Origin of the sequence: Streptomyces sp. S3(2020) (assembly GCF_013044505.1) — a bacterium.
Taxonomy (GTDB): domain Bacteria; phylum Actinomycetota; class Actinomycetes; order Streptomycetales; family Streptomycetaceae; genus Streptomyces.
In genome coordinates, this window is the sequence record NZ_JABERD010000043.1 from 1 (window position 1) to 57,580 (window position 57,580).

Sequence of the window (57,580 nt, forward strand, 5' to 3'; positions counted from 1 at the left end):
CGCGGGGTGGCCGCGCGGGTGGACGAGACGGGGAGGCGGGTGCGGTGAGCGCGGGGGGGGGGGTGGTCCTGTGTCGGTGGGGGCGCGTCGGTGCCCTGTGAGCCCTGTGAGGTCCTTCCGACCGGGCGCAGCGCCGACAGGCGGCTGCCCTCGGCCGTCTGCTCGGTACCCGGTGTCGACGCCGGCTGCGTGTGCGGCGTGAACCAGCCGCTCCCGCCGCCGGAAGTGCCGTTGTCGGCCGACGCGGTGGTCGGAGCGTCCATGGTGTGCCTCGCCTCGAACATCTTTCGGTCGGTCTGCGCACTTCCTCGGTCGGAATGTGCCTGCTTTCCCCCGCAGACGGCTTGCTTTCCCCGTTCATGGCCGCGGCCAATGCGGCCACATTCAACTCGTATGCGCGCTCCATACGGACAAGTAAGGCGAGAGTGTGACATTGGCCGCAGTACTCTCACCGCAGCCTCCCACCGGGTGGGGACACCGGGCCGCATAACCGAAAATGCGGGTCTTCGATCTCTCCGTCCCGTTAGGCTTCCTTGCCTTGTCCACGGTCCGGGCAGGGCATGTGCAGGGTCTGCGCACCTCACGCCGGACGAGAACCGGAGTCGACCCTACCGGTCAGCGCTCCGCACACAAGTCCCGCCTTCCTCGCCCACGAATGAGGCGAGGAGCGAACCATCAATTCCCTCAATTACCGGGCGTGGCGCACCAATTCATAGGCATCCCACAGATCTCTGCCCGTGTAGGCATGGGTCGCGAGACCGGACAGATGGCTGTCCGCATTGACCGCGACGGAGACCGGCACCGTGCTGAAAAGGTCCTTGTCCGAGGACGAGTCCCCATAGGCGATGCAATCGGCCCGGCTCACCCCGAACTCCTCGCACAGCCGGTCGGCGATCAGGACCTTGGCCGCGGCACTGAGCACTCCGGCCGGGTCCACGGGCTCCGTGAACGGCACGGCGGGAAACCGCGATCCGTACGCCGCGTGGGCACCCCAGGTGATGAGCCGCTCGACGAAGAAGGACGGCGAGAGCGATACGACGGCGCAGTAGTCGCCGTTCTCCCGGATCTCCTCCCAGACATCGCGAATTCGGGCCAGCCACGGAGCGCCCTCGAAAGCAGCCGCCACATGAGCCTCGGTGAGCTCTGCCCACAGTTCCCGCACCCGCGCGGCATACTCGGGCGGTTCTATCAGCCCTGCCGAAATCTCCTGGTCGAGTGCCACGGCCTCGGCTTCCAGCCCCAGTTGCCGGGAGATCTCCACGGGCGAGGAAGTGCCGTACAGCAATGTGCCGTCAAGGTCGAAGAGATGAAGTCTGGCCATGGTGCCCGAGGCTAGCCTGGTCGGATGACGAGGTCGGATGACGGCGCCTCGGTGAGGACCCTTGAAGCACTTTTGAAGGATTCTTGAAGCACTGCGGCCAGGGCGCCGTCGATACTTCTCGAGGCCGTTCGATGCCTGCCGTTCTATGCCTGCAGCTCGCCCGTGTTTCACGTGAAACACGGGCCGTCTGTCGAGGCGCTGTGCAGTCGGATACGACATGGCCAAAACCTCGTACATCCCGCCGGAAACAGGTGGACGCCGAGGGCGCCCGTCAGACAGCCTGACCTGCGTGTCGACACCTTCCCTCGCCGATCTGCCCATCCGCCGACTGACGCTGCGCGATCTCGCCGCCTGCGCCGACTTGTCCGAGGACCGGGGGTGGCCGCGCGAGGAGCACAAGTGGGGCTTCCTCCTCACCTCCGGGAAGGGATACGGCATCGACGACCCCGACGGCGGCCTCGTCAGCGCCTGTGTCGTCACCGAGTACGGGCCGTGGGACCGCCCCGACCTGGGGGCCATCGGCATGGTGCTTGTAGCCGAGCGGCATGCACGCAAAGGCATCGGCCGCCGGCTGATGCGCCACGTGATCGCGGCGATGGGCACCACCCCGCTGACCCTGCATGCGACGCCGTACGGCCGACCGCTCTACGAGGAACTCGGCTTCAAGGTCACCGGCCGGGCGGAGATGGTGCGGGGCCACTTCACGACCGCCGGATACGAGCCCGCCGTCGCCACACGCGCGGCCACCGCCGAGGACCTCAGTGCCATCCTCCGGCTCGACGAGGAGGTCTTCGGCGCCGATCGCACGCATATCGTGACGCGGCTGCCCGCCTTCGCCGACCAGTTGCGGGTCGCCGAGGAGAACGGCCGGATCATCGGGTACGTGGGCGCGTGGCCCAACATGGACAACCATGTCGTGGGGCCGCTGGTCGCGGGGGACACGGAGACGGCGAAAGCGCTCATCGCCTCGCTGGCCGCCCACACCGACCTTCAGCTGCGCACCGACATCGACGTGCGGCACGAGGAGCTGCTGACGTGGGTGAAGGAGCGCGGGCTGGCGCCCGTCGCCTTCAACTCGGTCATGACCTACGGGATTTCGGAGTTGCCCGGTGACTGGAGCCGGCGGTTCGCGCCGGTGACGGTGGCGGCGGGGTGAAGGACGGCGGCGCGGCAGCGGGGTGAGGGACGGCGGCGCGGCAGCGGCCTTCTGAGAGCAGCCGAAGTGGCGATGCCGGGTCCTGGTCGGAACCCGGCATCGTTGGGCGCGGCTCAAGAAGGCTGCTACGACTCAAGGAGCCGACGAGGCTAGGCCGGCCCTGTCCGGTTCATTGATGGACGGCGGTCCGCCGCTCAGCCAGTACGGCCCCCGCCACGACCTCGCTGGGCGAGCCGGCCCTGCGCTCCAGGGCAGCCGAGACAAGCGCGAGCCCCAGCGCGGCGGCGGCCAGGACGGCGCCCACCCAGTTCGGAGCGGTGTAGCCGAGACCGGCACCGATGACGAGGCCGCCGAGCCAGGCGGAGAGCGCGTTGCCAAGGTTGAAGGCACCGATGTTCACCGCCGAGGCGAGTGTCGGGGCGCCGTGCGCCTGGTCGAGGACGCGCTTCTGCAGGGGCGGGACGGTGGCGAATCCCAGGGCGCCGATGAGCGCGATCGTGACGGCCGCGAGGACCTTGTTGTGCGCGGTGAGCGTGAAGAGCGCGAGAACGACGGCCAGGGCGCCCAGTGACACGTACAGCAGGGGCATCAGGGCGCGGTCCGCGTACTTGCCGCCGATGAGGTTGCCGCCGACCATGCCGAGGCCGAAGAGGACGAGCAGCCAGGTGACGGAGCCGTCGGCGAACCCGGCGACGTGGGTCATCATCGGCGCGATGTAGGTGACGGCCGCGAAGACGCCGCCGAAGCCGAGCACCGTCATCGCCATGGCGAGCAGGACCTGGGTGTTCTTGAAGGCGGCCAGTTCGTGGCGCAGACGCACGCCCTCCGGCTTGGGCATGTCGGGGACGAGCTTGGCGATGCCGGCCAGCCCCAGGACGCCCAATGCGGCGACGAGGGCGAAGGTGACGCGCCAGCCTACGGTCTGCCCCACGAGGGTGCCGAGCGGGACGCCCACCACGTTGGCGACGGTGAGGCCGGTGAACATCATCGCGATGGCTCCGGCCTTCTTGTCCGGGGCGACCAGTTCGGCTGCCACGACCGAGCCGATGCCGAAGAAGGCACCGTGGGCGAGTGAGGCGACCACCCGGCCGATCAGCATGACGCTGAATGCGGGGGCCAGGGCGGACAGCAGGTTGCCGACGATGAAGAAGCCCAACAGCACCATCAGCATGCGCTTACGGGAGACCTTGGTGCCGAGCACCGTCATCAGCGGAGCTCCGAACATGACGCCGAGCGCATAGCCCGTCACCAGGAAGCCGGCCGTAGGGATGGAAACCCCGAAGTCACCCGCGACCTCGGGCAGCAGCCCCATGATCACGAACTCGGTGGTTCCGATGCCGAAGGCCCCGATCGCGAGAGCCAGGAGCGCGAGAGGCATGAGGGTCTGCACCTTCCAGGTGATTGCAGGAGCTGTTTACATTCGAAGACAATACTTGCAGACGCGCGATACTTGCAAGCGCTGACTATTGCAGCCCTGCTCTATCCTGGTTCCAGTCGTTCCGGGACGAAGGAAGCGCCGATGACAGCGACGGACCCCGCACTCACCGCCCTCTCGCAGGGCTGGTGCGCCCTCTCCTTGCTGCACGGGAGGATCGAGGCCCATATCGAGCGGGCCCTCCAGTCCAAGCACGACCTCAGCGTGCGCGAGTACTCCCTGCTAGACGTCCTCAGCCGGCAGCACGACGGCGACGGCGGCCATCTGCAGATGAAGCAGGTCGCCGACGCCGTCGTGCTGAGCCAGAGCGCCACCACCCGGCTGGTCACCCGCCTGGAGGACCGCCGCCTGCTCACCCGTTACCTGTGCCCCACCGACCGCCGCGGCATCTACACCAACGTCACCGAGGCGGGGCTCAAGCTCCTCGACGAAGCACGGCCGACCAATGACACCGCCCTGCGCGAGGCTCTCGACGAAGCCGCCAGGAACCCCGAGCTGGCCCCGTTGGTCCGGGTCGTGGAGTCGCTGAACGTGCCCGCCTAGGCTGGCCGGCATGGGAGATCTTGAAATACGCGCCGCCGTCGCCGCCGATGTCCCCGCGATCGTCGCCATGCTCGCGGACGACCCGCTGGGCGCGCAGCGCGAGTCACCGGACGACCTCGCCCCCTACCTGACCGCGCTGGAGCGGCTTGTCACCGACCCGAACCAGCACCTGGTCGTGGCCGTCCGCGAGGACCGCGTCGTGGGCACGCTCCAGCTCACGATCATTCCCGGGCTGTCCCGGCGCGGCTCCACCCGGTCGATCATCGAAGGCGTCCGCATCCACGCCGACGAGCGCGGCAGTGGTCTGGGCACGCGGCTCATCGAGTGGGCGGTCGATGAATCACGGCGTCAGAACTGCCAGTTGGTGCAGCTGACCTCCGATGCCACCCGCACCGACGCACATCGCTTCTACGAGAGGCTGGGCTTTGAGGCCTCACACGTGGGCTTCAAACTGCCGCTCTGAAGCAGAGGATGCCAGGGACGCCGGACGCACGAGGCCGCCGCTCCGATCCTCAGGCCCACTGTTCCGACCCCTGAGGGGCTTGTTTCACGTGAAACAAGCCCCTCCCCGCTCAGCCGATACCGCGCCACCCCTCCGGGTCCACCCCACCCGGCACAGGCGCCCCCTTGTCGTACGGCTGACGCGTGAACACGAACGACCCGAGGTCCAGATGGCTCACGCCGCCGTCAGGCCGCCGTACGGCCCTCAGAGGCTCTCCGGCGAAGTAGCCCTCAAGGCCGGTCCACGTGCCGTCACCGTTCTTACGGAAACGTGAGCGGCGGCCGACGCCGCTCAGGGGATCCAGTGAGACGCCGCCCTCGCTCGTCAGCCGCAGCACGAACGCGTGCGTTCCCCAGTACCACTGCCCCGCCAACTCCAGTACGGCCGAGTCGATTTCGGGCAGCGGACGCCACGGCTCGGGGATCCGCGGCTCGGCCTCCGCGACGATCCGTACGAGGTCGGCGCCCACGGAACCCAGCAGTGGCCCGGAGGTGCAGTTGGCCAGCACCACCGCGGCTACATCGTCCGCCACGCTGATGGTGAGGTTGGCCAGGAACCCCGGCAGGGACCCCGAGTGCCCGACGAGCAGTCGGCCGTCCCGGCTCTGCACCTGCATGCCCAGACCGTACGTCGTACCGTCCACGACATCCGCGGCCTCGGCCGGAGCGGCGGGCGTCCGCATCTCCCGTACCGTCTCCGCGCACAGCACCCGGTCGTCGCCCTTCGCCAGGAAGGCCGCGAACTTCGCCAGGTCACCGGTGGTGGACCAGAGTTGCCCTGCCGGTGCCATGAGCCCGAGGTCCTCGGTGGGCTCCGGAAGCATCACATCGGCCCAGGGATGCACCGCCCAGCCACCCGCGTGCGGTGCCCGGGGCTGCGCGCTCGTGCTGTCGAGGCCCAGAGGTTCGAGCACCTCGTGCCGCAGGACGTCCTCCCAAGCGGCGCCGCGCAGCTTCTCGACCAGCGCGCCCAGCAGGGTGTAGCCGGGGTTCGAATAGTGGAAACGGCGGCCGGCCGGGTGCAGGAAGGGCTGCTCGCCGAGCACGTCGGTCAGTTCGGGGCGCAGCGAGCCCGGGCTGCGCTCCCACCACGGCCCTGGCGACTCGGCCGCCAACCCAGCCGTGTGCGCGAGGAGTTCGGCAATGGTGGCCTCCCCCGCGCCCGTGCCCGGCAGATGCTTCTCCAACGGGTCACCGAGGTCGAGCAGTCCCTCGTCGCGCAGTCGCAGCACGAGAACGGCGGTGAAGGTCTTGGTGATCGAGCCGATGCGGTACTGCACGTTCTCGTCCGGCCCGTGCCCGTCCACCGACGTCCGCGAGCCGTGCCAGACGGCCCGGCCGTCCCTCACCACCGCCGCGACCAGTGATGGCGCACGCCCCTCGGCCTGGGCGACGGCGATGCGGTGCAGCAGCGCCCGGCGCGTGCCGGGAAGCAGCTCGTCTTGAGATGTCGTCATGGGCCCAGTCCACCCCGCGGGACACCGCGGCGTCGAACGCATTGGGCCCACGACGGGCGGCTCAGGTCTGGGCCATGTCCACGAAGCGCGAGTAGTGGCCCTGGAAGGCGACCGTGATCGTCGCCGTCGGGCCGTTACGGTGCTTGCCCACGATGATGTCGGCCTCGCCGGCGCGCGGCGACTCCTTCTCGTAGGCGTCCTCGCGGTGCAGCAGGATCACCATGTCGGCGTCCTGCTCGATGGAGCCGGACTCACGCAGGTCGGACACCTGGGGCTTCTTGTCCGTGCGCTGCTCGGGGCCACGGTTGAGCTGTGAGAGCGCGATCACCGGGACCTCGAGCTCCTTGGCCAGGAGCTTGAGGTTACGGGACATGTCCGAGACCTCCTGCTGGCGGCTCTCGGAGCGCTTGCCTGACTGCATCAGCTGGAGGTAGTCGATGATCACGAGCTTGATGTCGTTGCGCTGCTTCAGCCGACGGCACTTCGCGCGGATCTCCATCATCGACAGGTTCGGGGAGTCGTCGATGTAGAGCGGTGCGGCCGAGACCTCGGGCATCCGACGCGCCAGCCGCGTCCAGTCCTCGTCCGTCATGGTGCCGGAACGCATGTGATGCAGAGCCACCCGCGCCTCGGCCGACAGCAGGCGCATCGCGATCTCGTTGCGCCCCATTTCCAGGGAGAAGATGACGCTCGGCAGGTTGTTCTTGATCGACGCGGCCCGTGCGAAGTCCAGCGCCAGCGTGGACTTACCCATGGCGGGGCGGGCCGCGATGACGATCATCTGGCCCGGGTGCAGACCGTTGGTGAGCGAGTCCAGGTCCGTGAACCCCGTCGGCACACCGGTCATCTCTCCCGTGCGGGAGCCGATCGCCTCGATCTCGTCGAGCGCGCCCTCCATGATGTCGCCGAGCGGCAGATAGTCCTCGCTGGTGCGCTGCTCGGTGACCGCGTAGATCTCGGCCTGGGCCCGGTTGACGATCTCGTCGACGTCGTCGTCGGCCGCGTATCCCATCTGGGTGATGCGGGTACCGGCCTCGACCAGACGGCGCAGGACCGCGCGCTCGTGCACGATCTCCGCGTAGTACTCGGCGTTGGCCGCCGTCGGCACGGTCTGGACGAGGGTGTGCAGATACGATGCGCCGCCGACCTTGTTGATCTCACCGCGCTTGGTGAGCTCGGCCGCGATCGTGATCGGGTCGGCCGGCTCACCCTTGGCGTAGATGTCGAGGATCGCCTGGAAGATTGTCTCGTGTGCCGGCTTGTAGAAGTCGTGTCCCTTGATGACCTCGACGACGTCGGCGATGGCGTCCTTCGACAGCAGCATGCCGCCGAGGACGGACTGCTCGGCGTCGAGGTCCTGTGGCGGTACGCGTTCGAAGGACGTGCCCCCGCCGTCCCATTCGCCGCTCTCCCGGCCGCGGTCGTGCTGCTCGTCGCGACCCCGGCCGCCCTCGCCGCGGCGGCGCGAGGCAGGCAGGCGATCACTGGGACCGCTGTCGGCCCACGGATCGTCCAAGGGCTCGGAAATGCTCACCGAGCCACCTCCTCCCGTCCGCGGAGCGGACCTCGCCGTGCTTCTCTTTTTCTACGGCACGGCACTGACAAATGAGAGGCCCAACTCCGGTTCTGGCGCGTCGGTTTTGTGTTGGTTTTCAGGCCGACAGACGGAGCGGGCGCCGGACCACGGTAGGCCCGACGGCACCGTCAGCCAATCTGGTTATCCACAGGCCATGTGGACGACGGCCCGGATGCTGTGGAGAACTCCGCAAAACCTGTGCACGACACGGTGGACAGGCCTGTGAACAAGCTCGCGCTTCTCGTTCGAGAACCGCCCTGACCTGCACTCTTCCCATCCACCGGCTGTGCAGAAGAAAAACTTCCCCAGTCGGACCAAGATCACATCGAACGACACGCGGAAGCGCACACGACAACACAGCAAGTAAGGGTCATTAATACATTGCATCTCTTACCTGTGGACGATTAGATTGGTGCTCATGACACACGCTCCGGCGACCACGCGCGCCATACGGCGACGGCACGACCGAGAGATCGTCGCTCTGGCCGTCCCGGCCTTCGGTGCACTCGTCGCCGAGCCGCTCTTCGTCATGGCCGACAGCGCGATCGTGGGCCATCTCGGCACTGCGCAACTAGCGGGACTGGGCATCGCCTCGGCCCTCCTCATGACCGCCGTCAGCGTCTTCGTCTTCCTCGCCTACGCCACCACCGCGGCCGTTGCCCGACGTGTCGGCGCCGACGACCTCCAGGCCGCCATCCGGCAGGGCATGGACGGCATTTGGCTGGCACTCCTGCTCGGCGCCGTGGTCGTCGCCGTCGCCCTGCCCACCGCACCGGCCCTGGTGGATCTCTTCGGCGCCTCGGACACCGCCGCTCCGTACGCGACCACCTATCTGCGGATCTCCTGCCTCGGCATTCCGGCCATGCTCGTCGTCCTCGCCTCGACCGGCGTCCTGCGCGGACTCCAGGACACGAAGACACCGCTGTACGTCGCCATCGGAGGCTTCGTCGCCAACGCCGTCCTCAACGTGGGCCTCGTCTACGGCGCCGACCTCGGCATCGCCGGCTCCGCCTGGGGCACCGTCATCGCCCAGTTCGGCATGGCCGCCGTCTACCTCATGGTGGTCGTCCGCGGAGCCCGCGCCCACGGCGCCTCGCTGCGCCCCGACGCTGCGGGCATCCGGGCTTCGGCACAGGCCGGCGTCCCCCTGCTCGTCCGCACGCTCTCGCTCCGCGCGATCCTGATGATCGCCACAGCCGTGGCGGCGCGTCTCGGCGATGCCGACATCGCGGCGCACCAGATCATCCTGTCCCTGTGGAGCCTGCTCGCCTTCGCCCTGGACGCCATCGCCATCGCAGGACAGGCCATCATCGGCCGCTACCTCGGTGCGGGCGACGTCCAGGGCGCCCGCGAGGCATGCCGCCGTATGGTGCAGTGGGGCATCGCGGTCGGTGTGCTGCTCGGTCTCGCCGTCGTGGCCGCCCGTCCCGCGTTCCTTCCGTTGTTCACGAGCGACGCCATGGTGAAGGACGCGGCGCTGCCCGCCCTCCTCGTGGTGGCGCTCGCCCAGCCCATCTGCGGAATCGTCTTCGTCCTGGACGGCGTCCTGATGGGGGCGGGCGACGGACCGTACCTCGCCTGGGCCATGGTCCTGACCCTGGCGGTCTTCACTCCCGTGGCCCTGCTCATCCCCGCGCTCGGCGGCGGCCTCACCGCGGTCTGGGCAGCGATGACGTTGATGATGGCGGTGCGCATGCTGACGCTCTGGCTGCGTTCCCGCTCGGGCCGCTGGATCGTCACCGGCGCCACCCGCTGAACCAAGGACGGCACTGAACCGGGCGCACCGCGCTGACTGTTTCACGTGAAACCCTCTGTTTCACGTGAAACACCTGCGGCCCGCACGCACGGGAGAAGGGCCGCACCCGATGGATGCGGCCCTTCTCAGCTGCTCAAACCGAGCGCAGCGTCACGCAGCGACGACCTCGATGTTGACCTTGGCGGCCACCTCGGGGTGCAGACGCACGGACGTCTCGTGGGCGCCCAGCGTCTTGATCGGCGAACCGAGCTCGATGCGGCGCTTGTCGACCTCGGGGCCACCGGAAGCCTTGATCGCCGAGGCGATGTCGGCCGGGGTGACGGAGCCGAAGAGACGACCGGCGTCGCCGGAGCGAACGGCCAGACGAACCTTGACGGCCTCGAGCTGGCCCTTGACCTGGTTGGCCTGCTCGATGGTCTGGATCTCGTGGATCTTGCGAGCACGACGGATCTGCTCGACGTCCTTCTCGCCACCCTTGGTCCAGCGGATAGCGAACTTCCGCGGGATCAGGTAGTTGCGAGCGTAGCCGTCCTTGACGTCGACGACGTCGCCAGCGGCACCGAGGCCGGAGACCTCGTGGGTGAGGATGATCTTCATGAGTCGGTCACCCTTCCCTTATCGCGCGGTGGACGTGTAGGGCAGCAACGCCATCTCACGGCTGTTCTTGACGGCCGTGGCGACGTCACGCTGGTGCTGCGTGCAGTTGCCGGTCACGCGGCGGGCACGGATCTTGCCGCGGTCGGAAATGAACTTCCGCAGCATGTTCGTGTCCTTGTAGTCCACGTACGTGACCTTGTCCTTGCAGAATGCGCAGACCTTCTTCTTAGGCTTGCGCACAGGCGGCTTCGCCATGGTGTTTCTCCTGTGTGATCAAGAAGTGTGGGTACGGCCCACCCTTGGCCCGAAGGCCTAGAAGGGGGGCTCGTCCGAGTAGCCGCCGCCCTGCTGGCCGCCGCCGGAGTTTCCACCCCAGCCGCCGCCACCGCCGCCGCCCTGGTTGCCACCGGCGGGAGCGCTGGTGGCCCACGGGTCGGCTTCCGGAGCGCCGCCGCCCTGCTGGCCGCCGCCGGAGTTTCCACCCCAGCCGCCGCCGGCCTGGCCGCCACCGCCGCCGTAACCACCCTGGCCACCCCGACCGGCACCGCCGGCCGTCTTGGTGACCTTGGCCGTGGCGTTCTTCAGGCTGGCGCCGACTTCCTCGACGTCCAGCTCGTAGACCGTGCGCTTGACGCCCTCACGGTCCTCGTAGGACCGCTGCTTCAGCCGGCCCTGCACGATGACGCGCATGCCTCGCTGGAGCGACTCCGCGACGTTCTCCGCCGCCTGACGCCAGACCGAGCAGGTCAGGAACAGGCTCTCGCCGTCCTTCCACTCATTGGTCTGACGGTCGAAGGTGCGGGGAGTGGACGCGACACGGAACTTCGCGACCGCCGCACCGGAGGGGGTGAAGCGCAGCTCGGGGTCGTCGACAAGATTGCCGACGACCGTGATGACGGTCTCGCCTGCCATGGGGTACCTCTCGGCGGGTTTGCTGCTCTGGCTGCTTGGTTGCTGCTACTCGAATCCCGAGATCAGCTGAGCGGGAGGCTCAGTGGGTCTCGGGGCGGAGGACCTTGGTCCGGAGGACCGACTCGTTCAGGTTCATCTGGCGGTCGAGCTCCTTGACGACCGCAGGCTCGGCCTGCAGGTCGATGACCGAGTAGATGCCCTCGGGCTTCTTCTTGATCTCGTACGAGAGACGACGACGGCCCCAGGTGTCGACCTTCTCGACCTTTCCGTTGCCCTCACGGACGACGGAGAGGAAGTTCTCGATCAGGGGGGCGACGGCGCGCTCCTCCAGATCGGGGTCGAGGATGACCATCACCTCGTAGTGACGCATGTGGAACCCACCTCCTTTGGACTCAGCGGCCACGGTCGTTCCGTGGCAGGAGGGTTGTAATGCGTACGCAAAGGTATCCGCCGCCACTGACAATCGGGGCTTCCTCGCGGTAGTCCCGGTCGTGACATGGGCAGACACCAGTGCAGACGGTACAGAGTACCCGCACCATGGCTTCCGGTTGAAATCCGGCCGCCAGGACCGACAATCTGTACACATCGGGTGTGTATGGCGCTACGATGCGCCGCCTTTCGCAGGAGGTGCCCTATGGCACAAGCATTGCGACCCAACACCGTCGGAGGCCTCTTCGCCACGGACGGCAAGTCCCACCCCCTCCAGGACACGCTGCTCGCGGTGACCCTGGTCCTGGGGCTCACGTCGTTCATCACGGCGATGTTCCACAGCCTGCACCTGCTGAGCTCCTGGACCGGGCTGGTGGGGATCCTCACCGGCGCGTACGGCCAGTGGATCTCGGAGACGACCCGTGAGCGCTTCGGACTGATCCTCGGTCTCGGCGCCTCGGCCATCGGCTTCTTCCTCGGTATGGCGCACGGCGGCCTCTTCGGCGGAGTCATCAGCTGACGCCTCGGGCACCGTCCCCTCAACCCCACACAAAGCACCGCGGAACGCCCCGGCGGCCCATCGGCCGGGGCGCAGGTTCCGTACGCCCAGTCAGGGCGCTCGTCAGGCGCAGTAGGCTTCGGCGCGAGAGCCGGAGCCCCTGTACCCATGGGGACACACCAGCCCGAGGAGCGCCCCGAATGAGCCTGACCCTGAGGACGATCAGCCGCGAGCAGCATCTGGCGTACATCCAGAGCCTGCCGTCGGCTAGCCACATGCAGGTTCCGGCCTGGGCAGACGTCAAGGCGGAGTGGCGCTCCGAGAGCCTCGGGTGGTTCGACGACAAGACCGGCGAACTGGTCGGTGCGGGCATGGTCCTCTACCGGCAGCTCCCCAAGATCAAGCGTTACCTCGCCTATCTGCCCGAGGGCCCGGTCATCAACTGGTTCGCGCCGAATCTGACCGACTGGCTGGAACCGATGCTCGCGCACCTGAAGCACCAGGGCGCCTTCTCGGTGAAGATGGGCCCGCCGGTGATCATCCGGCGCTGGGAGGCCACCTCCATCAAGGCCGGCATCCAGAACCCCGACGTGAAGCGGCTGCGCGACATCGAGGCCGACTTCATCGAGCCGCGCGCCTTCGAGGTCGCCGACAAGCTGCGTCGTATGGGCTGGCAGCAGGGCGAGGACGGCGGCGCCGGCTTCGGCGACGTCCAGCCCCGCTACGTGTACCAGGTGCCGCTGGCGAACCGGTCCCTGGAAGAGGTCCACAAGAACTTCAACCAGCTGTGGCGCCGCAACATCAAGAAGGCCGAGAAGGCCGGTGTCGAGGTCGTCCAGGGCGGTTACCAGGACCTTGAGGAATGGCAGCGGCTGTACGAGATCACGGCCGTGCGTGACCACTTCCGGCCGCGCCCGCTGTCGTACTTCCAGCGCATGTGGACGGCCCTCAACACCGAGGACCCCAACCGCATGCGGCTGTACTTCGCCCGCCACAACGGCGTGAACCTGTCGGCGGCGACGATGCTGATCGTCGGCGGCCACGTCTGGTACTCCTACGGCGCCTCCGACAACATCGGCCGTGAGGTCCGGCCCTCGAACGCGATGCAGTGGCGGATGCTGCGCGACGCCTACGCGCTCGGCGCTACCGTCTACGACCTGCGCGGCATCTCCGACTCGCTGGACGAGACCGACCATCTCTTCGGCCTGATCCAGTTCAAGGTCGGCACCGGCGGCCAGGCCGCCGAGTACCTCGGCGAGTGGGACTTCCCGCTGAACAAGCTGCTCCACAAGGCGCTCGACATCTACATGTCGCGGCGCTGAACCCCGGCTGTTTGCTTCGATAGCGTCGGCACGTTCGTTCGCTTCCATACCTCTGATACACCGCAGCCACGAGAAAGGTTCCGGGTCCGGCCATGGCGCTCACGCTCTACGTCGACACCGCGCGCTGGCGTGCGCACCACAAGCACGTGCAGGACCAGTTCCCGGGTCTCGTCCCGGTCTGCAAGGGCAACGGCTACGGCTTCGGGCACGAGCGGCTGGCGGAGGAGGCCACCCGGCTGGGCTCGGACGTCCTCGCGGTCGGCACGACGTACGAGGCCGCGCGCATCAAGGACTGGTTCGGCGGCGACCTGCTCGTGCTGACGCCGTACCGGCGCGGCGAGGAGCCTGTGCCGCTGCCGGACCGGGTCATCCGCTCGGTGTCGTCGATCGACGGGGTCTACGGCCTCGTGGGCGCCCGCGTGGTCATCGAGGTGATGTCCTCGATGAAGCGGCACGGCATCAGCGAGCAGGATCTGCCGCAGCTGCACTCCGCCATAGAGAACGTCCGTCTCGAGGGCTTCGCCATCCATCTGCCGCTGGACCGCACCGACGGCTCGGACGCCGTCGAGGAGGTCATCGGCTGGATGGACCGGCTGCGCGCGGCGCGTCTGCCGCTGCACACGATGTTCGTCAGCCACCTCAAGGCCGAGGATCTGGCCCGGCTCCAGCAGCAGTTCCCGCAGACCCGCTTCCGCGCCCGTATCGGCACGCGGCTGTGGCTGGGGGACCACGAGGCCACCGAGTACCGCGGGGCGGTCCTGGACGTCACACGCGTGGCCAAGGGCGACCGGTTCGGCTACCGGCAGCAGAAGGCGGCCTCGGACGGCTTCCTGGTCGTCGTGGCGGGCGGTACGTCGCACGGGGTGGGTCTGGAGGCCCCCAAGGCGCTGCACGGCGTCATGCCGCGCGCCAAGGGCGTGGCCCGCGCCGGCCTCGCCACGGTCAACCGGAACCTTTCTCCGTTCGTCTGGGGCGGCAAGCAGCGCTGGTTCGCCGAGCCGCCGCACATGCAGGTGTCGATCCTGTTCGTCCCCTCCGACGCCCCGGAGCCGAAGGTCGGCGAGGATCTGGTGGCCCATCTGCGGCACACCACCACGCAGTTCGACCGCATCGTCGACCGCTGAGCGTCGTACGGACAACTGAAGGACGACCGAAGAACGGACGGCTGAAGAGCCGTACACAGACAGCCGAAAGGCCGTACACGGACCTCCGTGTACGGCCTTTTGTGTGGGCCGACTACGCCCTGTTCGCTCAGAGCGAACGGTCTGGGGAAGAGACCGGATCGCCCCACTCCACCTGCGGCCCCCCGAAGTGAGCGGCGTGCCGCGGGGGATGAGCCGCGGGGCCCAGGACGAACACGTCCTCCGCGCCGTCGAGCACGCCCCCCGAGGGGTCGTCGTCGCCGGCCCGCCGCACCACGTCCCGCTCCGGCATCCAGATGTCGCGCACGATCACGGCGCACAGGTACAGCGTCCCGAGCAGGTGCAGTCCGATGGCCCAGTGGTAGCCGTCCTGGGGCAGGCCCTTGTGGGCGTCCGCGCTGGTCGTGTACGCGAGGTACATCCAGATCCCCAGGAAGTAGGCCACCTCGCAGGCCTGCCAGATCAGGAAGTCCCGCCACTTGGGCCGCGCCAGTACGGCGAGGGGGATCAGCCACAGGACGTACTGCGGCGAGTAGACCTTGTTGGTGAGGATGAACGCGGCGACGATCAGGAAGGCCAGCTGGGCGAAGCGCGGCCGGCGTGGGGCGGTCAGGGTGAGCGCGGCGATGCCGACGCAGGACAGCAGTACCAGCAGCGTGGCGAGCGTGTTGACCGTGTCGGTGCTCAACGGGTCGGTCGAGTTCTGCGCCAGGATCAGCCAGAAGGACCCGAAGTCGACGCCCCGTTCCTGGCTGAACTCGTAGAACTTCGACCAGCCGTCCCAGGCGAGGAGCATCACCGGCAGGTTCACGACCAGCCAGGAGACGGCGGCACCGCCCAGTGCCTTTCCGAAGTCCCGCCACTTGCCCGCGCGCCAGCACAGCACGAACAACGGGCCGAGGAGGAAGACAGGGTAGAGCTTGGCGGCCGTGGCGAGGCCCAGCAGGACGCCGAAAGCGAGGGAGCGGCCCCGCGACCACATCAGCATCGCCGCGGCCGTCAGAGCGACCGCCAGGAGGTCCCAGTTGATGGTGGCGGTCAGCGCGAAGGCGGGCGCCAGGGCGACCAGCAGACCGTCCCAGGGCCGCCTGGCGTGCGTACGGGTCACGCATACGGCGATGACGGCACAGCACGCCATCAGCATCCCGGCGTTGACCATCCAGTACCACTGTTCCTGGTCCTGGATGCTGCCGCTGCCGGGCGTCAGCCAGGAGGCCACCTCCATGAACACACCGGTCAGCACCGGGTATTCGAGGTACTCCATGTCACCGTTGAGCTTGTCGAAGTACGGCACGAGCCCGTCGGCGAAGCCGCGCCCCGCGTAGAGGTGCGGGATGTCCGAGTAGCACGCGTGTGTGTACTGCGAGCTGGCGCCGAAGAACCAGCCGCCGTTGTAGCAGGGCGCCTTCTGGACCAGGCCGAGGGCGAACATCCCGATCGCCACGAGCGCGATGATGCGCACGGGAGTCCACCAGGACGTCCCTAGCAGCGCACGCCGCCCGATGGGACCACCGATCAACTCACTGCCACTCGCGGCGACCTCGTCGTCCTTGGTCGGCCGCACCGGGTCCGGCTCGTGCACGCTCGTTTGCGTCGATTCTGCGCTGGGCATGGGGCACATCCTGCCGTACGTCTCTAGGAATACGCCGAGGGCCGCCGCACCTGGTGGGTGCGGCGGCCCATGTTTCACGTGAAACACCCTCGGCGGGCGATATGGCGGCTAACCGCTCGATCCTCCGAAGATGCCTCCATTGGCGTTGCCTCTGGTGCTGTCTGTCTCCGTAGCCGTCGGTGTGGAGGTCGTGCCTCCGTCCGTACCGCCGCTGTCCGTGCCTCCGGTGTCCTCGCAGGTGAAGCCGAGGCAGGTCTCCGTCGCCGAGGGCGAGGGAGCGGTGAGAGTCGGACTGGGCGTCGGGGTAGGCGTCGCACTGGGCGTCGGGGTAGGCGTCGCGGTGATGCTCGGGGTCGGGGACGGAGCGCCGTCCTCGTCCTGAACCTCGCCGATCTTGTCGGCGTCCGGGAAGCCGGGGTCGTTGTCGCCCTTCAGCGCGGCCTTCATGTACTCGGTCCAGATCGACGTGGGGATGTCACCACCGTGGATGGAGTCCTCACCCGCCGTGCCGTTCATGGAGAGCAGCTTGCTGTTCTTGGGGTCCTCTCGGAACATCGCGATGGACGTCGACAGCTGCTGGGTGTAGCCGACGAACCATGCCGACTTGTTGCTGTCGGTGGTACCGGTCTTACCGGCCGCCGCACGTCCCAGGGCCTTCGCGTTCTGGCCCGTTCCGTTCTCGATGACGTTCTCGAGCATGTCCGTGACGTTGTTCGCCACGTTCTCAGGCATCGCCAGCGTGACCTTCGGCTTGTCGAAGCCCGACAGGGCCTGGCCGTCCTTCTTGACCCCGGTCACGGAGTACGGGTCCGCGTGCTTGCCGGATGCGGCGAACGTCGCATAGGAGTCAGCCATGCGGATCGCACTGGGGGTCGACGTACCGAGCGCGAACGACGCGTTGAGCGTCTCGAAGCTCTGATCCAGGATGCCGGACGCCTTGGCTACGTCCCGCACCTTGCTCATCCCCACGTCCATGCCGAGCTGCACGAACGGCGTGTTGATGGATTGCTCCATCGCCTTGCGGAGACTGATGTAGCCCCAGGGGTAGTCGCTCTCGTTCTCCTGGTAGAAGACCGAGTTGTCCTTCTTCAGGACATAGGTGCCGTCGTTGTTCCTGACCTTCAGATGGTCGTTGCCGTTGTACTTGCTCAGCGGCGAGACACCAATGTCCGGATCCTTGTACGTGCCGTACTCCATGGCCGCCGCCATCACGAACGGCTTCCATGTCGAACCGACCGGCACACCCGAGGTGTCCGCGTTGTTGTTGAAGTGGTCGTTCTCGTACCCGGCGCCGCCGTACAGCGCGACGATCGCACCGTCCTTCGGCCTCACCGAAGCCGCACCGAACTGAACGTGCTTGTCCAGCTCCCGCTTCTCCGGGTCGATCTTCTCGTCCTCGATCTTCTTGACGGCCTTGGCCAGAGCGTTGACCTTGTCCTTCTCGAAGGTCGTGTAGATCTGGTAGCCGCCCTTGTCGAACTCGGTGCGCGAGATGTCCGAGTGGGCCAGCACGTACTTCTTGGCCGTGTCGACCAGGTAGCTGACCTGCCCGGTCATGCCCTTGGTCGCCTTGAGCCCCTGGGGCATGGGGTACTTCTTGGTGGCCTTCGCGTACTCGGCGTCCGTCAGATGCTTGTCGTTGTGCATCTGCTCGAGGATCCAGCTCCAGCGGTACTTGGAGCGCTCGGTGTTCTTCGCCTTGGTGGCCGCAGGGTCGTAGCTCGTGTTGTCGACCGGGTCGTAGTACGTCGGGCCCTTGAGCAGTGCAGCCAGGAAGGCGCACTGGCTCGGCGACAGTTCCTCCGCGTCCACGCCGTAGTACGTCTGCGCGGCGGCCTGGATGCCGTAGGCGTCGCGGCCGTAGTACGAGGTGTTCAGGTAGCCCTGGAGGATCTCCTGCTTGGTGAGCTTCGTGCCCACCTTTATGGAGATGAACATCTCCTTGAACTTCCGGGAGACGGTCTGCTCCTGGCTCAGGTAGGTGTTCTTCACGTACTGCTGGGTGATCGTCGAACCACCCTGCGTGTCACCGCCCCGCGCCATGTTGGCCAGGGCTCGGGCGATACCCATGGGATCGACGCCCGAGTCGGAGTAGAAGCTCTTGTTCTCGGCAGAGATCACGGCCCACTGCATGGCCTGGGGGATCTTGGAAATGTCTACGTTCTGTCGGTTCGTGCCGGCTCCCGTCGCGACCATCTGGGAGCCGTCCTCCCAGTAGTAGACGTTGTTCTCCGACTTGGCCGCGGCGTTCTCGCTGGGGATGCCGACCATGGCGTATCCGATACCCGCGATCGCCAGCAGGCCGCCGAAGAACGCCAGGCTCAGCCCGGAGACGAGCTTCCAGGACGGCATCCAGCGCTGCCAGCCGTACTTGCCGGCGCGCGGATAGTCGATGAACCGGTTGTTGCTCGAGACGGCGACTCGGCCTCGTCCAGGACCGCTCGGACCGCCCGGGCCACCGCGTCGGGCGCCACGGCCGACGGGTTCGGCCGCTCTGCGTCGGCTGCCCCCGCTTCTCTGGGCCGCGCGCCGGGCGTCGGCGCGGCCGCCGTACGACCGCTCCTCGCCTCCCGACTCGTATGAACCCGACCCGTACGAGTCGGAAGGAGACTCGGTGGCGCCTCGCGGTGCCGCGCGGCGGCCGCCGGAGGACGAGCCTGACTGGCCGCGTCGGGCCGCGGCACGTCCGCCTCCCTGCGGCTGCGGCGGTTTGCGACGGTGCTCGCTCATCGAACGACTACTCCTCGGGCAGGCGCACCTTTGCGCGCCTGGAAACGGCAGCTGGTTTCCGGTCCCCCCGAAGTACGGATGTGGTCGCTTTCGCATTCACCCGTACTGCACCGAGGACGACGACGCCCCCAAGCGTCACTCGGTTCCCGGTGGTGTGCATGCCGCACAGACTACGCACCGTCAAAACCCGCCTAGCCCCGAAGTTCACCCCAAATCAGGCAACTTGCCTCGGATGAATAAGTGATGTGATCCCGTTCACCGTCTCCCCACTTGTCGCATCCGGATGGTCGTTCTATCGTCGTGATGTATCGAGTCGATACATCGGAGCGAGATAAGCGAGCCGGGGACGAGGAGGCGAGAGGATGAGCCGACGCTCAGGGATCCTCGAGTTCGCCGTACTCGGCCTGCTCCGCGAGTCTCCGATGCACGGCTATGAGCTGCGCAAACGACTCAATACATCACTGGGCGTGTTCCGTGCGTTCAGCTACGGCACGCTCTACCCCTGTCTCAAGACGCTGGTCGCCAACGGCTGGTTGATCGAAGAGCCGGGGAACGCTCCTGAAGACGCTCTCGCCGCATCGCTCGCGGGACGTCGCGCCAAGATCGTCTATCGGTTGACGGCGGAAGGTAAGGAGCACTTCGAGGACCTGCTCTCGCAGACCGGCCCCGACGTGTACGAGGACGAGCACTTCGCCGCGCGTTTCGCCTTCTTCGGCCAGACGTCGCGCGACGTACGCGTACGCGTACTGGAGGGCCGCCGCAGCCGGTTGGAGGACCGGCTGGAAAAGATGCGCGTCTCCTTCGCGCGCACCCGGGAGCGCCTCGACGACTACACGCTTGAGCTCCAGCGCCACGGAATGGAGTCCGTGGAGCGCGAAGTGCGCTGGCTGAACGAGCTCATCGAGAGCGAGCGGGCCGGACGGGACCTGAAGGGTCCCGTTCCGGACGGCACCGCTCGGCAGGACAGCACATCTGGGGAGTCGGGCGGCCTGCCCCGGCTCGGGGGTGCCACCCCCGGGCCGGATCCGTCCGATGACACCACCACATGAGGTCCAGTCAGGGCCTCACCTCGCACACACAGGGAGCAACCGGAATGGGTTCGGTTCGCGTAGCCATCGTCGGCGTGGGCAACTGCGCCGCCTCACTGGTACAGGGCGTCGAGTACTACAAGGACGCCGATCCGGCGACCAAGGTGCCGGGTCTGATGCACGTCCAGTTCGGCGACTACCACGTCGGTGACGTCGAGTTCGTCGCCGCGTTCGACGTCGACGCGAAGAAGGTCGGCCTCGACCTCTCCGACGCCATCGGTGCCAGTGAGAACAACACCATCAAGATCTGCGACGTCCCGAACAAGGGCGTCACGGTCCAGCGTGGCCACACTCACGACGGTCTCGGCAAGTACTACCGCGAGACTATCGAGGAGTCCGCCGAGACCCCGGTCGACGTCGTCCAGATCCTCAAGGACCGCCAGGTCGACGTTCTCGTCTGCTACCTGCCCGTCGGTTCCGAGGACGCGGCGAAGTTCTACGCCCAGTGCGCCATCGACGCCAAGGTCGCCTTCGTCAACGCCCTTCCGGTCTTCATCGCCGGCACCAAGGAGTGGGCGGACAAGTTCACCGAGGCGGGCGTCCCGATCGTCGGCGACGACATCAAGTCCCAGGTCGGCGCCACCATCACGCACCGTGTGATGGCGAAGCTGTTCGAGGACCGCGGTGTCCGTCTCGAGCGCACCATGCAGCTCAACGTCGGCGGCAACATGGACTTCAAGAACATGCTGGAGCGCGACCGCCTCGAGTCCAAGAAGATCTCGAAGACGCAGGCCGTCACCTCGCAGATCCCCGACCGGGACCTGGGCGAGAAGAACGTCCACATCGGTCCCTCGGACTACGTGGCCTGGCTCGACGACCGCAAGTGGGCCTACGTCCGCCTCGAGGGCCGTGCCTTCGGTGATGTCCCGCTGAACCTGGAGTACAAGCTCGAGGTCTGGGACTCCCCGAACTCCGCGGGTGTCATCATCGACGCCCTGCGCGCCGCGAAGATCGCCAAGGACCGCGGCATCGGCGGTCCGATCCTGTCGGCGTCCTCGTACTTCATGAAGTCCCCGCCGGTCCAGTACTTCGACGACGAGGCCTTCGCGAACGTCGAGAAGTTCATCAAGGGTGAAGTCGAGCGCTAAAGGCGCCGAGGCTCACTGAAGAACGCTCCTGCCAGGGCTGTGTCGAGGGTCCCCGGGTTGTACCGCCCGGGGACCCTGTCCTTATGTGAGGCTGTGCGCCATGGCCGTCGTACGTGACCTGCGCGTTCTGCTGCGCTTCCAGGGCTTCAGACGCCTGCTCGCCGTACGTCTGCTCTCCCAGGGCGCCGACGGTGTCTACCAGGTCGCACTCGCCGCCTACGTCGTCTTCTCCCCGGAGAAACAGACCTCGGCCACCGCCATCGCCTCCGCCATGGCCGTCCTGCTGCTCCCCTACTCCCTGGTGGGCCCCTTCGCCGGCGTCCTGCTGGACCGCTGGCGCCGCCGCCAGGTCTTCCTCTACGGCAACCTGGTGCGCGCCCTGATGGCCACGGTGACCGCCGTCCTGATGGTCAGCCACGTCCCGGACTGGCTCTTCTACGTCTCCGCGCTGTGCGTCACCGCCGTCAACCGCTTCGTCCTGTCGGGCCTGTCCGCCGCCCTGCCGCGTGTGGTCGACTCCGAGCGTCTCGTCATCGCCAACTCCCTCTCCCCGACCGCCGGCACGCTCGCCGCGACGGCCGGAGGCGGCCTGGCCTTCGTCGTGCGCCTGGTGTTCGCGGACTCCGACGCCGCGGTGGTGCTGCTGGGCGCCGCCCTCTATCTGTGCGCGGCGCTGGCCTCGCTGCGCATGTCACGGGAACTTCTGGGCCCCGACCAGGAGTTGGTGCGGCCCGGCCTCTCGGCCGCCCTCTCCGGCACCGCGCACGATCTGGTGGCGGGCGTACGCCACCTCGCCTCCCCACCGCGCCGGCAGGCCGCCCGGGCGCTCGCCACGATGACACTCATGCGGTTCTGCTACGGCGCCCTGCTGGTCATGCTGCTGATGCTCTGCCGGTACGAGTTCTCCTCGACCAGCGATGACGGACTCGCCCTGCTGGGGCTGGCGTTGGGCATCTCCGGCGCGGGCTTCTTCGTGGCGGCCGTGGTGACGCCCTGGGCGGCGGGACGGCTCGGCCCCGGCCGCTGGATCGCCGTGTGCGCAGCGTCCGCCGCGATCCTGGAACTGGCTCTCGGTCTCCCTTTCGCCGTCGCGCCCATGCTGGTCGCGGCGTTCGTCCTGGGTCTGACCACCCAGGGCGCGAAGATCGCGACGGACACGATCGTGCAGTCCTCGGTCGACGACGGCTACCGGGGGCGAATCTTCTCCGTCTACGACGTGCTGTTCAACATCGCGTTCGTCGGCGCGGCCGGCGTGGCCGCGCTGATGCTGCCGCCTGATGGGCGCTCTGTGGTGCTCGTGGTCACGGTGGCCGTTATCTACGGGGCAGTTGCGGTGGCTATGGCCCGCTTTGAACGCCAGTAAGTGTCACATCAATGACACAGAGTCCCCCTGGATTGCAGGAGTGTCAGTGGGGCCCGGTAACTTACGTGCGTCTTACTCGCTCCTTATGCGTGTCACACGCCCATGTTCTAGGGGGACCCCCAAGTGACTACTCCGCCGCCTCAGGGCCAGAACCCGTACGCCCAGGGCCAGCAGCCCCAGGCCCCGTACCCGCCCCAGGGCGGCAACCCCTTCGCGCAGGGCCAGCCGGGCGTTCCCCCGCAGGGCGGCGCCCCGTACGCGCCGGTTCCGCCGGAGCAGCCTCGCCGCAAGCTCAGCTTCAAGACGATCAAGAACATCGTCATCGTCCTGGCCGTCGCCGGTATCGCCATCGGCGGTTACATATCCAGCCGCGACGACGCCAACACGGCGGCGGTCGGCGACTGCATGCACCGCGGCAGCACCAACGACAACGACCCGGACCTCGAGGTCGTCGACTGCACCTCCTCGAAGGCCGAGTACACGGTGCTGGCCAAGATCGAGGGCACGTTCAGTGGAAGCCTCGCCGAGACGAAGTGCGCCGCTGAGGCCAAGGACTTCCAGTACGTGTACACCGAGACCGGTGACGGCAGTAACTTCCTGCTCTGCCTGAAGGACAAGTAGGTCCTGAAGTAACTCAGACGCCAAGAGGGGCGATGTTTCACGTGAAACATCGCCCCTCGGTGCGTCCCGGGGTCGTGTTTCACGTGAAACACGACCCCACTTCACCGTCTCAGCCCTGCTCGGCCCACCACTCCTTGAGCGCCTTGGCCGCAGCTTCCTCGCCCATCGGCCCGTTCTCCAAGCGCAGTTCCAGCATGTGCTTGTACGCACGCCCCACGGCCGGGCCGGGCCCCACGCCGAGGATCTCCATGATCTGGTTGCCGTCCAGGTCCGGGCGGATCGCGTCGAGCTCCTCCTGCTCCTGGAGCTGGGTGATGCGGTCCTCCAGGCCGTCGTAGGCACGGGACAGCGCGACCGCCTTGCGCTTGTTACGCGTGGTGCAGTCGGACCGGGTCAGCTTGTGGAGACGGTCGAGGAGAGGGCCAGCGTCACGGACGTAGCGGCGAACCGCGGAGTCCGTCCACTCACCCATGCCGTAACCGTGGAAACGCAGATGGAGTTCGACCAGCCGCGAGACGTCCTTCACCAACTCGTTGGAGTACTTGAGAGCCGTCATCCGCTTCTTGGTCATCTTCGCGCCGACCACCTCGTGGTGATGGAACGAGACCCGGCCGTCCTCCTCGAAGCGGCGCGTACGCGGCTTGCCGATGTCGTGCAGCAGGGCGGACAGCCGCAGGACCAGGTCGGGACCGTTCTCCTCCAGAGCCATCGCCTGCTCAAGGACGATCAGCGTGTGCTCGTAGACGTCCTTGTGCCGGTGGTGCTCGTCGCTCTCCAGCCGCAGGGCCGGCAGCTCGGGCAGCACATGGTCGGCGAGTCCGGTGTCGACCAGCAGGGTCAGCCCCTTGCGCGGGCGCGTGGAGAGGATGAGCTTGTTCAGCTCGTCCCGCACCCTCTCGGCCGAGACGATCTCGATCCGTCCGGACATGTCCTTCATCGCGGCGACGACCTCGGGAGCCACCTCGAAGTCGAGCTGGGCGGCGAAGCGCGCGGCCCGCATCATCCGCAGCGGGTCGTCGGAGAAGGACGCCTCGGGCGTGCCCGGGGTGCGCAGCACACCCGCCGTGAGGTCGTCGAGCCCGCCGTGCGGATCGATGAACTCCTTCTCCGGCAGCGCGACAGCCATCGCGTTCACGGTGAAGTCGCGCCGGACGAGGTCCTCCTCGATGGAGTCGCCGTAGGACACCTCGGGCTTGCGCGAGGTCCGGTCGTACGCCTCCGACCGGTACGTGGTGACCTCGATCTGAAAGCTTCTGACAGCTTCTCCGACGCGGGCGTCCTTCTGTACCCCGACGGTGCCGAAGGCGATCCCGACCTCCCACACGGAGTCCGCCCACGGGCGCACGATCTTCAGCACGTCCTCGGGGCGGGCGTCGGTCGTGAAGTCCAGGTCGTTGCCGAGCCGGCCGAGCAGCGCGTCCCTGACCGAGCCGCCGACCAGGGCGAGAGAGAACCCGGCCTCCTGGAAACGGCGGGCAAGGTCGTCGGCGACAGGAGCGACCCGCAGCAGTTCACTCACCGCGCGGAGCTGCACCTGGCTCAGGGCACTGGAGGTGTCTTCGTTGGCGTTCGGCACAACAGAAGAGGGTACGTGGCCTGGGCGGCGCGATGCGCCTCCATTGAATCTGCACAGCCAGGCGTGTGAGGCTCGCTCCCCGGACGTGCGAAATCGCTCTCCTTTATACGCACACATACGGGATGCTCCGGACCCTTCGCCCGATCTTGTGGACCAGTCCGCGGCACTTCCCCTCAGCGCGCATCGTTACCATGCGTGGACGCACATTCCGACGACCACTGACGACGACGAGGGACGGGCGAGCGCGTGGCCGAGGCGGCAGACTTCCAGGGGATGAGTCCCTCACCTGCCCGCCGGTGGCTGCGGCGCACCGGAGCCCTGCTCGCCGGGGCGCCTCTGCTGGCCGGCCTTCTCCAGTTGCCCGCGGCCGCACCCGCGGCGGCCGCGTCCGGCTCGAGCACGGTGGCCGTCGCCCTCGACACGCTCACCCCCAGCGCCCCCACGGACGGCGACACGCTCACCGTGTCCGGCACCGTGACCAACAAGGGCAAGCAGGCGGTCACCGACGCCCAGGTGGACCTCCGCGTGGGACCCGCGCTCAGCACCCGCTCGGAGATCGACACCGTCGCCAAGCGCACCGACTTCCAGCCGGGGCTCGACGGGACGATCGTCGGCGGTAAGTACGTCAAGAAGTTCACCAAGCTCGCCCCGGGCGTCGCCCAGGACTTCAGCATCTCCGTGCCGGTCGACGAGCTGGACCTCGGCTCGGACGGCGTCTACCAGCTGGGTGTCTCCCTGACGGGTGAGACGTCCGCGCAGCAGTGGCAGCAGGTGCTCGGTATCCAGCGGACGTTCCTGCCCTGGCAGCCCGAGGGTGCCGACACGAAGACGAAGACGACGGTCCTGTGGCCGCTCGTCTCCACCGTCCACCTGACGGCGGAGACGGGGTCCAACGAACAGCAGACGCCGGTCTTCCTCAACGACGATCTCGCCAAGGAGATCTCCCCGGGCGGCCGCCTGGAGCAGCTGCTGTCGCTGGGCAAGGAGCTGGACGTCACCTGGGTGATCGATCCGGACCTGCTGGCCTCCGTCGACGCGATGACGCGTACCTACCGCGTCGAGTCGGGCAGCACCACCGTGGCGGGCACGCACCAGCAGGTCGCCATGGCGTGGCTCGCCGAGTTGCAGGAGGCGGTGGCGGACAAGGAGGTCGTCGCCCTCCCCTTCTCCGACCCGGATCTGGCCTCCCTCGCCCACAACGGCACGACGGTCACCGGTTCCCTCGGCCATCTCAAGGAGGCCACCGACGCCGCCGCCACGACGGTGAAGACGGTGCTCCATGTGACGCCGAGCACCGACTTCGCCTGGCCCGTCGAAGGTGCCGTCGACCCGTCGATCGTCAAGGTCGCCACCTCCGCCGGCGCCGACAAGGTGATCGCGCGCAGCGACAGCCTCCAGGAGACCGGCGGGCTGCCGTACACGCCCTCCGCTGCCCGCCCGATCGGCGGCGGTACGACCGCGGTGGTCGCGGACGCGCGGCTGTCCACGGCCTTCGAAGGCGATCTGACGAAGGCCTCCACCGCAACGCTCGCCGTACAGAAGTTCCTCGCGTCGAGCCTGACGCTCAACGTCCAGACCGACAAGCAGCGCAGCATCGTCGTCGCTCCGCAGCGCATGGCGACGGCGAGCCAGGCCCGGGCGCTGGCCAAGGCGGTGTCGGCCCTCCAGGAGGGGAACTGGTCCCAGGCCCAGGGCCTCACGTCGGCGGCCGGCGCCAAGCCGGACGCGAACGCCACCACGAAGGTGCCGTCGGCATCCGCCTACCCCACCTCGCTGCGCAAGCAGGAACTGCCGAAGACGGCCTTCCAGCAGATCGCGGCCACGCAGGACAAGCTGGACAGGTTCAAGGTCATCCTCACCGACGAGTCCCGGGTCGTGACCCCGTTCGGACGGGCCATGAACCGTGAGATGTCCACATCCTGGCGCGGCCGTGCCGCCGAGGCGAACCGCTATCGCAACGGTGTGGAGTGGCACCTCAACTCCCTGACCGAACAGGTCAGGCTGATCGACAAGTCCGAGACCAAACTCTCCGGGCGCAGCGCCACGATCCCCGTGACCGTGCAGAACAACCTGGTGCAGGGCGTCGAGCACCTGGTGCTGCGGCTGACTTCGACGAGCCCGACCCGCCTCAAGATCGGGGACGGCGACTACCAGGAACAGCGGGTCGAGGTCTCGGGCGGGCACAGTCAGTCGGTGAAGTTCACCACCTCGGCCCTGGCCAACGGCCGGGCGACGGTGACCGCCCAGCTGTTCACGCAGGACGGCCAGGCGTACGGCGACCCCGTTCAGTTCGACGTGAAGGTCACCGAGTTCACGGCCACGGTGATGCTGGTCATCGGCGGTGGTTTCCTCCTGCTGGTCCTCGCCGGTTTCCGGATGTACACGCAGCGCAAGCGCGCCGCCGCCCGGGAGGCCGCGGAGGACGACCCGGACAACCCCGACGAGACCGGGGAGGCCAGCGAGACCGGCGAGACCGTGGACGCCGCGGAGAACCCCGCAGCCTCCGAGGACCGTCTCAAGAAGGAGTCCGGCCCCCTGCGTGGGGCAGACGACCCGGAGCAGCCGAGTGACCCTGCGCCGGACACCGCAGCGGAAAGCGCCGACCCGTCCGGCACGGGTGAGAGAGTGGACCGTTGAGGATGTCGTGGCCGCCGGTGGGCCCGGGACGATGAGGTGGGGTAACCATGAACGCGCCGTACGACGGTGACCGCGGCCAGGCCGCGGGCAGCTCGGGCTACCCGGACGGCCCGCCGCCCGAGCACGGCCAGGTGCCGCCGCAGCCCCCCGCGGACATGTACCTCCAGGACGCCTACGACCAGGACCCCTACCGGGCGCAGGACCTCTCCGCCCAGGACCCGGTCGCCGAGGCGCTCTACGACCGCGCCGCGCACCCTCCGCCGCCCCCCGGCACGTACCAGCCGCAGCAGCCTCTGTACGCCCAGCCTCAGCAGTCCCCGTACGCGCCCGACCCGCATGTGTGGGCCCAGACGCCGGCGCCCGAGCCGGAGGGTCCGACCCAGTACCTGCCGTACGGCGACGATCCCCGCACGACGCAGTACGTCGGCGTCGACGACCTCGTCACGCACTCCGCCGAGGAGCGCCACGAGCCGGACGCCTTCGCCCACCTCTTCCGCGACCAGCAGCAGGGTGGCGGCCGGCCGCCGTACCAGCCCCCGTCGGTCCCCGGCCCCTCCCCGGCACCGGTCCCGGGCGCCGAGCCCACCGTGCCGCCCTCCGCGGACAGGACCATGAACCTGGGCACCGCCCCCGTACCGCCTCCGGCCGCACCGGCTCCGGCGAAGAAGGGCGGCAAGGCCGCGGGCCTGCTGAAGTCCAGCGCGGTGATGGCGGCGGGCACGATGGTGTCCCGGCTCACCGGGTTCGTGCGCTCCGCGATGATCGTCTCGGTACTGGGCCTCGGCCTCCTCGGCGACTCCTTCCAGGTCGCCTACCAGCTGCCGACGATGATCTACATCCTGACCGTCGGCGGCGGCCTCAACTCCGTCTTCGTGCCGCAGTTGGTGCGTGCCATGAAGGACGACGAGGACAGCGGCGAGGCATACGCCAACCGGCTGCTGACGCTCGTCATGGTGGTGCTCGCCGCGCTCACCGCACTGGCGATGTTCGCCGCACCGCTCCTGGTGCGCGTGCTGTCGAACCCGGTCGCGAGCAACCCCGCGGCCAACGAGGTCGCCGTCACCTTCACCCGCTACTTCCTGCCGTCGATCTTCTTCATGGGGATCCACGTGGTGATGGGCCAGATCCTCAACGCCCGCGGCAAGTTCGGCGCGATGATGTGGACCCCGGTCCTCAACAACGTCGTCATCATCGTGACGCTCGGGACGTTCCTCTGGGTGTACGGCACCGCGGAGCGCTCCGGCATGGCGGTCACCAACATCCCGCCGGAGGGCCAGCGTCTCCTCGGCGTCGGCATCCTGCTCGGCATGGTGGTCCAGGCGCTGTCGATGATCCCGTACCTGCGGGAGACCGGCTTCCGGATGCGGCTGCGCTTCGACTGGAAGGGACACGGCCTCGGCAAGGCCGCCATGCTCGCCAAGTGGACGATCCTGTTCGTCCTGGCCAACCAGGCGGGCGCCCTCGTCGTCACCCAGCTCTCCACCGCCTCCGGCATCGACTCCGGTGTGAAGGGCACGGGTTTCGCCGCCTACGCCAACGCCCAGCTGATCTGGGGCCTTCCGCAGGCCATCATCACCGTGTCCCTCATGGCCGCCCTGCTGCCCCGCATCTCGCGCTCGGCCGCGGAGAACGACGCCGGCGCGGTCCGCGACGACATCTCCCAAGGCCTGCGCACCACGGCCGTCGCGATCGTGCCCATCGCCTTCGGCTTCGTCTCGCTCGGCATCCCGATGTGCACCCTGATCTTCGGCGCCTCGGGCGCCGACCAGGCCACGAACATGGGCTTCATGCTGATGGCCTTCGGCCTCGGCCTGATCCCGTTCTCCGTGCAGTACGTCGTCCTGCGTGCCTTCTACGCCTACGAGGACACCCGGACCCCGTTCTACAACACGGTCATCGTGGCGGCCGTCAACGCCGCCGCGTCCGCCATCTGCTTCTTCGTGATCCCGGCCCGCTGGGCCGTGGTCGGCATGGCCGCCTCGTACGGCCTCGCCTACGCAGTCGGCGTCGGCGTCGCCTGGAACCGGCTGCGCAAGCGGCTCGGCGGGGACCTGGACGGTGCCCGTGTGATGCGGACGTACGCCAGACTGTGCATCGCCTCGGTACCGGCGGCAGTCCTCAGCGGCGCGGTCTGCTACGGCATCGGGCACACTCTCGGCCAGGGCGTCGTCGGCTCGTTCGCGGCCCTGATCGTCGGCGGGGTCGTGCTGCTCGGGATCTTCTTCGTGGCCGCTCGCAAGATGCGCATCGAGGAGCTGAACTCCCTGGTCGGCATGGTGCGCGGACGGCTGGGGCGCTGATAAACGGGTACGCGCACAACCATCGTCCGCCACCGTGTGTCGTGCATAGCGGCGGACTGTGGGCACAATTGGGTTCGGCGTCGGACGGCGCGCACGGAAGTCGGTCGGCGCGCAACGAATGGGGAGGCGGGAACGACGGTGGCGGAACGGAGCACAGCTGCCGTCGACGTGGCAGACAACAGCGGCGATGAGCCGCTGACCGCACAGGCGGACCAGTCCACGGCCGACGGGGTGGCCCAGAACCGGGAGCGGGACACGGACAACAAAGAGGCACAGGGGAGTGGCGGGACCGAGAGTCCCGGGAAAGCCTCACCGCCCGAACTGCACAGCGGCCACAAGCTCGCCAGACGGTACCGGCTCGAGGAGTGCGTCACCCGTCTGGACGGCTTCAGCAGCTGGCGTGCGGTCGACGAGAAACTCCGCCGCGCGGTCGGCGTCCACACCCTGCCCGCGGACCACTCACGGGCTCGTTCCGTTCTGGCCGCGGCCCGTTCGTCCGCGCTGCTCGGTGATCCTCGCTTCGTCCAGGTGCTGGACGCCGTCGAGGAGAACGATCTCGTCTATGTGGTCCACGAGTGGCTGCCCGACGCCACCGAGCTGACCACGCTCCTGGCCCCCGGGCCGCTGGAGCCGCACGACGCCTACCAGATGGTCAGCCAGATCGCGGCCGCCATGGCGGCCGCCCACCGCGAGGGCCTCGCGCATCTGCGCCTGAACCCGAACGCGGTGCTGCGCACATCGAGCGGCCAGTGGCGCATCCGCGGCCTCGCCGTGAACGCCGCGCTGCGCGGGATCACCTCCGACACCCCGCAGCGCACCGACACGGAGGCGGTCGGCGCCCTGCTGTACGCGGGGCTCACTCAGCGCTGGCCGTACGAGAGCGACGCCTACGGCCTGTCCGGGCTGCCCAAGGACGTCGGTCTGATCGCCCCGGACCAGGTACGGGCCGGCGTGCACCGCGGTCTGTCCGAGCTCGCGATGCGCGCACTCGTCAACAACGGCGCGACCGCCTCCCGCCACGAGTCCGCGTGCACCACGCCCGAGGAACTGGTGAAGGCGATCGGTGAGATGCCCCGCATCCGCCCGCCGGAGCCTGCGTTCACCGCGCCGCCCGAGTACCAGCGCACGACGTACCAGCAGGGCACGTACGGTCGCCCCGCGCCGCACCCGGGTACCACGCAGGTGCTGGCGACGCCTCCGCCCCCGCTGCAGAGTCGCACCGGCAGGGCCCTCAAGTGGGCCGTGTCGGCGCTGCTGATCGCCGCGCTGGGCCTCGGTAGCTGGCAGCTCGCGGATGCCCTCATGGACCAGGGCAACAAGTCCGACGACACCAACCAGACACAGACGACGGACGACAACGACAAGGGCGGCGACAAGACCGAGCCCGCCAAGGCGCTCGGCATCGAGGGGGCCCAGGAGTACGTGGCCGAGGGCGATGCCCAGCATCCCGGCGACGTGGGCCTGACGTACGACGGCAGTGCTACGACGGGCTGGCGGACCAACAGCTACAACGACGGTCCGGAAATAGTGATCAAGCCTGGCGTCGGGATCCTCTACGACCTCGGCTCCACCCAGGAGGTGTCGACCGCGACGCTCTCCCTCCGGTACGGCGGCAATCACACCACCGTCAAGCTGTACGCGACCGACTCACCGGGCTCGTCCACACCGCTCAGCTCGATGAAGGAACTGGGCAAGGTCACGACGAGCGGCATGTCTGCGAAGGTGACGGTCGCCAAGCCGGTGAAGAGCCGCTACGTGCTCGTCTGGCTGACGGCGATGCCGTATTCCGGCGCGGATTCCGCCAACTACAGCCAGGCCGGCTACAAGCAGGCCATCACCAACGTGAAGTTCACCGGCTGACAACTCACCGCATCCCAGGGGAGGGGGTCCGATGGCAGATGGCACCGCATACGGCGACGCAAGCGATCAGGACCTCCTCGCCCGGCATGTGGACGGCGATCCCGACGCCTTCGGGGAGCTCGTACGGCGTCACCGTGATCGTCTGTGGGCGGTGGCCCTGCGGACGCTCGGAGACCGCGAGGAGGCCGCTGACGCGGTCCAGGACGCCCTCGTCTCCGCCTACCGGGCCGCCCACACCTTCCGGGGTCAGTCGGCCGTCACGACATGGCTGCACCGCATCACGGTGAACGCCTGTCTCGACCGCGTCCGCAAGGCGGCCTCCCGCAAGACGTCCCCGGTCGACGACACCGAACGCCTGGAGCAGCTCCTGGAGCCGCACGAGTCGGCCTCGGCACCGGCGGAGCGCAATGATCTGCATCGCCAGCTCCTGGAAGCCCTCGGCACGCTTCCGCCAGACCAGCGGGCCGCCCTTGTCCTGGTGGACATGCAGGGATACCCGGTGGCCGAGGCCGCGCGCATGCTCGACGTCCCGACCGGCACGGTGAAGAGCCGCTGTGCCCGCGGCAGAGCCAGACTCCTTCCCCTCCTCACTCATCTGCGGCCGGAAAACACCGGTGACAGCAGAGAACCGAGCGGGGGACGGAACCGGGTTCAGGGGACATCCGTCCCACCCGCAGCGGAGCCTCATGACACAGGTCCCCGCAAGACGGGTCCAGGCGATTCAGCTGCTGTGAAGGGCGGAGGTGGGCGAGCGTGACATCGACAGACACGGCCGGGCACCCGGACGTCGCGGAGATCTCCGACCTCACCGAAGGTCTTCTCCCCCCGTCACGGACCACTGACGTACGGCGGCATCTGGACGAATGTGAGCTCTGCGCAGATGTCCACGCGTCCTTGGAGGAGATCCGGGGACTGCTCGGTTCGATGCCGGGTCCCCCGCGCATGCCCAACGACGTCGCGAGCCGTATCGACGCCGCACTGGCCGCCGAGGCTCTGCTCAGCGCCACGGCCTCCGATGCTGTGGATACCCCCGACCTCACTGTGGCGCATGTTTCACGTGAAACATCGGTATCGGCGGACCGACCCGCTGGGCACGCCCGGACCTCCACCACAGGCCCCGGACGCAAGGACCGCACCCGCCGGGGGGGCCGCAGGATCGCCGTCCTGGGCACGGTGTTCACCGTTGCTGCCCTCGGGCTCGGCTCCGTGCTCGTGTCCTCCCTCAACGACGGCAAGCCGTCCGCCCCCGCCACACAGGCCGCCACCTTCTCCGGGAAGAAGGTGGAGACTCAGGTCAACAGCCTCATGGCGAAGAGGTCCAGCCGCCCCGAGCGCACCTTCGGTACGAGCACCGTCCCCGAGAACAAGATCTTCAACCAGCCTCTCCCTGATGTACCCGCCTGCGTCCTCCAGGGCATCGGTCGGGACGACGACGCGCTGGCCGCAAAGGAAGGCACCTACAACGGAGTGTCCGCCTATCTCGTGGTGATGGTCGACAAGAAGGACACCAGCCGGGTCGACGCCTACGTGGTCGACGCCGCCTGTGAGAAGGACTCGTCGTCCTCGGCGAAGGTGCTGCTGAAGCACTCCTACGCGCGGTCCTCCGGCTGACACCTCACGCGCCGTCCACGGGCTGACCCTTCGTCTCCGTCCAGCGTGGTATCCCGTACGGTGTCGCCTCTCCGTGTGCCCGGACACACCGGGAATGCACGCCCCTTAGGATCCGTTGGGTGGGGTGAGAGTTCTGAGAGGGGCTCTCACCGGCCGTACTGACGCAGTCCAGAGACGAGGAACCAAGCCGTGAGCGACGTCCGTAACGTGATCATCATCGGCTCCGGGCCCGCCGGCTACACGGCGGCGCTCTACACCGCGCGCGCGTCGCTGAAGCCGCTGGTCTTCGAGGGCGCCGTCACCGCAGGTGGTGCGCTGATGAACACCACCGAGGTGGAGAACTTCCCGGGCTTCCAGGACGGCATCATGGGCCCCGAGCTCATGGACAACATGCGCGCCCAGGCCGAGCGCTTCGGCGCCGAGCTCATCCCGGACGACGTCGTCAGCGTCGACCTGACGGGCGAGATCAAGACCGTCACCGACACCGCCGGCACGGTCCACAAGGCGAAGGCCGTCATCGTCACCACGGGCTCTCAGCACCGCAAGCTCGGCCTGCCCAACGAGGACGCCCTCTCCGGCCGTGGCGTCTCCTGGTGTGCCACCTGCGACGGCTTCTTCTTCAAGGACCACGACATCGCCGTGATCGGCGGCGGTGACACCGCGATGGAGGAGGCCACCTTCCTCTCGCGCTTCGCCAAGTCCGTGACGATCGTCCACCGCCGGGACAGCCTGCGCGCCTCCAAGGCGATGCAGGAGCGCGCCTTCGCCGACCCGAAGATCAAGTTCGTGTGGGACAGCGAGATCGCCGAGATCCAGGGCGACCCGAAGCTGGCCGGCCTGAAGCTGCGCAACCTCAAGACCGGCGATCTCTCGGACCTCCCGGTGACCGGCCTGTTCATCGCGATCGGCCACGACCCGCGCACCGAGCTCTTCAAGGGCCAGCTGGAACTGGACGAGGAGGGCTACCTGAAGGTGGAAGCCCCCTCCACGCGGACCAACCTGACGGGTGTCTTCGGCGCCGGCGACGTCGTCGACCACACCTACCGCCAGGCGATCACCGCGGCCGGCACCGGCTGCTCCGCCGCTCTCGACGCCGAGCGCTTCCTCGCCGCCCTCGCGGACGAGGAGCAGGCGGAGCCCGAGAAGACCGCTGTCTGACCCTCCCTTCCACCCCACCCCCGCACAACCAGTTAAGGAGCCCGCCGTGGCCGGCACCCTGAAGAACGTGACCGACGACTCCTTCGAGCAGGACGTCCTCAAGAGCGACAAGCCCGTCCTGGTGGACTTCTGGGCCGCCTGGTGCGGTCCGTGCCGCCAGATCGCTCCGTCCCTCGAGGCGATCGCCGCCGAGTACGGCGACAGAATCGAGGTCGTCAAGCTCAACATCGACGAGAACCCGGGTACGGCCGCCAAGTACGGCGTCATGTCCATCCCGACCCTGAACGTCTACCAGGGTGGCGAGGTCGCCAAGACCATCGTCGGCGCGAAGCCCAAGGCCGCGATCGTTCGCGACCTCGAGGACTTCATCGCCGAGTGACGTTCCACGTGACAGCTGAACGATGTTTCACGTGAAACACGAATGGGCCAGCCCTTACGGGCTGGCCCATTGTCGTTACAGCGGCCGTAGCGCCGGTTCCTTCTGCACGGCCCCCAGGAGCCGGTCCAGCGCCATCTCCACGTCTTCCTTCCAGGAGAGCGTCGTCCGCAGCTCCAGCCTCAGACGGGGATGCAGGTGGTGGGGACGGACCGTTTTGAAGCCCACCGCCAGAAGGTGGTCGGCGGGCAGCAGACAGGCCGGCTCCTGCCAACGGGCGTCCCCGAACGCCTCGATCGCCTTGAAGCCGCGTCGCAGGAGATCCTTGGCCACCGTCTGGACCATCACTCTGCCCAGCCCCTGCCCCTGATACCCGGGCATGATGAACGCCGTCATCAACTGCACGGCATCAGGTGACACAGGGCTCGTGGGAAACGCCGTCGCGCGAGGGACATAGTCAGGAGGCGCGTAGAGCACGAAGCCCACCGGTACCTCGTCGACGTACACGACCCGGCCGCACGATCCCCAGTCCAACAGGACCGAGGAGATCCAGGCTTCCTTCTCCAGGGCGGCTGTGCCTGCCTTTACCGCGGCTTCGCCGCTGACTGGGTCCAACTCCCAGAAGACACACGAGCGACAGCGCTTGGGAACGTCCTGAAGGTTGTCCAGCGTGAGCGGTACGAGCCGACGGCCCATGAAGGCTGTTCCTCGCTTCCCTCGCCCGCGGCATCGCGGGCGGCTGTCAGAGCGCTCCGTTCCCGGAGCAGGCTGCCGACGAAGCCGCCGACCGCGCCCAGCCCCAGGCCCGCGCTCACCAGTCCGGTGCGGCTCACCGTTCGCATGACACCTGCCCTCCCCTGAAGGTGCTGCCGGGTGGATGCGCCATACCCGAACGCATCGTATCCACGATGTGATTGCCTCGATACCGCCTGAAAGCAAAGAGCGGGCTGTGTCCGGTACCCACCGGACACAGCCCGCTCCGTCGACCTCCGTGCATCGCGCCCGGCCGGTCTGAGACTCAGTCCTCCGTGTCTTCGACGTCGCCGTCCAGAAGGCTCTTCTGCAGGACGGGACCCTCGCCGGGGGCGAGCGTACCCAGGATCCGCTCAAGGTCCTCCATGGAGGCGAACTCGACCGTGATCTTGCCCTTCTTCTGCCCCAGGTCGACCTTCACCCGCGTCTCGAAGCGGTCCGAGAGACGGCCTGCCAGATCGGTCAGCGCCGGGGAGACCCGGGCGCCGGCTCGCGGCCCCTTGGAGCGCTGAGCCGTCTGCGGCCGCGACCCCATGAGGGTCACGATCTCCTCGACGGCACGCACCGAGAGTCCCTCGGCGACGATCCGGTGAGCCAGACGGTCCTGCTCCTCAGAATCCTCGACGGAGAGCAGAGCACGAGCGTGTCCCGCGGAGAGAACCCCGGCGGCCACTCGGCGCTGGACGGCCGGCGAGAGCCTCAGCAGACGCAGGGTGTTGGAGACCTGCGGGCGGGAACGGCCGATGCGGTCCGCCAGCTGGTCGTGCGTGCAGTTGAAGTCCTTCAGCAACTGGTCGTAGGCGGCGGCCTCTTCCAGCGGGTTCAGCTGAGCCCGGTGCAGGTTCTCCAGGAGCGCGTCCAGGAGAAGCTTCTCGTCGTCCGTGGCCCGAACGATCGCCGGGATCGCTTCCAGGCCGGCCTCACGGCTGGCCCGCCAGCGCCGCTCACCCATGATGAGCTCGTAGCGCGCCGGACCGACCTGACGGACGACGACCGGCTGGAGGAGACCGACCTCCTGGATGGAGGTGACCAGTTCGTGCAGCGCGTCCTCGTCGAAGATCTCACGCGGCTGGCGCGGGTTCGGCGTGATGGAGTCGAGCGGGAGCTCCGCGAAGTAGGCGCCCACGGGAGGCCCGGGCGTCTCCCCGTAGCCGTTGACCGACAGCTCCTCGGTTTCATGTGAAACAGGCGGCAGCGTGGCCACCTTCGCCGCGGCCACTCCGCGGTCGGTCGTCAGCACCGGTACGGCCGTCGGAGACGCGGAACCCGCGCCTCCGACCCCGGCCGGAGCCGGCGTCTTCTCCGTCGGGGCAGCAGGGATCAGTGCGCCGAGCCCACGGCCCAAACCCCTCCGTCGCTCACTCACTGGATGCCCTCCACCATGCTCGGGTTGCTCTGGGTGCCGATATGGGCCTGCGTCGGGTCGTAGGCGACGCCCACGCCCTTCAATGCGATTTCTCGTGCCGCCTCAAGATAGGAGAGGGCACCGCTCGATCCTGGATCGTAGGTCAGCACCGTCTGCCCATAGCTCGGCGCCTCGGAGATACGGACCGAGCGGGGAATGCTCGTCCGCAGCACCTCGTCACCGAAGTGGGTGCGCACTTCGTCCGCGACCTGGGACGCGAGCCGCGTCCGGCCGTCGTACATGGTGAGCAGGATCGTCGAGACATGCAGGTGGGGGTTGAGGTGCCCCCGCACCAGATCGACGTTGCGCAGCAGCTGCCCCAGGCCCTCCAGCGCGTAGTACTCGCACTGGATCGGAATGAGGACCTCGGCACCGGCGACCATCGCGTTGACGGTCAGCAGGCCGAGCGAGGGCGGACAGTCGATCAGGATGTAGTCCAGCGGGTGCTCATACGCCTGGATCGCCCGCTGAAGCCGACTCTCACGTGCCACCAGGGAGACCAGCTCGATCTCCGCGCCGGCTAGGTCGATCGTGGCGGGAGCACAGAAGAGGCCCTCTACGTCCGGGACAGGCTGGACGACTTCGGCCAGCGGCTTGCTGTCGATCAGGACGTCATAGATGGACGGCACTTCGGCATGGTGGTCGATGCCCAGGGCCGTGGATGCGTTGCCCTGCGGGTCGAGGTCGATCACGAGGACACGGCTGCCGTGCACCGCCAGCGAAGCGGCGAGGTTGACCGTTGTCGTCGTTTTACCCACGCCACCCTTCTGGTTGGCGACCACCATGACGCGCGTCTGCTCAGGCCGAGGCAGGCCCTCGCCGGCACGGCCCAGTGCCTCCACCGCCAATTGGGCAGCACGACCGATGGGAGTGTCGTCCATCGGGGGCAGTGTTTCACGTGAAACATCGTCCCCCATCGACTCGGTACGGGGACCGGGGACCGGATCGGTCATCGGTCCCGCGATGTTGGCGTCGGACCGCAAGGATTCACTCTCCTCGACTTCAGGCTCGCAATGAACAGAGCCTCCCATGTCTTCGGGGTCGTGAACCAGTGAGGCCTGGCGTTCTGTGGAGAAATCCACCTCTGTGGACAACTCCGTTACCTCTCCGAGTGACCCAAGAGGCTTCCGGTCACGGGGTTCGGCCGCAGCGCGACCACGGCTGATGATGCCGTGCAGCAGTGAGCGACGTTTCACGTGAAACACGATGCACAGCAGCAGAGGCCGAAGTGTCGCGACACTCCGGCATGCGTACGTTTGGCAGCTTGTGTGGAGTACGTCTCGTCGTCAGGACGGATCAGCGACGCCCTCTGCGTCGCCGGCTCCGGCTGCTCCAGCTGTTCCCGGCGACCATCCCCCGACAGCTATCCCCGACGCCTACGAGCCCGCCCCGTACGAGCCGCCTTGGCCCGCTTCGCCGCGAAGCGCACACCGCCAGGGCTCTCGCCGACCTCGACGCGCACCACCGTGGACAGCGGATCCACCACGCCCTCCCCGACCTGGAGGACAGACGTCGCCACAGCGCCCAGCTTGCTCAGCGCGGTGCCCGCCGCCTTGAGCTCCTCCTCCGCCGTGTCGCCCTTGAGCGCGAGCATCTCCCCGTACGGGCGCAGCAGAGGAATGCCCCAGGCGGCCAGACGGTCCAGCGGGGCCACGGCACGTGCCGTCACGACATGCACCGGCGGCAGCTTGCCCATGACCTCCTCGGCACGCCCCCGGATGACCGTGACATGGTCCAGGCCCAGCAGCTCCACGACCTCGGTCAGAAAAGTCGTACGCCGCAGCAGGGGCTCCAGCAGCGTGATCTTCAGGTCCTCCCGGACGAGCGCCAGGGGAATGCCGGGGAGGCCCGCTCCCGAGCCGACGTCGCAGACCGTCACGCCCTCGGGGACGACCTCCGAGAGCACCGCACAGTTCAGCAGGTGCCGCTCCCACAGCCGGGGCACCTCACGCGGGCCGATCAGACCGCGTTGCACACCCGCCTCAGCGAGCAGCTCCGCGTACCGGACCGCATCCGCGTAGCGATCACCAAACACCGTGCGCGCCTGCTCGGGCGCAGGGGGAAGCTCCGCTGCCTCCGTCACGGGGACCGTCCTTCCGTACCGCGATGGGCGCACCCGGCGCCGATCACCACATCCACCAGAACTATCAGGCTGACAAAGTTCGGCCCCGTCTGCGCTACAGACGGGGCCGGAGGAACGTACGGACCGATCAGGCGGGAAGCACAACGACGAAGCGCTGCGGCTCCTCGCCCTCGGACTCGCTGCGCAGACCGGCAGCCTTGACGGCGTCGTGCACGACCTTGCGCTCGAACGGCGTCATCGGCTGCATCTTCACGGGCTCACCCGTGCTCTTGACCTCGGCAGCGGCCTTGGCACCCAGCTCGGAGAGCTCGGCACGCTTCTTGGCACGGTAGCCCGCGATGTCCAGCATCAGCCGGCTGCGGTCCCCGGTCTCCCGGTGCACGGCCAGGCGCGTGAGCTCCTGGAGCGCCTCCAACACCTCGCCGTCGCGGCCGACCAGCTTGTTCAGGTCGCGGCCGCCCGAGTCGCTGATGATGGACACAGCAGCGCGGTCGGCCTCGACGTCCATGTCGATGTCGCCGTCGAGATCGGCGATGTCGAGCAGACCCTCGAGGTAGTCCGCCGCGATCTCGCCCTCCTGCTCCAGGCGGGACAGGGTGTCTACACCCTCGGCGGCAGCGGAGGTGGTGCCTTCCGTCACGGGATGGACTCCTTCTTACTTCTTGGACGGGGACTTGGGCCGCTGCGGACCCTTGCGCTGTCCGGACTGGGCCTTGCTGCGGGTACTGCCGCCGGGCTGCTTCTTGGCCGGAGCGGCGGCGGGCTTGGCATCCTCGGGCTCGTCGGACTTGCTGAGCGACGTGGGCTCGTCGGCCGCCTTCGGGGCAGCCGACGCACCGCCGGCCTGCCGCTGCGACTTGCTCTGCCGCTTCGGCTGCTGACGCTTGGGAGTACCACCGGTCGTCGGCGTACCGTCCTCGGTCTCGGTGACCTGGGCCTCGCCCTTCACCACGGTGCCGTCCGCCTGGGCCACGAGAGTCGCCTTGCTCAGAGCGTTGATGAACTTGCGCTCGAACTCGTTGCGGTCGCGTCCCTTGGCCACGATGGCCTTGACGATGGCCTTCTCACCGCGGCTGCGCGTCTTGCCGTGGTGCGTGACGTGCTTGGTCAGGCGCTCCAGGTACGCGGCCTGGGCCTTGGAACCCGGGGTCGGGTTGTTGTGGATGACGTACATCTGCTGGCCCATGGTCCACACGTTGGTGGTCAGCCAGTAGACGAGGACACCGACCGGGAAGTTGATGCCGAAGACGGCGAACATGACCGGGAAGACGTACATCAGCATCTTCTGCTGCTGCATGAACGGCGTCTTCACCGTGGTGTCGACGTTCTTCGTCATCAGCTGGCGCTGCGTGTAGAACTGCGACGCCGACATCAGGACGATCATGACCGCGGTGACGATGCGGACCGTGGTCAGCGAGGCATCGAGCGCCTGGACGTCCGCAGCGCTGTCGGTGAACTTCGCCGCCAGCGGGGCACCGAAGATGTGCGCCTTCTGCGCGCTCTGCAGCAGGCTCTGGTTGATGACACCGATGGTGTCGTTGTTCGCGATGCTGTTGAGCACGTGGTACAGCGCGAAGAAGAACGGCGACTGCGCCAGGATGGGAAGGCACGAGGAGAGCGGGTTGGTACCCGTCTCCTTGTACAGCTTCATCATCTCTTCGGACTGGCGCTGCTTGTCGTTCTTGTAGCGCTCCTGGATCTTCTTCATCTCGGGCTGCAGCGTCTGCATGGCCCGGGTCGCCTTGATCTGCTTCACGAAGAGCGGGATCAGGCAGATACGGATCAGGATCACCAGGGACACGATCGACAGGCCCCAGGCCCACCCGGTGTCGGGGCCGAAAATGGCGCCGTACACCTTGTGGAACTGGACGATGACCCAGGAGACAGGTGTCGTGATGAAGCTGAAGAGGCTGGCAATCGTGTCCACTAATCATGCTCCTTGGGCATGGGACGGTGTCTCTGCGGCCGGGCTCGAAGGAGTCTGTCCTTCAATGGCCGTTTCGGCGGCGGAGGGCCCGCCCTTGCGTGCACGCCAGGCGTTACGCAGCATTTCGTGCCACCGCGGGCGCTTGCGGGGCGGAACATGGTCCACACCGCCCAGCGACCACGGATTGCACCGCAGGATGCGCCAGGCGGTGAGCGCCGTGCCCTTGATCGCACCGTGCCGGTCGATGGCCGTGTAGCCGTAGTGGGAGCACGACGGGTAGTACTTGCAGACAGGCCCCAGCAGTGGACTGATCGTCCACTGGTACAGCTTGATCAGAGCCAGCAGCGGGTACTTCATCGCGCGCCCCCTCCCAGCAACCGCTCGATGGCGGCATCCAGGTCTCGGGCCAGCTGTGCATGGTCGGCGTCACCCGCACCGGGCAGCGCTCGTACGACTACCAGGCTACCGGGGGGAAACAGGTCGACCCTGTCGCGCATCAGATGCCGCAGCCTGCGCTTCACCTTGTTGCGCACCACGGCGCCGCCCACGGCTTTGCTCACGACGAAACCCGCACGCGTCGGGGGAGCGCTCTCCCCAGGCGCGTGCGGGTCCGTGGCACCGCTACGAAGATGGATGACGAGGGACGGGCGACCTGCCCGGCGCCCCCGTCGTACCGCGGTCGCGAAGTCCTCGCGCCGCCTCAGCCGATGCTCGGTAGGCAGCACGACGTCATGACCTGATCAGGATCAGGCGGACAGGCTCGAGCGACCCTTGCTACGGCGGTTCGCCAGAATCGCGCGACCGGCACGGGTACGCATCCGCAGGCGGAAGCCGTGGGTCTTGGCGCGACGACGGTTGTTCGGCTGGAAGGTGCGCTTGCTCACTCGGGGGCTCCAGAAATCAAATCGGTGGCGGCGGGTGCCGTCCTGGCTGTCACCGTGCGCCCACGAGTAGCTCTCGTTACGCCCGAGTGCACCGCTTCCCGATCACCTGACGCGATCTTGGCCCATCGGAGGCAGGCGGCAGCAGCCATCGACAACTCGACCTGGTTACGGTACGCGCGGCTACGCCATCCGGTCAAACCAGCGGCCACCGGGAGACACTATCCACAGGCTGGGGACAACAACTTGAACCGCACCCGTCGCCCTGACTACCGTGGCTGAACTCCGACTCGTTCCCATGTGACCGCCCCACCCCCCTTGAATCCCGACTCGTCCCACCACCACACGATCGTGGGACCCCGTGAGAGAGCGTGCCCTGTGGCTGACGTACCTGCCGATCTTGCCGCAGTGTGGCCACGAGTACTCGAGCAGCTCCTCGACGGGGGCCGCGGGCAGGGGGTCGAGACGAAGGACGAGCACTGGATCCGCCGCTGCCAGCCCCTCGCACTGGTCGCCGACACCGCCCTGCTCGCCGTACCGAACGAATTTGCGAAGGGCGTACTCGAAGGCCGCCTCGCACCGATCGTCAGCGAGACGCTGAGCCGCGAGTGCGGCCGTCCGATCCGCATCGCGATCACCGTCGACGACTCCGCCGGCGAACCCCCGGCCCCTCCGACCGCACGCCCGCAGCCGCGCTACGAGGAACCCGAGCTCCCCTCCAACCAGTACGACGGCCAGACCGACCGGCAGTACGACGGCTACGGCCGCCACCGCGCCGACGACCACCGGCCGGGCCGCGCCGACCAGAACGACCAGCTCCCCACCGCGCGTCCCGCCTACCCGAGCGAGTACCAGCGCCCCGAACCCGGCGCCTGGCCACGTCCGCAGCAGGACGAGTACAGCTGGCAGCAGCCGCGCCTCGGCTTCCCCGAGCGCGACCCGTACGCGACGCCCCCGTCCCAGGAGCAGTACTCCCAGGACTCGTACGCCTCGCCGGCGCAGGACTACCGCCCGCAGCCGATGGACCGCCCGCCCTACGAGCAGCAGCGCCCCGACTACGACCAGCAGCGGCCCCCCTACGACGACCAGCGCCCGGACTACGACCAGCCGCGCCGCTCCTCCGACTACGACCAGCCGGGCCCGCGCCGGGACCTGAGCGAGCCGCCCTCCGGCGGCGGGCACATGCACCGCGGCGGCCCCGCGGTGCCCTCGTCCGGCGGCGCCCCGAGCCCGCTGGCCGCGAAGCCCGCACCGGCCGCCGGTCCGGCTGAGCCGACCGCGCGCCTGAACCCGAAGTACCTCTTCGACACCTTCGTCATCGGCGCCTCCAACCGCTTCGCGCACGCCGCCGCGGTGGCCGTCGCCGAGGCGCCGGCGAAGGCGTACAACCCCCTCTTCATCTACGGGGAGTCCGGGCTCGGCAAGACGCACCTGCTGCACGCGATCGGGCACTACGCGCGCAGCCTCTATCCCGGCACGCGCGTGCGCTACGTGAGCTCGGAGGAGTTCACCAACGAGTTCATCAACTCCATCCGCGACGGCAAGGGCGACAGCTTCCGCAAGCGGTACCGGGAGATGGACATCCTGCTCGTCGACGACATCCAGTTCCTCGCGGACAAGGAGTCGACCCAGGAGGAGTTCTTCCACACCTTCAACACGCTCCACAACGCCAACAAGCAGATCGTGCTCTCCAGCGACCGGCCGCCCAAGCAGCTGGTCACGCTGGAGGACCGGCTGCGGAACCGTTTCGAGTGGGGTCTGATCACCGACGTCCAGCCGCCCGAGCTGGAGACGCGTATCGCCATCCTCCGCAAGAAGGCGGTCCAGGAGCAGCTCAACGCCCCGCCGGAGGTCCTGGAGTTCATCGCCTCCCGCATCTCGCGCAACATCCGCGAGCTGGAGGGGGCGCTGATCCGGGTGACGGCGTTCGCGTCGCTCAACCGCCAGCCGGTGGACCTGGGCCTGACCGAGATCGTCCTCAAGGACCTCATCCCCGGCGGCGACGACGGAGCGCCCGAGATCACGTCGACGGCCATCATGAGCGCGACCGCCGACTACTTCGGCCTCACCGTCGAGGACCTGTGCGGCACCTCACGCGGCCGCGCACTCGTGACCGCCCGCCAGATCGCCATGTACCTGTGCCGTGAGCTGACGGACCTCTCGCTGCCGAAGATCGGCGCACTGTTCGGCGGCCGCGACCACACCACGGTGATGCACGCGGACCGCAAGATCCGCAATCTGATGGCCGAGCGGCGCTCCATCTACAACCAGGTCACGGAGCTCACGAACCGCATCAAGAACGGCTGACGGCCGCGCAGACACGTCGCTGAGGGCGCCCCGGGACGAGTTCCCGAGGGCGCCCTTCTTCATGACGCCGTAGCCCGGTGTTCGAATAGGCGCCGCGTTACGGCCTCCCTCCACAGATTCGGTGACTTTTTCCCGTCCACACCCTGGGGACCGGGAAGTTGTCCAGACTGTGTCCACAGGCGCCCCTGGTGAAAGACCATCAGGGCAGGTCACCTGGTTGTGGATTCGTGGACGAAGGATCTCCACAGGCTGTGGACAGAGAAAAGATCCACAGGCTGTGTACGAAGTTGTCCACCGGCAACCCACAGGCAGAGGCGCGTTGTCCCCAGCGATCACCAGTTTCTCCACACCGCTGTCCACTGTTCGGCAACGCGACGCGGCTGCTCACCGGGTCGAGTGAAAGGCGTCACACAAAGGTGCCGGGTTGGCCTGTGGGAAACGTGGGTAAAGCTGGGGACGGCGTTGGGGAGAAGTCGCCTCAGCCTGTGCACGGGGTGTGCAGAACTTTCCGTTCTCCACAGATGCGGTCAGTTGTCCACCGCCTCCACCCACAGGGTCAGTGGACAAAATTTCCGGTGTGACCTGCGCAAACGCGGTTATCCACCGTTTCCACAGGCCCTACTACTACTCCCAACTAGAGAGAGCTGGGAATCCGCTTCGAAGTGGGTCCTGTGCACAACTCGCTGTCCGGCTCCCGGCTGCCCCTCGTCACGACTTGACCCGAGCGGCACCTACTGTCAGTGGGGTGCGTCAGACTGTTCCCCGGTGTCCTTCCCCTCACCGGGGCTGACGACACCGAGTCAGACGACGAGGGCCAGGCAGAGCGAAACGCCGGCAACAGCAGGAGGCGGCAAGAGTGAAGATCCGGGTGGAACGCGACGTACTCGCGGAGGCAGTGGCCTGGGCGGCACGCAGCCTCCCGGCCCGTCCGCCGGCGCCTGTCCTCGCCGGCCTTCTGCTGAAGGCCGAGGACGGCCAGCTGAGCCTGTCCAGCTTCGACTACGAGGTCTCGGCACGGGTGTCCGTGGAGGCCGAGGTCGAGGAGGAGGGCACGGTCCTGGTGTCCGGTCGGCTCCTCGCCGACATCTGCCGCGCGCTCCCCAACCGGCCGGTGGAGATTTCCACAGACGGTGTACGGGCGACCGTGGTCTGCGGCTCCTCGCGATTCACACTCCACACCCTGCCTGTGGAGGAGTACCCGGCGCTGCCTCAGATGCCGACCGCGACCGGCACCGTCCCGGGTGAGGTCTTCGCCTCCGCCGCCGCGCAGGTCGCCATCGCCGCCGGCCGTGACGACACGCTGCCCGTCCTGACCGGTGTGCGCATCGAGATCGAGGGCGACACCGTCACCCTGGCCTCCACCGACCGCTACCGCTTCGCGGTCCGCGAGTTCCTGTGGAAGCCGGAGAACCCGGAGACGTCCGCGGTGGCCCTGGTGCCCGCCAAGACGCTCCTGGACACCGCCAAGGCGCTCACGAGCGGCGACAGCGTCATCCTGGCGCTCTCCGGCTCGGGTGCGGGCGAGGGCCTGATCGGTTTCGAGGGCGCCGGGCGTCGTACGACGACCCGCCTCCTGGAGGGCGACCTCCCGAAGTACCGCTCGCTGTTCCCGACGGAGTTCAACTCCGTGGCCGTGATCGAGACCGCCCCCTTCGTGGAGGCCGTCAAGCGTGTGGCCCTGGTCGCCGAGCGGAACACCCCGGTGCGGCTGAGCTTCGAGCAGGGCGTGCTCATCCTGGAGGCCGGTTCCAGCGACGACGCACAGGCTGTGGAGCGGGTCGACGCCCAGCTGGAGGGCGACGACGTGTCGATCGCCTTCAACCCGACCTTCCTGCTGGACGGCCTGAGCGCCATCGACTCCCCGGTCGCCCAGCTCTCCTTCACGACGTCCACGAAGCCCGCGCTGCTCAGCGGCAAGCCGGCTCTGGACGCCGAGGCGGACGAGGCCTACAAGTACCTGATCATGCCGGTGCGCCTCAGCGGCTGACCCCTTCAGAGAACCCGCAGGTCGGGGCATACGTTTGAGCGGGTATGCCCACAGGTGTGCGTGAGCGTCCGGGTTTAGGCTCGGACGTGGGTACGAAAGTGCCACACACGCCACAGCAACCTAAGGAACCACTGATGGAGCTCGGTCTCGTCGGCCTCGGCAAGATGGGCGGCAACATGCGCGAGCGGATCCGCCGCGCAGGCCACACCGTCACCGGATACGACCGCAACCCGGACCTCGCCGATGTCCACAGCCTGGAAGAGCTTGTGGGCAAGCTCAAGGGCCCGCGCGTGGTCTGGGTGATGGTCCCGGCCGGTGCCGCGACCCAGTCGACGGTCGACGAGCTGGCCGAGCTCCTGGAGCCCGGTGACGTCGTGGTGGACGGCGGCAACTCCCGCTGGACGGACGACGAGAAGCACGCCGAGGAGCTCGCGGCCAAGGGCATCGGCTTCGTCGACTGCGGTGTCTCGGGCGGTGTGTGGGGCCTGGAGAACGGCTACGCGCTGATGTACGGCGGCGACGCGGAGAACGTCGCCAAGGTGCAGCCGGTCTTCGACGCGCTCAAGCCCGAGGGCGACTTCGGCGCGGTGCACGCGGGCAAGGTGGGGGCCGGGCACTTCGCGAAGATGGTCCACAACGGCATCGAGTACGCGATGATGCAGGCCTACGCCGAGGGCTGGGAGCTGCTGGAGAAGGTCGACTCCGTCACGGACGTGCGCGAGGTCTTCCGCTCCTGGCAGGAGGGCACCGTCATCCGCTCCTGGCTCCTCGACCTCGCGGTCAACGCCCTCGACGAGGACGAGCACCTGGACAAGCTGCGCGGTTACGCACAGGACTCCGGTGAGGGCCGCTGGACCGTGGAAGCCGCCATCGACAACGCGGTGCCGCTGCCGGCGATCACCGCCTCCCTGTTCGCGCGGTTCGCGTCCCGTCAGGACGACTCACCGCAGATGAAGATGATCGCGGCGCTGCGCAACCAGTTCGGCGGCCACGCGGTCGAGAAGAAGTAATCCACAGGGCTGCGTCGCGATCCACAGGATGCGGGGCGCGGTCCACAAGCTGGGGGAGGTCGGCGCCCGACCATGCACGTCACGCATCTGTCGCTGGCCGACTTCCGCTCGTACGCCCGGGTCGAAGTTCCGCTCGACCCGGGCGTCACCGCTTTCGTCGGCCCCAACGGTCAGGGCAAGACGAACCTGGTCGAGGCGGTCGGCTATCTCGCCACCCTCGGCAGCCACCGTGTCTCCTCCGACGCGCCTCTGGTCCGCATGGGCGCCGACCGCGCGGTGATCCGGGCGCAGGTCAAGCAGGGCGAGCGGCAGCAGCTGGTCGAGCTGGAGCTGAACCCGGGCAAGTCCAACCGCGCCCGTATCAACAGGTCCTCGCAGGTCAGGCCGCGTGACGTGCTCGGCATCGTACGGACCGTGCTGTTCGCGCCGGAGGACCTCGCGCTGGTCAAGGGCGACCCCGGTGAGCGGCGCCGTTTCCTCGACGAGCTGATCACCGCGCGCTCCCCGCGGATGGCCGGCGTGCGCTCCGACTACGAGCGGGTCCTCAAGCAGCGCAACACCCTGCTGAAGTCCGCGGCGCTCGCGCGTCGGCACGGCGGCCGGACCATGGACCTGTCCACCCTCGATGTGTGGGACCAGCACCTCGCGCGCGTGGGCGCCGAGCTGCTCGCCCAGCGGCTCGACCTGATCGCCGCGATCCAGCCGCTGTCCGACAAGGCGTACGAGCAGCTGGCGCCCGGCGGCGGCCCGATCGCCCTGGAGTACAAGCCGTCCGCGCCGGGCGAGGCGCACACCCGCGAGGACCTCTACGAGCAGCTGATGGCGGCGCTCGCGGACGCCCGCAAGCAGGAGATCGAGCGGGGCGTCACCCTCGTAGGCCCTCACCGCGACGATGTGCTTCTCAAACTCGGTCAGTTGCCCGCCAAGGGATACGCCTCGCACGGCGAGTCCTGGTCGTACGCGCTGGCGTTGCGCCTGGCGTCGTACGACCTGCTGCGTGCGGAGGGCAATGAGCCGGTGCTGATCCTGGACGATGTCTTCGCCGAGTTGGACACCCGGCGCCGGGAGCGGCTGGCGGAGTTGGTGGCGCCCGGTGAGCAGGTGCTGGTGACGGCCGCGGTCGACGACGACGTGCCGCATCTGCTGGTGGGGGCGCGGTACTCGGTGTCCGGCGGGGTGGTGGAGCGCGTATGAGCAGCCCTCAGGAACCGGCGCCCGAGAAGGGTCCGAAGAATCCTGAGCCGTCCGGTGTCGACCTCGCGCGCGTGGCGCTCAGGGCGGCGAAGGAGCAGGCGCGCGCGCGGGGGGACGCGGCGCAGCAGAAGAAGCAGGCGCGGCGGGGTGGTCTGCGCTCCGGCGCGCGCGCCGACGGGCGCGACCCGATGGCGCTGGGTTCCGCGATCAACCGGCTCATCAGCGAGCGCGGCTGGGAGGCTCCGGCGGCGGTGGGCGGTGTGATGGGGCGCTGGCCGGAGATCGTCGGCGAGGACGTGGCCAAGCACTGCGAGCCCGAGCGGTACGACGAGGACGAGCGGGTCCTGATCGTGCGCTGTGACTCCACGGCCTGGGCGACCAATCTGCGGCTGCTCGCGCCGACGCTGGTGGCCCGACTCAACGAGGACCTCGGGCACGGGGCCGTGCGGATCATCAAGGTGCAGGGGCCCGCGGGGCCCGTGCGGCGCTACGGCCCCCTGCGTGCCCCGGGCAGCACCGGCCCTGGTGACACCTACGGGTGACCGGCGAATCGTCGGGTGACAGACATCACATCCAAGGCCGTCGACGGCTGCGAGGGACCGTCGGCGGCCTTCGTGTCGTACGACCGCACGCGGTTGCGAACAGCGACCTGACTCTCAAGTAGCCAAGGGTTGACAGCTCGAAGCGCTGAGTGCCTCCGTGAGCCTCTTGGAGCCCTGCTCCGTATATGGGGACCCGGCGGAGGACTATTCAGGGCGGCACATGCGGACTCAGGTACCGGCAAACCCCCATCACTGTCGGCGCTACCGGTAGACTGGAAGCTAATCCCGCCCCGTTAGTGGGGACCGCCGGGACAAGCTGAGCAACGCTGATCAAGGCTTACCAACGCAACATGCCGCAGCCGCTCCGGCAAACCGCCGACGAGCCTGGCTGGTGCTGTGCCAGAAAGGGCGCTTCGTGGCCGATTCCGGCAACCCCAACGAGAACATCCCGTCCACCGGCGTCGGAGCGAACGGCGAGGTCACCGCCTCGTACGACGCCAGCGCCATCACCGTCCTCGAGGGTCTGGACGCGGTCCGCAAGCGACCCGGTATGTACATCGGCTCGACCGGCGAGCGCGGCCTGCACCACCTTGTGCAGGAGGTCGTCGACAACTCGGTCGACGAGGCGCTGGCCGGTCACGCGGACACCATCGACGTCACGATCCTCGCCGACGGCGCCGTACGCGTGATCGACAACGGCCGTGGCATCCCGGTGGGCATCCACCCCGTCGAGAAGAAGCCGGCCGTCGAGGTCGTCCTCACCGTGCTGCACGCGGGCGGCAAGTTCGGCGGCGGCGGCTATGCCGTCTCCGGTGGTCTGCACGGCGTCGGCGTCTCCGTCGTGAACGCGCTTTCGTTCAAGCTGGCCGTGGAGATCAGGACCGACGGCTACCGCTGGACGCAGGAGTACAAGGCGGGCGCGCCCACCGCTCCGCTGGAGCGGCACGAGGCCACCGACGAGACGGGTACCTCGGTCACGTTCTGGGCCGACCCCGACATCTTCGAGACCACCGTGTACTCCTTCGAGACGCTCTCGCGGCGCTTCCAGGAGATGGCCTTCCTCAACAAGGGCCTGACCATCAAGCTCACGGACGAGCGCGAGTCGGCGAAGGCCACCGCCGGTGCGGACGAGGCGGGCGAGGACGAGAAGCACGAGGTCAAGACCGTCTCGTACCACTACGAGGGCGGCATCGTCGACTTCGTGAAGTACCTCAACTCCCGCAAGGGAGAGGTGGTCCACCCCTCGATCATCGACCTCGAGGCGGAGGACAAGGAGCGCAACCTCTCGCTCGAGGTCGCGATGCAGTGGAACGGCGGCTACACCGAGGGTGTGTACTCGTTCGCCAACATCATCCACACGCATGAGGGCGGTACGCACGAAGAGGGCTTCCGCGCGGCGCTGACGAACCTGATCAACAAGTACGCGCGCGACAAGAAGCTGCTGCGGGAGAAGGACGACAACCTCACGGGTGACGACATCCGCGAGGGTCTGACCGCGATCATCTCGATCAAGCTGAGCGAGCCGCAGTTCGAGGGCCAGACGAAGACCAAGCTGGGCAACACGGAGGCGAAGACCTTCGTGCAGAAGGCCGTCTACGAGCACCTCAACGACTGGCTGGACCGCAACCCGGTCGAGGCCGCGGACATCATCCGCAAGGGCATCCAGGCGGCCACCGCGCGCGTGGCGGCCCGCAAGGCGCGTGACCTGACGCGCCGCAAGGGCCTGCTGGAGTCGGCGTCGCTGCCGGGCAAGCTGAGCGACTGCCAGTCCAACGACCCGACCAAGTGCGAGATCTTCATCGTCGAGGGTGACTCCGCCGGCGGCTCGGCCAAGTCCGGCCGTAACCCGCAGTACCAGGCGATCCTCCCGATCCGGGGCAAGATCCTCAACGTCGAGAAGGCGCGGATCGACAAGATCCTGCAGAACCAGGAGATCCAGGCGCTGATCTCGGCCTTCGGCACGGGTGTGCACGAGGACTTCGACATCGAGAAGCTCCGCTATCACAAGATCATCCTGATGGCGGACGCCGACGTCGACGGGCAGCACATCTCCACCCTGCTGCTGACCTTCCTGTTCCGCTTCATGCGGCCGCTGGTCGAGGCCGGGCACGTGTACCTCTCCCGTCCCCCGCTGTACAAGATCAAGTGGGGCCGGGACGACATCGAGTACGCGTACTCCGACCGCGAGCGCGACGCGCTGCTCGAGATGGGGCGCCAGCGCGGCAAGCGCGTGCGCGAGGACTCGATCCAGCGCTTCAAGGGTCTCGGCGAGATGAACGCCGAGGAGCTGCGTGTGACCACGATGGACATCGAGCACCGCGTCCTCGGTCAGGTCACCCTCGACGACGCCGCCCAGGCCGACGACCTGTTCTCGGTCCTGATGGGCGAGGACGTCGAGGCCCGCCGCGCGTTCATCCAGCGCAACGCCAAGGACGTCCGCTTCCTCGACATCTGAGTCGGTCTCAGCTGACCGCACCAGGAAGGATCTTCACCAGCAATGGCCGACGAGAACACTCCTGTCACGCCCGAGGGCGCTGAAGGTGACACCACGGTCCGCATCGAGCCCGTCGGGCTCGAGACGGAGATGCAGCGCTCGTATCTCGACTACGCGATGTCCGTCATCGTCTCCCGCGCGCTGCCGGACGTCCGGGACGGTCTCAAGCCCGTCCACCGACGCGTCCTGTACGCCATGTACGACGGCGGCTACCGCCCCGAGCGCGGCTTCTACAAGTGCGCCCGTGTCGTCGGCGACGTCATGGGCAACTACCACCCGCACGGCGACTCCTCGATCTACGACGCGCTGGTCCGCCTCGCGCAGCCCTGGTCGATGCGGATGCCGCTGGTGGACTCCAACGGCAACTTCGGATCTCCCGGCAACGACCCGGCGGCCGCCATGCGGTACACCGAGTGCAAGATGATGCCGCTGTCCATGGAGATGGTCCGCGACATCGACGAGGAGACCGTCGACTTCACGGACAACTACGACGGCCGCTCCCAGGAACCGACCGTCCTGCCCGCCCGCTTCCCGAACCTGCTGATCAACGGCTCGGCCGGCATCGCGGTCGGTATGGCGACCAACATCCCGCCGCACAACCTGCGCGAGGTCGCGGCCGGCGCCCAGTGGTACCTGGAGAACCCGGAGGCCTCGCACGAGGAGCTCCTGGACGCGCTGATCGAGCGCATCAAGGGCCCCGACTTCCCGACCGGCGCGCTCGTCGTGGGCCGCAAGGGCATCGAGGAGGCGTACCGCACGGGCCGTGGCTCGATCACCATGCGCGCGGTCGTCGAGGTCGAGGAGATCCAGAACCGCCAGTGCCTGGTGGTCACGGAGCTGCCGTACCAGACCAACCCCGACAACCTCGCGCAGAAGATCGCCGACCTGGTGAAGGACGGCAAGGTCGGCGGCATCGCGGACGTCCGGGACGAGACCAGCTCCCGTACCGGTCAGCGTCTGGTCATCGTGCTCAAGAGGGACGCGGTCGCCAAGGTCGTACTGAACAACCTCTACAAGCACACGGACCTCCAGTCGAACTTCAGCGCCAACATGCTGGCGCTGGTCGACGGCGTTCCGCGCACGCTGTCGCTGGACGCGTTCATCCGCCACTGGGTGACGCACCAGATCGAGGTCATCGTCCGGCGTACGAAGTTCCGGCTGCGCAAGGCCGAGGAGCGGGCGCACATCCTGCGCGGCCTGCTGAAGGCCCTGGACGCCATCGACGAGGTCATCGCGCTGATCCGGCGCAGCGACACCGTCGACATCGCGCGCACGGGCCTGATGGAGCTCCTGGAGATCGACGAGATCCAGGCCAACGCCATCCTGGAGATGCAGCTGCGCCGACTGGCCGCCCTGGAGCGCCAGAAGATCATCCAGGAGCACGACGAGCTCCAGGCGAAGATCACGGAGTACAACGCGATCCTGGCCTCGCCGGTCCGCCAGCGCGGCATCGTCAGCGCGGAACTCGCGGTCATCGTCGAGAAGTTCGGTGACGACCGCAAGACGATGCTGGTCCCCTACGACGGTGACATGTCCATCGAGGACCTGATCGCCGAGGAGGACATCGTCGTCACGGTCACACGCGGCGGCTACGTCAAGCGCACCAAGACTGTCGACTACCGCGCCCAGAAGCGCGGCGGCAAGGGCGTGCGCGGCACGAAGCTCAAGGAAGACGACATCGTCGACCACTTCTTCGTCTCCACGACCCACCACTGGCTGCTGTTCTTCACGAACAAGGGCCGGGTCTACCGGGCGAAGGCGTACGAGCTTCCCGACGCCGGCCGTGACGCGCGTGGACAGCACGTCGCGAACCTGCTGGCCTTCCAGCCGGACGAGGCGATCGCCGAGATCCTCGCGATCCGCACCTACGAGGTGGCGCCGTACCTGGTGCTGGCCACGAAGGGCGGCTTGGTCAAGAAGACGGCTCTGAAGGATTACGATTCGCCGCGTTCCGGTGGTGTCATCGCGATCAATCTCCGGGAGACGGACGACGGTTCGGACGACGAACTGATCGGAGCCGAGCTTGTTTCGGCCGAGGACGATCTGCTTCTGATCAGCAAGAAGGCCCAATCGATCAGGTTCACGGCCACGGATGACGCATTGCGTCCCATGGGCCGTGCGACCTCGGGTGTCAAGGGCATGAGTTTCCGCGGGGGAGACGAGCTGCTCTCGATGAATGTTGTTCGACCCGGTACGTTCGTGTTCACTGCCACAGACGGCGGGTACGCGAAGCGGACCGCCGTCGACGAATACCGCGTCCAGGGTCGCGGCGGCCTCGGTATCAAGGCCGCCAAGATCGTGGAGGACCGTGGGTCTCTCGTCGGCGCGCTGGTGGTCGAGGAGACCGACGAGATCCTCGCCATCACGCTGGGCGGCGGTGTGATTCGTACGCGAGTCAACGAGGTCAGGGAGACGGGCCGTGACACCATGGGCGTCCAACTGATCAACCTGGGCAAGCGCGATGCCGTCGTCGGTATCGCACGTAACGCCGAGGCGGGACGCGAGGCGGAGGAGGTCGAGGGCGATGACGCCGTCGACGAGACCGCCGAGAGTGCCGCGACCACCGGCACGGACGAGGGCGAGGCGCCCTCGACCGAGTAGCACGAGGAGTGAGTCAGCGTGAGCGGAGCCACGGGCGCCGGATCGTCCGGTACCTCTGCCGGTTCTCAGGCCGGTACGGACACGGACGGCGGCGGCCGTGGCTCCGCCGCGCAGGCGACAGATTCGCACACGACCCAGCTCAAAGCGATCAAGTCGCCTGCGAAGGACTCACCCTCGCCCGACTCGCATGGATCACAGGGGGGAACTGTGACGGACACCCGAGGCCCGCAGACCCAGCAGTACGCGGCCGGCGCGGGCCCGGCTGCTCCGGGCGTACAGCCGCCGCAGCAGCCTCAGCCTTCGGGCGAGGCGCCGGCGCCGTCCCCGCTGCCGGGGGAACGCGGGCCCCAGCAGGCCGCCGGGCCGTACCACCCGCCGCAGGCCTACCCGGCGCAGGCCGCCGTCTCCGCGGGCGCCGTACGCCGCCCGCGCACCGGCGCGCGCACCACGCCGCGCACCCGTAAGGCACGGCTGCGGGTGGCCAAGGCCGACCCGTGGTCGGTGATGAAGGTCAGCTTCCTGCTCTCCATCGCGCTGGGGATCTGCACGATCGTGGCGGCCGCGGTGCTGTGGATGGTCATGGACGCGATGGGCGTCTTCTCGACCGTCGGCGGCACGATCTCCGAGGCGACCGGCTCCAACGAGTCGAACGGCTTCGACCTGCAGTCGTTCCTGTCGCTGCCGAACGTCCTGATGTTCACGGCGATCATCGCGGTCATCGACGTCGTCCTCGCGACGGCTCTCGCGACCCTCGGCGCGTTCATCTACAACCTCTCCGCGGGCTTCGTCGGCGGCGTCGAGCTGACACTCGCCGAAGACGAGTGACATTAACTCCGATCGCCGTTTCAAACCTCTCCTGAAGGACCGCGGACAACCGATTTTGGGACTGCCCATGTCGTGCGCTAATCTTCAGGAGTCAGCGCGCGGGACACACACCGCAGAGCGCGGCGGGGCTATAGCTCAGTTGGTTAGAGCGCATCCCTGATAAGGATGAGGCCACAGGTTCAAATCCTGTTAGCCCCACCAGACACGAAGACCCCCGGTCCATCAGGACCGGGGGTCTTCGCTTTGTCGGCGTTGTACGCAAGTTCGCCGTTACGTCGTGGTGGAGGGGGACGGCCGGTGGGGTGCCGTGTCCTTCCGGGGGGCCGGGGTCAGCGCTGGAGGGGTGTGGCCGGCTCGGCGGCCGTGTCGTCGCAGGAGGACGTGGCCTCGTCGGCCTCCTCCGTGTCCGCGTCCAGGGGCGGGTGGTTGCGGCAGCCGGGGGTCTTGCCGTGGGCCTCGGCGCGGATGCGCTGCTTCATCGTGGGGGGCAGGGACCTGGTGGAGGACCAGGGCCAGAGGGATGGCGCCCATGTCGCGGTCTCGGTGCTGCTGTTGCGGGTCGGCTCGGTCTGCGGTACTGCCGCGGCGGCGGTCGTGGTGATGAGTCCGAGCGTCGTGCACAGCGCCAGGAGGGCGGTGACGATGGCGGTCCACAGGTTCATGACCTTGTTCTGGGCCATGGCCCCTCACTTTCGGGTTGGGCGATTTGCGTACTTTCCTCATGATGTGTATGGCGGCTGCGAAATCATGGACCGACGCCCATGGCGCGTCGATGTTCAGATGAACACCACTCGGATGGGTGCAAGAACCCTGAAAAGTGGAGGAGAGTGGAGGAGGAAGCCCAAAGTGACCGTCCGTGGAGGTGTGATCACCCTCCGATCGGAGTGGTGTCATCCGCTTCTACTGCGGTGTGCAGGGCGGAAGTTGAGGGGCTGACGCAGGTCACCGATCGGTCTCGGTCGGTGTGTATAGTCGGGCGCCAGAGGTCCCCTACGTCAAGGAAAGACGAGGTCGCACGGTGAAGAAGCTTCTCCTGGTCGCACTGGCCGCCATCGGCGGGCTCCTCGTGTACCGCCAGATCCAGGCGGATCGCGCCGAGCAGGATCTGTGGACGGAGGCGACCGACTCCGTGCCCACGGGTTCGTGAGTACCGACATCCGGTTCTGAACAGACCCCGGCCGCCCTCGCGGTCGGGGTTTTGTGTTGCGCGAGACGCAGCCGGGCAGGATGAGCCACGATCAGGCGACGGCGAGGGGTGACGCGTGATGGGGCGGCGTACGGTGCGGTGGCGCGGCGTGTGCGCGGCTGTCGTGGGAACGGCCCTGGCCGCCCTGCTGCCGGGCCAGACCGCCCTCGCGGCGAGTACACCCAGCCCCTCCTACGAGTTCGCCCCGGACGCCAGGCCGGTCACCGGCGCCGCGACCACCGCGGACGCCGAGTCCCTCGACACCGGCGAGACGTACCGGAGCACCCTCCCCGCGAGCGGCAGGCTCTACTACCGCCTCGTACTCGACGAGACGTCGGAGACATACGTCTCCGTCACGGCCGTCCCCCGCGCGGGCACCACGGTCTCCACCGCCGGCGGCATCAGGGTGTACCTGGAGGACGCCGACAGCCGCTCCTGCTCCGTCGAGAGCGCCTACTTCGGAGCGAGCCGCAGTCCGCGGCCGATCGTCGCCTGGGGAGCGCGGGAGACCTTCTCCAAGCGCACCTCGTGCAAGGGCGCCGGCCTGTACTACGTGCGCGTCGAGCGCCTCGACGGCACGGACGCGTCGCCGGACGAATGGGAGCTGGAGCTCGCCGCGGTGTCGGAGTCCCGCCTGGACCGGGCCGAGGCGACCAGCGCGCCGCAGGACTGGAACTCCGAGCCCCCACAGCCTCCGTCGACCCAGGCCGTACGGCGTCCGGGCGGGGCGGGCTTCGACGAGGCGGTATCGGTGGAGCAGGGGGTCTGGAGCGCCGACGTCGTGCCCGGGCAGACGCTCTTCTACAAAGTGCCCGTCGACTGGGGACAACAGCTCCACGTCACCGCCGAACTCGGTGGCACGACTCGCGGCCGCTATGTGGGCAGTGCCCTCATCACCTCGCTGTACAACCCCGCGCGCGTGCCCGTCGACGACATGGGCATCGGCTACAACGGTGACCGGAAGACGGACTCCCTCGACCCCTTGCCCCCGGTCGACTACGCCGACCGCTACGGCACCTCCCGACAGATCAGAGCGATGCGGTTCGCCGGCTCGTACTACCTCACACTCCATCTCTCGTCGGCCATGGCCGAGAAGTACGGCGACCAGCCGTTCGGCGTGACGCTGCGGGTGCGGGTCGACGGCACGACCGAGGCGGCGCCCGCCTACGCGGCGCCCTCCGTGCCGCGGGGCCTCTTCGAGGTGTCGGCACAGGACCGGGAGGCGGCCGCCGAGGGCGGGGGCGCGGCGGACGATGCGGTGATGAAGGCGGTCGCCGTGGTGGGGATCGGGGGCGGGAGCCTGGTGCTGGTCGTACTGGGGGTGTGGACGGTGGTGGCTCGGCGGAGGGCCGCCGGGGCCGTCGGAATAGGAACGGGGTAGGAACGGGGGTTCTGGTGCCGTCGGGTAGGAACCGGGGGGTTCCGGGGCCGTCCGGTGCTCAGATCCGGGTCAGTGCCCAGAAACCCACGGCGTAGCAGGCCAGCGCGAGAAGCAGCATCGGGACGACCACCTTGGCCGGAGGGCCGGGACGCCGTCGTGCTCTGCGCGCTCCTCTGCCTGCGCGGTGCCGCGAAACTTCCTGGGCCGGAGGTGGAACCCGCGGGACCTGAGCGGTGTACGAAACAGTAGAGGCATCGGCGCGCTGGAGCGGCGGTGACGGTACAGGCCGCGTCGGGTAGGGCGGCGCCTGCGGTCGGGGGGCTGGCTCTTATCCACAT

At 68.1% G+C, this 57,580-nt stretch carries 49 protein-coding genes, 1 tRNA gene and 2 pseudogenes; 29 read left to right on the forward strand and 23 right to left on the reverse strand.

Annotation, left to right across the window (positions count from 1 at the left end; translation table 11 throughout):
* A pseudogene (locus tag HLK59_RS51030) lies at positions 1 to 263 on the reverse strand (flavohemoprotein); the annotation flags it as partial.
* 425 nt (positions 264 to 688) lie between these two features.
* Positions 689 to 1,321, reverse strand: a complete 633-nt coding sequence (locus HLK59_RS16355; RefSeq protein ID WP_171142160.1) for an HAD-IB family phosphatase — start codon at positions 1,319 to 1,321, stop codon at positions 689 to 691.
* A 289-nt stretch (positions 1,322 to 1,610) separates the two neighbouring features.
* Between HLK59_RS16355 and HLK59_RS16360 the strand changes: the two genes are divergently transcribed.
* The gene (locus HLK59_RS16360; protein WP_171142161.1) at positions 1,611 to 2,477 is read left to right on the forward strand and encodes a GNAT family N-acetyltransferase; all 867 of its coding nucleotides are present in this window, start codon (positions 1,611 to 1,613) and stop codon (positions 2,475 to 2,477) included.
* 169 nt (positions 2,478 to 2,646) lie between these two features.
* Here the strand turns inward: HLK59_RS16360 and HLK59_RS16365 are convergent, their stop codons facing one another.
* Positions 2,647 to 3,855, reverse strand: a complete 1,209-nt coding sequence (locus HLK59_RS16365) for an MFS transporter (protein WP_171142162.1) — start codon at positions 3,853 to 3,855, stop codon at positions 2,647 to 2,649.
* A gap of 141 nt (positions 3,856 to 3,996) precedes the next feature.
* On the opposite strand from HLK59_RS16365, the gene HLK59_RS16370 reads away from it, so the two are divergent.
* Positions 3,997 to 4,455, forward strand: a complete 459-nt coding sequence (locus HLK59_RS16370; protein WP_171142163.1) for a MarR family transcriptional regulator — start codon at positions 3,997 to 3,999, stop codon at positions 4,453 to 4,455.
* Positions 4,456 to 4,465: 10 nt separating this feature from the next.
* The gene (locus HLK59_RS16375) at positions 4,466 to 4,918 is read left to right on the forward strand and encodes a GNAT family N-acetyltransferase (RefSeq protein WP_171142164.1); all 453 of its coding nucleotides are present in this window, start codon (positions 4,466 to 4,468) and stop codon (positions 4,916 to 4,918) included.
* Between the two features lie 109 nt (positions 4,919 to 5,027).
* Here the strand turns inward: HLK59_RS16375 and HLK59_RS16380 are convergent, their stop codons facing one another.
* Positions 5,028 to 6,413, reverse strand: coding sequence for a serine hydrolase domain-containing protein (locus tag HLK59_RS16380; RefSeq protein WP_171142165.1), 1,386 nt, complete (start codon positions 6,411 to 6,413; stop codon positions 5,028 to 5,030).
* 61 nt (positions 6,414 to 6,474) lie between these two features.
* Entirely contained in the window at positions 6,475 to 7,947 is a 1,473-nt protein-coding gene (gene dnaB, locus HLK59_RS16385) for a replicative DNA helicase (protein ID WP_171142166.1), read from the reverse strand.
* 460 nt (positions 7,948 to 8,407) lie between these two features.
* Between dnaB and HLK59_RS16390 the strand changes: the two genes are divergently transcribed.
* A complete protein-coding gene (locus tag HLK59_RS16390; RefSeq protein WP_171142167.1) occupies positions 8,408 to 9,745 on the forward strand; it encodes an MATE family efflux transporter in 1,338 nt (445 codons plus the stop codon).
* A 150-nt stretch (positions 9,746 to 9,895) separates the two neighbouring features.
* Here the strand turns inward: HLK59_RS16390 and rplI are convergent, their stop codons facing one another.
* The 4 genes from rplI to rpsF form a co-directional block, all read right to left on the reverse strand.
* A complete protein-coding gene (rplI, locus tag HLK59_RS16395; protein ID WP_046256488.1) occupies positions 9,896 to 10,342 on the reverse strand; it encodes a 50S ribosomal protein L9 in 447 nt (148 codons plus the stop codon).
* Between the two features lie 18 nt (positions 10,343 to 10,360).
* The gene (rpsR, locus tag HLK59_RS16400) at positions 10,361 to 10,597 is read right to left on the reverse strand and encodes a 30S ribosomal protein S18 (protein WP_003949403.1); all 237 of its coding nucleotides are present in this window, start codon (positions 10,595 to 10,597) and stop codon (positions 10,361 to 10,363) included.
* Positions 10,598 to 10,654: 57 nt separating this feature from the next.
* Positions 10,655 to 11,254, reverse strand: a complete 600-nt coding sequence (locus tag HLK59_RS16405; RefSeq protein WP_171142168.1) for a single-stranded DNA-binding protein — start codon at positions 11,252 to 11,254, stop codon at positions 10,655 to 10,657.
* A 79-nt stretch (positions 11,255 to 11,333) separates the two neighbouring features.
* Positions 11,334 to 11,624: a 30S ribosomal protein S6 gene (rpsF, locus tag HLK59_RS16410; protein WP_005482942.1), complete on the reverse strand. Its 291-nt coding sequence runs from the start codon at positions 11,622 to 11,624 to the stop codon at positions 11,334 to 11,336.
* A 264-nt stretch (positions 11,625 to 11,888) separates the two neighbouring features.
* Between rpsF and HLK59_RS16415 the strand changes: the two genes are divergently transcribed.
* The 3 genes from HLK59_RS16415 (at position 11,889) to HLK59_RS16425 (ending at position 14,628) form a co-directional block, all read left to right on the forward strand.
* The gene (locus HLK59_RS16415; protein ID WP_171142169.1) at positions 11,889 to 12,203 is read left to right on the forward strand and encodes a hypothetical protein; all 315 of its coding nucleotides are present in this window, start codon (positions 11,889 to 11,891) and stop codon (positions 12,201 to 12,203) included.
* A 179-nt stretch (positions 12,204 to 12,382) separates the two neighbouring features.
* Entirely contained in the window at positions 12,383 to 13,504 is a 1,122-nt protein-coding gene (femX, locus tag HLK59_RS16420; RefSeq protein ID WP_171142170.1) for a peptidoglycan bridge formation glycyltransferase FemX, read from the forward strand.
* 92 nt (positions 13,505 to 13,596) lie between these two features.
* Entirely contained in the window at positions 13,597 to 14,628 is a 1,032-nt protein-coding gene (locus tag HLK59_RS16425; RefSeq protein WP_171142171.1) for an alanine racemase, read from the forward strand.
* 127 nt (positions 14,629 to 14,755) lie between these two features.
* Here HLK59_RS16425 and HLK59_RS16430 read toward each other — a convergent pair whose 3' ends face one another.
* The gene (locus HLK59_RS16430; RefSeq protein ID WP_171142172.1) at positions 14,756 to 16,258 is read right to left on the reverse strand and encodes a glycosyltransferase 87 family protein; all 1,503 of its coding nucleotides are present in this window, start codon (positions 16,256 to 16,258) and stop codon (positions 14,756 to 14,758) included.
* A 108-nt stretch (positions 16,259 to 16,366) separates the two neighbouring features.
* Entirely contained in the window at positions 16,367 to 18,610 is a 2,244-nt protein-coding gene (locus tag HLK59_RS16435; RefSeq protein WP_240982446.1) for a transglycosylase domain-containing protein, read from the reverse strand.
* Positions 18,611 to 19,350: 740 nt separating this feature from the next.
* Between HLK59_RS16435 and HLK59_RS16440 the strand changes: the two genes are divergently transcribed.
* From HLK59_RS16440 to HLK59_RS16455, 4 genes are all read left to right on the forward strand, one after another.
* On the forward strand, positions 19,351 to 20,037 hold the full coding sequence (locus HLK59_RS16440) for a PadR family transcriptional regulator (protein WP_171142174.1): 687 nt from the start codon (positions 19,351 to 19,353) through the stop codon (positions 20,035 to 20,037).
* 44 nt (positions 20,038 to 20,081) lie between these two features.
* On the forward strand, positions 20,082 to 21,164 hold the full coding sequence (locus HLK59_RS16445; protein WP_171142175.1) for an inositol-3-phosphate synthase: 1,083 nt from the start codon (positions 20,082 to 20,084) through the stop codon (positions 21,162 to 21,164).
* 100 nt (positions 21,165 to 21,264) lie between these two features.
* Entirely contained in the window at positions 21,265 to 22,527 is a 1,263-nt protein-coding gene (locus HLK59_RS16450) for an MFS transporter (RefSeq protein ID WP_171142176.1), read from the forward strand.
* Positions 22,528 to 22,650: 123 nt separating this feature from the next.
* The gene (locus HLK59_RS16455; RefSeq protein ID WP_171142177.1) at positions 22,651 to 23,148 is read left to right on the forward strand and encodes a hypothetical protein; all 498 of its coding nucleotides are present in this window, start codon (positions 22,651 to 22,653) and stop codon (positions 23,146 to 23,148) included.
* A 109-nt stretch (positions 23,149 to 23,257) separates the two neighbouring features.
* On the opposite strand, the gene HLK59_RS16460 is transcribed toward HLK59_RS16455, so the two are convergent.
* On the reverse strand, positions 23,258 to 24,724 hold the full coding sequence (locus HLK59_RS16460; protein ID WP_171142178.1) for a CCA tRNA nucleotidyltransferase: 1,467 nt from the start codon (positions 24,722 to 24,724) through the stop codon (positions 23,258 to 23,260).
* Positions 24,725 to 24,970: 246 nt separating this feature from the next.
* Here HLK59_RS16460 and HLK59_RS16465 point away from each other — a divergent pair, with 246 nt between their 5' ends.
* From HLK59_RS16465 to trxA, 7 genes are all read left to right on the forward strand, one after another.
* Positions 24,971 to 27,361: a DUF6049 family protein gene (locus HLK59_RS16465; protein ID WP_171142179.1), complete on the forward strand. Its 2,391-nt coding sequence runs from the start codon at positions 24,971 to 24,973 to the stop codon at positions 27,359 to 27,361.
* 47 nt (positions 27,362 to 27,408) lie between these two features.
* On the forward strand, positions 27,409 to 29,661 hold the full coding sequence (gene murJ / locus HLK59_RS16470) for a murein biosynthesis integral membrane protein MurJ (RefSeq protein WP_171142180.1): 2,253 nt from the start codon (positions 27,409 to 27,411) through the stop codon (positions 29,659 to 29,661).
* 138 nt (positions 29,662 to 29,799) lie between these two features.
* Positions 29,800 to 31,521: a serine/threonine protein kinase gene (locus HLK59_RS16475; protein ID WP_171142181.1), complete on the forward strand. Its 1,722-nt coding sequence runs from the start codon at positions 29,800 to 29,802 to the stop codon at positions 31,519 to 31,521.
* A gap of 31 nt (positions 31,522 to 31,552) precedes the next feature.
* Positions 31,553 to 32,278, forward strand: coding sequence for an RNA polymerase sigma factor SigM (gene sigM / locus HLK59_RS16480; protein ID WP_171142182.1), 726 nt, complete (start codon positions 31,553 to 31,555; stop codon positions 32,276 to 32,278).
* Positions 32,275 to 33,132 carry a hypothetical protein gene (locus HLK59_RS16485; protein WP_171142183.1) on the forward strand — a complete coding sequence of 286 codons (858 nt, stop codon included), beginning with the start codon at positions 32,275 to 32,277 and terminating at the stop codon, positions 33,130 to 33,132. The genes sigM and HLK59_RS16485 overlap by 4 nt, the downstream gene beginning before the upstream one ends.
* A gap of 189 nt (positions 33,133 to 33,321) precedes the next feature.
* Entirely contained in the window at positions 33,322 to 34,290 is a 969-nt protein-coding gene (trxB, locus tag HLK59_RS16490; RefSeq protein ID WP_171142184.1) for a thioredoxin-disulfide reductase, read from the forward strand.
* Between the two features lie 46 nt (positions 34,291 to 34,336).
* Positions 34,337 to 34,669, forward strand: a complete 333-nt coding sequence (trxA, locus tag HLK59_RS16495) for a thioredoxin (protein WP_171142185.1) — start codon at positions 34,337 to 34,339, stop codon at positions 34,667 to 34,669.
* A 75-nt stretch (positions 34,670 to 34,744) separates the two neighbouring features.
* Here the strand turns inward: trxA and HLK59_RS16500 are convergent, their stop codons facing one another.
* The 9 genes from HLK59_RS16500 to rpmH all read right to left on the reverse strand — a co-directional run bounded on the left by HLK59_RS16500 (position 34,745) and on the right by rpmH (position 41,718).
* Complete coding sequence (locus tag HLK59_RS16500) at positions 34,745 to 35,362, reverse strand: GNAT family N-acetyltransferase (protein ID WP_171142186.1); 618 nt, start codon at positions 35,360 to 35,362, stop codon at positions 34,745 to 34,747.
* A gap of 322 nt (positions 35,363 to 35,684) precedes the next feature.
* A complete protein-coding gene (locus HLK59_RS16505; protein WP_171142187.1) occupies positions 35,685 to 36,785 on the reverse strand; it encodes a ParB/RepB/Spo0J family partition protein in 1,101 nt (366 codons plus the stop codon).
* A complete protein-coding gene (locus HLK59_RS16510; RefSeq protein WP_171142203.1) occupies positions 36,782 to 37,855 on the reverse strand; it encodes a ParA family protein in 1,074 nt (357 codons plus the stop codon). The genes HLK59_RS16505 and HLK59_RS16510 overlap by 4 nt, the downstream gene beginning before the upstream one ends.
* Positions 37,856 to 38,187: 332 nt before the next feature.
* Positions 38,188 to 38,907, reverse strand: a complete 720-nt coding sequence (gene rsmG, locus HLK59_RS16515) for a 16S rRNA (guanine(527)-N(7))-methyltransferase RsmG (RefSeq protein WP_171142188.1) — start codon at positions 38,905 to 38,907, stop codon at positions 38,188 to 38,190.
* A gap of 127 nt (positions 38,908 to 39,034) precedes the next feature.
* A complete protein-coding gene (locus HLK59_RS16520) occupies positions 39,035 to 39,547 on the reverse strand; it encodes a R3H domain-containing nucleic acid-binding protein (protein ID WP_171142189.1) in 513 nt (170 codons plus the stop codon).
* 15 nt (positions 39,548 to 39,562) lie between these two features.
* Positions 39,563 to 40,834, reverse strand: a complete 1,272-nt coding sequence (yidC, locus tag HLK59_RS16525) for a membrane protein insertase YidC (protein ID WP_171142190.1) — start codon at positions 40,832 to 40,834, stop codon at positions 39,563 to 39,565.
* 3 nt (positions 40,835 to 40,837) lie between these two features.
* Complete coding sequence (yidD, locus tag HLK59_RS16530) at positions 40,838 to 41,191, reverse strand: membrane protein insertion efficiency factor YidD (RefSeq protein WP_171142191.1); 354 nt, start codon at positions 41,189 to 41,191, stop codon at positions 40,838 to 40,840.
* The gene (rnpA, locus tag HLK59_RS16535; protein ID WP_171142192.1) at positions 41,188 to 41,559 is read right to left on the reverse strand and encodes a ribonuclease P protein component; all 372 of its coding nucleotides are present in this window, start codon (positions 41,557 to 41,559) and stop codon (positions 41,188 to 41,190) included. Before rnpA ends, yidD begins: the two co-directional genes overlap by 4 nt.
* Positions 41,560 to 41,580: 21 nt before the next feature.
* Complete coding sequence (rpmH, locus tag HLK59_RS16540; RefSeq protein WP_060891143.1) at positions 41,581 to 41,718, reverse strand: 50S ribosomal protein L34; 138 nt, start codon at positions 41,716 to 41,718, stop codon at positions 41,581 to 41,583.
* A 375-nt stretch (positions 41,719 to 42,093) separates the two neighbouring features.
* Here rpmH and dnaA point away from each other — a divergent pair, with 375 nt between their 5' ends.
* From dnaA to HLK59_RS16585, 9 genes are all read left to right on the forward strand, one after another.
* On the forward strand, positions 42,094 to 44,022 hold the full coding sequence (gene dnaA, locus HLK59_RS16545) for a chromosomal replication initiator protein DnaA (protein WP_171142193.1): 1,929 nt from the start codon (positions 42,094 to 42,096) through the stop codon (positions 44,020 to 44,022).
* An 856-nt stretch (positions 44,023 to 44,878) separates the two neighbouring features.
* The gene (gene dnaN, locus HLK59_RS16550; protein ID WP_171142194.1) at positions 44,879 to 46,009 is read left to right on the forward strand and encodes a DNA polymerase III subunit beta; all 1,131 of its coding nucleotides are present in this window, start codon (positions 44,879 to 44,881) and stop codon (positions 46,007 to 46,009) included.
* A 134-nt stretch (positions 46,010 to 46,143) separates the two neighbouring features.
* Positions 46,144 to 47,019 carry a phosphogluconate dehydrogenase (NAD(+)-dependent, decarboxylating) gene (gene gnd, locus HLK59_RS16555; protein WP_171142195.1) on the forward strand — a complete coding sequence of 292 codons (876 nt, stop codon included), beginning with the start codon at positions 46,144 to 46,146 and terminating at the stop codon, positions 47,017 to 47,019.
* A 72-nt stretch (positions 47,020 to 47,091) separates the two neighbouring features.
* Positions 47,092 to 48,213 (forward strand): DNA replication/repair protein RecF, encoded by a 1,122-nt coding sequence (gene recF, locus HLK59_RS16560; RefSeq protein ID WP_171142196.1) that lies wholly within the window; start codon positions 47,092 to 47,094, stop codon positions 48,211 to 48,213.
* Positions 48,210 to 48,755: a DciA family protein gene (locus tag HLK59_RS16565; RefSeq protein WP_171142197.1), complete on the forward strand. Its 546-nt coding sequence runs from the start codon at positions 48,210 to 48,212 to the stop codon at positions 48,753 to 48,755. Before recF ends, HLK59_RS16565 begins: the two co-directional genes overlap by 4 nt.
* 415 nt (positions 48,756 to 49,170) lie before the next feature.
* The gene (gene gyrB / locus HLK59_RS16570) at positions 49,171 to 51,210 is read left to right on the forward strand and encodes a DNA topoisomerase (ATP-hydrolyzing) subunit B (RefSeq protein ID WP_171142198.1); all 2,040 of its coding nucleotides are present in this window, start codon (positions 49,171 to 49,173) and stop codon (positions 51,208 to 51,210) included.
* A 42-nt stretch (positions 51,211 to 51,252) separates the two neighbouring features.
* Positions 51,253 to 53,850: a DNA gyrase subunit A gene (gyrA, locus tag HLK59_RS16575; RefSeq protein ID WP_171142199.1), complete on the forward strand. Its 2,598-nt coding sequence runs from the start codon at positions 51,253 to 51,255 to the stop codon at positions 53,848 to 53,850.
* Between the two features lie 18 nt (positions 53,851 to 53,868).
* Positions 53,869 to 54,675 (forward strand): DUF3566 domain-containing protein, encoded by an 807-nt coding sequence (locus HLK59_RS16580; protein WP_171142200.1) that lies wholly within the window; start codon positions 53,869 to 53,871, stop codon positions 54,673 to 54,675.
* 124 nt (positions 54,676 to 54,799) lie between these two features.
* A tRNA-Ile gene (locus HLK59_RS16585) sits at positions 54,800 to 54,876 on the forward strand.
* Between the two features lie 128 nt (positions 54,877 to 55,004).
* Here the strand turns inward: HLK59_RS16585 and HLK59_RS16590 are convergent.
* Positions 55,005 to 55,355: a DUF6344 domain-containing protein gene (locus HLK59_RS16590; protein WP_171142201.1), complete on the reverse strand. Its 351-nt coding sequence runs from the start codon at positions 55,353 to 55,355 to the stop codon at positions 55,005 to 55,007.
* A gap of 338 nt (positions 55,356 to 55,693) precedes the next feature.
* Between HLK59_RS16590 and HLK59_RS51035 the strand changes: the two genes are divergently transcribed.
* Complete coding sequence (locus tag HLK59_RS51035) at positions 55,694 to 55,822, forward strand: DLW-39 family protein (RefSeq protein ID WP_003999697.1); 129 nt, start codon at positions 55,694 to 55,696, stop codon at positions 55,820 to 55,822.
* Between the two features lie 118 nt (positions 55,823 to 55,940).
* Entirely contained in the window at positions 55,941 to 57,242 is a 1,302-nt protein-coding gene (locus HLK59_RS16600; RefSeq protein ID WP_171142202.1) for a hypothetical protein, read from the forward strand.
* Positions 57,243 to 57,300: 58 nt separating this feature from the next.
* On the opposite strand, the pseudogene HLK59_RS51040 reads toward HLK59_RS16600, so the two are convergent.
* A pseudogene (locus HLK59_RS51040) lies at positions 57,301 to 57,513 on the reverse strand (serine/threonine protein kinase); the annotation flags it as partial.
* Between the last annotated feature and the right edge of the window lie 67 nt (positions 57,514 to 57,580).

Excerpts from the sequence above, each read along its gene's own strand:
- HLK59_RS16355 (WP_171142160.1), bottom strand. The coding sequence starts at position 1,321 with ATGGCCAGACTTCATCTCTTCGACCTTGACGGCACATTGCTGTACGGC.
- HLK59_RS16435 (WP_240982446.1), bottom strand. The coding sequence starts at position 18,610 with ATGCCGTCCTGGAAGCTCGTCTCCGGGCTGAGCCTGGCGTTCTTCGGC.
- HLK59_RS16415 (WP_171142169.1), top strand. The coding sequence starts at position 11,889 with ATGGCACAAGCATTGCGACCCAACACCGTCGGAGGCCTCTTCGCCACG.
- HLK59_RS16445 (WP_171142175.1), top strand. The coding sequence starts at position 20,082 with ATGGGTTCGGTTCGCGTAGCCATCGTCGGCGTGGGCAACTGCGCCGCC.
- HLK59_RS16565 (WP_171142197.1), top strand. The coding sequence starts at position 48,210 with ATGAGCAGCCCTCAGGAACCGGCGCCCGAGAAGGGTCCGAAGAATCCT.
- HLK59_RS16510 (WP_171142203.1), bottom strand. The coding sequence starts at position 37,855 with ATGGGAGGCTCTGTTCATTGCGAGCCTGAAGTCGAGGAGAGTGAATCC.
- HLK59_RS16370 (WP_171142163.1), top strand. The coding sequence starts at position 3,997 with ATGACAGCGACGGACCCCGCACTCACCGCCCTCTCGCAGGGCTGGTGC.
- HLK59_RS16425 (WP_171142171.1), top strand. The coding sequence starts at position 13,597 with ATGGCGCTCACGCTCTACGTCGACACCGCGCGCTGGCGTGCGCACCAC.
- HLK59_RS16500 (WP_171142186.1), bottom strand. The coding sequence starts at position 35,362 with ATGGGCCGTCGGCTCGTACCGCTCACGCTGGACAACCTTCAGGACGTT.
- HLK59_RS16365 (WP_171142162.1), bottom strand. The coding sequence starts at position 3,855 with ATGCCTCTCGCGCTCCTGGCTCTCGCGATCGGGGCCTTCGGCATCGGA.
- HLK59_RS16600 (WP_171142202.1), top strand. The coding sequence starts at position 55,941 with ATGGGGCGGCGTACGGTGCGGTGGCGCGGCGTGTGCGCGGCTGTCGTG.
- yidD (WP_171142191.1), bottom strand. The coding sequence starts at position 41,191 with ATGAAGTACCCGCTGCTGGCTCTGATCAAGCTGTACCAGTGGACGATC.
- rpsF (WP_005482942.1), bottom strand. The coding sequence starts at position 11,624 with ATGCGTCACTACGAGGTGATGGTCATCCTCGACCCCGATCTGGAGGAG.
- femX (WP_171142170.1), top strand. The coding sequence starts at position 12,383 with ATGAGCCTGACCCTGAGGACGATCAGCCGCGAGCAGCATCTGGCGTAC.
- HLK59_RS16380 (WP_171142165.1), bottom strand. The coding sequence starts at position 6,413 with ATGACGACATCTCAAGACGAGCTGCTTCCCGGCACGCGCCGGGCGCTG.
- HLK59_RS16450 (WP_171142176.1), top strand. The coding sequence starts at position 21,265 with ATGGCCGTCGTACGTGACCTGCGCGTTCTGCTGCGCTTCCAGGGCTTC.
- recF (WP_171142196.1), top strand. The coding sequence starts at position 47,092 with ATGCACGTCACGCATCTGTCGCTGGCCGACTTCCGCTCGTACGCCCGG.
- gyrA (WP_171142199.1), top strand. The coding sequence starts at position 51,253 with ATGGCCGACGAGAACACTCCTGTCACGCCCGAGGGCGCTGAAGGTGAC.
- rplI (WP_046256488.1), bottom strand. The coding sequence starts at position 10,342 with ATGAAGATCATCCTCACCCACGAGGTCTCCGGCCTCGGTGCCGCTGGC.
- gnd (WP_171142195.1), top strand. The coding sequence starts at position 46,144 with ATGGAGCTCGGTCTCGTCGGCCTCGGCAAGATGGGCGGCAACATGCGC.
- murJ (WP_171142180.1), top strand. The coding sequence starts at position 27,409 with ATGAACGCGCCGTACGACGGTGACCGCGGCCAGGCCGCGGGCAGCTCG.
- HLK59_RS16430 (WP_171142172.1), bottom strand. The coding sequence starts at position 16,258 with ATGCCCAGCGCAGAATCGACGCAAACGAGCGTGCACGAGCCGGACCCG.
- HLK59_RS16390 (WP_171142167.1), top strand. The coding sequence starts at position 8,408 with ATGACACACGCTCCGGCGACCACGCGCGCCATACGGCGACGGCACGAC.
- rpsR (WP_003949403.1), bottom strand. The coding sequence starts at position 10,597 with ATGGCGAAGCCGCCTGTGCGCAAGCCTAAGAAGAAGGTCTGCGCATTC.
- HLK59_RS16440 (WP_171142174.1), top strand. The coding sequence starts at position 19,351 with ATGAGCCGACGCTCAGGGATCCTCGAGTTCGCCGTACTCGGCCTGCTC.
- sigM (WP_171142182.1), top strand. The coding sequence starts at position 31,553 with ATGGCAGATGGCACCGCATACGGCGACGCAAGCGATCAGGACCTCCTC.
- HLK59_RS16375 (WP_171142164.1), top strand. The coding sequence starts at position 4,466 with ATGGGAGATCTTGAAATACGCGCCGCCGTCGCCGCCGATGTCCCCGCG.
- HLK59_RS16405 (WP_171142168.1), bottom strand. The coding sequence starts at position 11,254 with ATGGCAGGCGAGACCGTCATCACGGTCGTCGGCAATCTTGTCGACGAC.
- HLK59_RS16590 (WP_171142201.1), bottom strand. The coding sequence starts at position 55,355 with ATGGCCCAGAACAAGGTCATGAACCTGTGGACCGCCATCGTCACCGCC.